Annotated in this window: 49 protein-coding genes (1 of these 49 running past the window's edge); 14 read left to right on the top strand and 35 right to left on the bottom strand. The window is 63.9% G+C overall.

Annotation, left to right across the window (positions count from 1 at the left end; genetic code table 11):
• From icmH to HA052_RS06855, 18 genes are all read right to left on the bottom strand, one after another.
• On the bottom strand, window positions 1-831 hold an 831-nt coding region (gene icmH, locus HA052_RS06770), incomplete at its 3' end, for a type IVB secretion system protein IcmH/DotU (RefSeq protein ID WP_206118803.1).
• An 80-nt stretch (window positions 832-911) separates the two neighbouring features.
• Entirely contained in the window at window positions 912-2273 is a 1362-nt protein-coding gene (tssK, locus tag HA052_RS06775; protein WP_081549333.1) for a type VI secretion system baseplate subunit TssK, read from the bottom strand.
• On the bottom strand, window positions 2270-2872 hold the full coding sequence (locus HA052_RS06780) for a type VI secretion lipoprotein TssJ (RefSeq protein WP_166451329.1): 603 nt from the start codon (window positions 2870-2872) through the stop codon (window positions 2270-2272). The genes tssK and HA052_RS06780 overlap by 4 nt, the downstream gene beginning before the upstream one ends.
• Entirely contained in the window at window positions 2872-3258 is a 387-nt protein-coding gene (locus HA052_RS06785; protein ID WP_043593253.1) for a DUF4150 domain-containing protein, read from the bottom strand. The genes HA052_RS06780 and HA052_RS06785 overlap by 1 nt, the downstream gene beginning before the upstream one ends.
• Window positions 3259-3270: 12 nt before the next feature.
• Window positions 3271-3867 carry a DUF3540 domain-containing protein gene (locus HA052_RS06790; RefSeq protein WP_166451330.1) on the bottom strand — a complete coding sequence of 199 codons (597 nt, stop codon included), beginning with the start codon at window positions 3865-3867 and terminating at the stop codon, window positions 3271-3273.
• Entirely contained in the window at window positions 3867-4946 is a 1080-nt protein-coding gene (locus HA052_RS06795; RefSeq protein ID WP_166451331.1) for a pentapeptide repeat-containing protein, read from the bottom strand. The genes HA052_RS06790 and HA052_RS06795 overlap by 1 nt, the downstream gene beginning before the upstream one ends.
• Window positions 4943-7159 carry a DUF2169 family type VI secretion system accessory protein gene (locus tag HA052_RS06800; protein WP_206118804.1) on the bottom strand — a complete coding sequence of 739 codons (2217 nt, stop codon included), beginning with the start codon at window positions 7157-7159 and terminating at the stop codon, window positions 4943-4945. Before HA052_RS06800 ends, HA052_RS06795 begins: the two co-directional genes overlap by 4 nt.
• On the bottom strand, window positions 7159-9570 hold the full coding sequence (locus HA052_RS27910; protein WP_166451332.1) for a type VI secretion system Vgr family protein: 2412 nt from the start codon (window positions 9568-9570) through the stop codon (window positions 7159-7161). Before HA052_RS27910 ends, HA052_RS06800 begins: the two co-directional genes overlap by 1 nt.
• A 40-nt stretch (window positions 9571-9610) precedes the next feature.
• On the bottom strand, window positions 9611-12022 hold the full coding sequence (locus tag HA052_RS06810; protein WP_166451333.1) for a type VI secretion system Vgr family protein: 2412 nt from the start codon (window positions 12020-12022) through the stop codon (window positions 9611-9613).
• Entirely contained in the window at window positions 12013-14643 is a 2631-nt protein-coding gene (tssH, locus tag HA052_RS06815) for a type VI secretion system ATPase TssH (RefSeq protein WP_166451334.1), read from the bottom strand. Before tssH ends, HA052_RS06810 begins: the two co-directional genes overlap by 10 nt.
• A complete protein-coding gene (gene tssG, locus HA052_RS06820; RefSeq protein WP_166451335.1) occupies window positions 14640-15617 on the bottom strand; it encodes a type VI secretion system baseplate subunit TssG in 978 nt (325 codons plus the stop codon). The genes tssH and tssG overlap by 4 nt, the downstream gene beginning before the upstream one ends.
• On the bottom strand, window positions 15614-17476 hold the full coding sequence (gene tssF, locus HA052_RS06825) for a type VI secretion system baseplate subunit TssF (RefSeq protein WP_166451336.1): 1863 nt from the start codon (window positions 17474-17476) through the stop codon (window positions 15614-15616). The genes tssG and tssF overlap by 4 nt, the downstream gene beginning before the upstream one ends.
• A complete protein-coding gene (locus HA052_RS06830) occupies window positions 17473-17919 on the bottom strand; it encodes a type VI secretion system baseplate subunit TssE (RefSeq protein ID WP_166451337.1) in 447 nt (148 codons plus the stop codon). Before HA052_RS06830 ends, tssF begins: the two co-directional genes overlap by 4 nt.
• Window positions 17920-17996: 77 nt before the next feature.
• Window positions 17997-18524, bottom strand: a complete 528-nt coding sequence (locus HA052_RS06835) for an Hcp family type VI secretion system effector (RefSeq protein WP_043590675.1) — start codon at window positions 18522-18524, stop codon at window positions 17997-17999.
• 247 nt (window positions 18525-18771) lie between these two features.
• Window positions 18772-20283, bottom strand: coding sequence for a type VI secretion system contractile sheath large subunit (gene tssC / locus HA052_RS06840; RefSeq protein WP_240937297.1), 1512 nt, complete (start codon window positions 20281-20283; stop codon window positions 18772-18774).
• Entirely contained in the window at window positions 20280-20807 is a 528-nt protein-coding gene (tssB, locus tag HA052_RS06845) for a type VI secretion system contractile sheath small subunit (protein WP_081549744.1), read from the bottom strand. The genes tssC and tssB overlap by 4 nt, the downstream gene beginning before the upstream one ends.
• A gap of 30 nt (window positions 20808-20837) precedes the next feature.
• Window positions 20838-21773, bottom strand: a complete 936-nt coding sequence (locus tag HA052_RS06850; protein ID WP_166451338.1) for a type VI secretion system protein TssA — start codon at window positions 21771-21773, stop codon at window positions 20838-20840.
• A gap of 1048 nt (window positions 21774-22821) precedes the next feature.
• A complete protein-coding gene (locus HA052_RS06855; protein ID WP_166451339.1) occupies window positions 22822-23958 on the bottom strand; it encodes a DUF4158 domain-containing protein in 1137 nt (378 codons plus the stop codon).
• 505 nt (window positions 23959-24463) lie between these two features.
• Here HA052_RS06855 and HA052_RS06860 point away from each other — a divergent pair.
• On the top strand, window positions 24464-24880 hold the full coding sequence (locus HA052_RS06860; protein WP_206118805.1) for a hypothetical protein: 417 nt from the start codon (window positions 24464-24466) through the stop codon (window positions 24878-24880).
• 225 nt (window positions 24881-25105) lie between these two features.
• Here the strand turns inward: HA052_RS06860 and HA052_RS06865 are convergent, their stop codons facing one another.
• The 7 genes from HA052_RS06865 to HA052_RS06895 all read right to left on the bottom strand — a co-directional run bounded on the left by HA052_RS06865 (window position 25106) and on the right by HA052_RS06895 (window position 30811).
• Complete coding sequence (locus HA052_RS06865) at window positions 25106-25504, bottom strand: hypothetical protein (protein WP_081549748.1); 399 nt, start codon at window positions 25502-25504, stop codon at window positions 25106-25108.
• A 270-nt stretch (window positions 25505-25774) separates the two neighbouring features.
• Window positions 25775-27310 (bottom strand): amidophosphoribosyltransferase, encoded by a 1536-nt coding sequence (gene purF / locus HA052_RS06870; RefSeq protein WP_166451340.1) that lies wholly within the window; start codon window positions 27308-27310, stop codon window positions 25775-25777.
• Between the two features lie 106 nt (window positions 27311-27416).
• Complete coding sequence (locus HA052_RS06875) at window positions 27417-27911, bottom strand: CvpA family protein (RefSeq protein WP_048415279.1); 495 nt, start codon at window positions 27909-27911, stop codon at window positions 27417-27419.
• A gap of 5 nt (window positions 27912-27916) precedes the next feature.
• Window positions 27917-28738: an SPOR domain-containing protein gene (locus HA052_RS06880; RefSeq protein ID WP_166451341.1), complete on the bottom strand. Its 822-nt coding sequence runs from the start codon at window positions 28736-28738 to the stop codon at window positions 27917-27919.
• A gap of 7 nt (window positions 28739-28745) precedes the next feature.
• Window positions 28746-30014: a bifunctional tetrahydrofolate synthase/dihydrofolate synthase gene (gene folC, locus HA052_RS06885; protein ID WP_166451342.1), complete on the bottom strand. Its 1269-nt coding sequence runs from the start codon at window positions 30012-30014 to the stop codon at window positions 28746-28748.
• On the bottom strand, window positions 30011-30454 hold the full coding sequence (locus HA052_RS06890; protein ID WP_166451343.1) for a protein YgfX: 444 nt from the start codon (window positions 30452-30454) through the stop codon (window positions 30011-30013). The genes folC and HA052_RS06890 overlap by 4 nt, the downstream gene beginning before the upstream one ends.
• A gap of 3 nt (window positions 30455-30457) precedes the next feature.
• Window positions 30458-30811 (bottom strand): hypothetical protein, encoded by a 354-nt coding sequence (locus tag HA052_RS06895; RefSeq protein ID WP_081549760.1) that lies wholly within the window; start codon window positions 30809-30811, stop codon window positions 30458-30460.
• A 123-nt stretch (window positions 30812-30934) separates the two neighbouring features.
• On the opposite strand from HA052_RS06895, the gene HA052_RS06900 reads away from it, so the two are divergent.
• Both HA052_RS06900 and HA052_RS06905 read left to right on the top strand, forming a co-directional pair.
• The gene (locus tag HA052_RS06900) at window positions 30935-32845 is read left to right on the top strand and encodes an ATP-binding cassette domain-containing protein (RefSeq protein WP_166451344.1); all 1911 of its coding nucleotides are present in this window, start codon (window positions 30935-30937) and stop codon (window positions 32843-32845) included.
• Window positions 32842-33402, top strand: coding sequence for a C40 family peptidase (locus HA052_RS06905; protein ID WP_081549764.1), 561 nt, complete (start codon window positions 32842-32844; stop codon window positions 33400-33402). The genes HA052_RS06900 and HA052_RS06905 overlap by 4 nt, the downstream gene beginning before the upstream one ends.
• Before the next feature lie 151 nt (window positions 33403-33553).
• Here HA052_RS06905 and HA052_RS06910 read toward each other — a convergent pair whose 3' ends face one another.
• From HA052_RS06910 to HA052_RS27915, 4 genes are all read right to left on the bottom strand, one after another.
• A complete protein-coding gene (locus HA052_RS06910; protein WP_166451345.1) occupies window positions 33554-34912 on the bottom strand; it encodes a nucleotide disphospho-sugar-binding domain-containing protein in 1359 nt (452 codons plus the stop codon).
• Between the two features lie 118 nt (window positions 34913-35030).
• Window positions 35031-36668, bottom strand: coding sequence for a methyl-accepting chemotaxis protein (locus HA052_RS06915; RefSeq protein WP_166451346.1), 1638 nt, complete (start codon window positions 36666-36668; stop codon window positions 35031-35033).
• A gap of 425 nt (window positions 36669-37093) precedes the next feature.
• Complete coding sequence (locus tag HA052_RS27570) at window positions 37094-37309, bottom strand: chemotaxis protein CheB (RefSeq protein ID WP_346774543.1); 216 nt, start codon at window positions 37307-37309, stop codon at window positions 37094-37096.
• Window positions 37310-37359: 50 nt separating this feature from the next.
• Window positions 37360-37491, bottom strand: coding sequence for a hypothetical protein (locus tag HA052_RS27915; protein ID WP_277345076.1), 132 nt, complete (start codon window positions 37489-37491; stop codon window positions 37360-37362).
• A gap of 203 nt (window positions 37492-37694) precedes the next feature.
• Here HA052_RS27915 and HA052_RS06925 point away from each other — a divergent pair, with 203 nt between their 5' ends.
• Together HA052_RS06925 and HA052_RS06930 are read left to right on the top strand one after the other, a co-directional pair.
• On the top strand, window positions 37695-39383 hold the full coding sequence (locus HA052_RS06925) for a methyl-accepting chemotaxis protein (RefSeq protein ID WP_166451348.1): 1689 nt from the start codon (window positions 37695-37697) through the stop codon (window positions 39381-39383).
• A 46-nt stretch (window positions 39384-39429) separates the two neighbouring features.
• Window positions 39430-41175, top strand: coding sequence for a methyl-accepting chemotaxis protein (locus HA052_RS06930; RefSeq protein ID WP_166451349.1), 1746 nt, complete (start codon window positions 39430-39432; stop codon window positions 41173-41175).
• 108 nt (window positions 41176-41283) lie between these two features.
• On the opposite strand, the gene HA052_RS06935 is transcribed toward HA052_RS06930, so the two are convergent.
• Window positions 41284-42033, bottom strand: coding sequence for an endonuclease/exonuclease/phosphatase family protein (locus HA052_RS06935; RefSeq protein ID WP_166451350.1), 750 nt, complete (start codon window positions 42031-42033; stop codon window positions 41284-41286).
• Window positions 42034-42471: 438 nt separating this feature from the next.
• On the opposite strand from HA052_RS06935, the gene HA052_RS06940 reads away from it, so the two are divergent.
• From HA052_RS06940 to HA052_RS06950, 3 genes are all read left to right on the top strand, one after another.
• Entirely contained in the window at window positions 42472-44118 is a 1647-nt protein-coding gene (locus HA052_RS06940; protein WP_166451351.1) for a HAMP domain-containing methyl-accepting chemotaxis protein, read from the top strand.
• A 580-nt stretch (window positions 44119-44698) separates the two neighbouring features.
• Entirely contained in the window at window positions 44699-45070 is a 372-nt protein-coding gene (locus tag HA052_RS06945) for a hypothetical protein (RefSeq protein ID WP_166451352.1), read from the top strand.
• Between the two features lie 651 nt (window positions 45071-45721).
• Window positions 45722-45916: a hypothetical protein gene (locus tag HA052_RS06950; RefSeq protein WP_166451353.1), complete on the top strand. Its 195-nt coding sequence runs from the start codon at window positions 45722-45724 to the stop codon at window positions 45914-45916.
• Window positions 45917-46051: 135 nt separating this feature from the next.
• Here HA052_RS06950 and HA052_RS06955 read toward each other — a convergent pair whose 3' ends face one another.
• Entirely contained in the window at window positions 46052-47671 is a 1620-nt protein-coding gene (locus HA052_RS06955; RefSeq protein WP_166451354.1) for a methyl-accepting chemotaxis protein, read from the bottom strand.
• Window positions 47672-47793: 122 nt separating this feature from the next.
• The gene (locus HA052_RS06960) at window positions 47794-49413 is read right to left on the bottom strand and encodes a HAMP domain-containing methyl-accepting chemotaxis protein (RefSeq protein WP_166451355.1); all 1620 of its coding nucleotides are present in this window, start codon (window positions 49411-49413) and stop codon (window positions 47794-47796) included.
• A 172-nt stretch (window positions 49414-49585) separates the two neighbouring features.
• Here HA052_RS06960 and ggt point away from each other — a divergent pair, with 172 nt between their 5' ends.
• From ggt to aac(6'), 6 genes are all read left to right on the top strand, one after another.
• On the top strand, window positions 49586-51343 hold the full coding sequence (gene ggt, locus HA052_RS06965; protein ID WP_166451356.1) for a gamma-glutamyltransferase: 1758 nt from the start codon (window positions 49586-49588) through the stop codon (window positions 51341-51343).
• Between the two features lie 475 nt (window positions 51344-51818).
• Entirely contained in the window at window positions 51819-52580 is a 762-nt protein-coding gene (locus HA052_RS06970) for a substrate-binding periplasmic protein (RefSeq protein WP_166451357.1), read from the top strand.
• Window positions 52581-52852: 272 nt separating this feature from the next.
• Entirely contained in the window at window positions 52853-53227 is a 375-nt protein-coding gene (locus HA052_RS06975) for a DMT family transporter (protein WP_166451358.1), read from the top strand.
• Entirely contained in the window at window positions 53224-53544 is a 321-nt protein-coding gene (locus HA052_RS06980; protein WP_019099898.1) for an SMR family transporter, read from the top strand. Before HA052_RS06975 ends, HA052_RS06980 begins: the two co-directional genes overlap by 4 nt.
• 130 nt (window positions 53545-53674) lie before the next feature.
• Window positions 53675-53833: a hypothetical protein gene (locus tag HA052_RS06985; RefSeq protein ID WP_166451359.1), complete on the top strand. Its 159-nt coding sequence runs from the start codon at window positions 53675-53677 to the stop codon at window positions 53831-53833.
• Window positions 53834-53916: 83 nt separating this feature from the next.
• Window positions 53917-54360: an aminoglycoside 6'-N-acetyltransferase gene (gene aac(6') / locus HA052_RS06990; RefSeq protein WP_166451360.1), complete on the top strand. Its 444-nt coding sequence runs from the start codon at window positions 53917-53919 to the stop codon at window positions 54358-54360.
• Between the two features lie 100 nt (window positions 54361-54460).
• On the opposite strand, the gene HA052_RS06995 is transcribed toward aac(6'), so the two are convergent.
• The 3 genes from HA052_RS06995 to acnB all read right to left on the bottom strand — a co-directional run.
• Window positions 54461-54667, bottom strand: coding sequence for a hypothetical protein (locus HA052_RS06995; RefSeq protein ID WP_166451361.1), 207 nt, complete (start codon window positions 54665-54667; stop codon window positions 54461-54463).
• Window positions 54667-54852: a hypothetical protein gene (locus tag HA052_RS07000; RefSeq protein WP_240937301.1), complete on the bottom strand. Its 186-nt coding sequence runs from the start codon at window positions 54850-54852 to the stop codon at window positions 54667-54669. Before HA052_RS07000 ends, HA052_RS06995 begins: the two co-directional genes overlap by 1 nt.
• Before the next feature lie 241 nt (window positions 54853-55093).
• Window positions 55094-57671, bottom strand: the 3' portion of a protein-coding gene (gene acnB, locus HA052_RS07005) for a bifunctional aconitate hydratase 2/2-methylisocitrate dehydratase (protein WP_166451363.1). 8 nt of this gene lie beyond the right edge of the window; 2578 of the gene's 2586 nt are visible here — the last part of the coding sequence; its start codon lies off the right edge, out of view; its stop codon occupies window positions 55094-55096.

The following is a 57671-nucleotide window of genomic DNA, read 5'->3' on the forward strand; positions in this document are numbered from 1 at the left end:
GATCAATTCCGCCCCCAGCGGCTCCGGCTCCCGCTGGCGCCAGATGGCGGCATGCAACTGCGAGCGCAAATCCTGCAACAACGCCTCGCCGCGTTCCAGTACCCGGTAGCGGCCCTGCCAGCCCAAGGCCAGCACCAGTTCGTAAAGCTCCAGCAAAGGGGTGGGCGATGGCTCGTGGCGCAGCCAGCGCTGCAGGTCGGCGAAGGCGTCCTCCCCGCCCCAGGCGTCGTCGTGGAACTCCACCAAAAGGCTGCGCTCGCCGTCGTAGGGCTGCTGGCCGGCGCCGCGCGCCGCGTCGTTGCAGACTTCGTCCAGATAGGTGCACAGCAGATAGGAGGCGTCCTGGGCCTGTTGCCACTCGCAGCCGGACGCGGCCAGGCGTTCGCGATAGAGCTTGAGTTCCAGACCCAGCTGGGCGCGGATCTGCGCCTGACTCTCCGCCGCGCCGCCTTGCAGCCGCTGTAATTGCAGCACCGCCGGCAAGGCGTGGGAAATGAAGGGGTTGTCCCATTGCGCTTGTTGCAAGCCTGCCTTGAGCAGGCCGCCGCGCGCGCTGGAGCGCTGGTAGATCACCGGCGCGTCGTCGGGTTCGGCCTGCGCCCTGCCCGCGCCCGCGCCCGCCGTCGGCGGCGCGGCGGGCGGGAGCGCCAGCGGCAAGGCGTTCAAGGCTTCCGGCTCGGCTTCGGTGTCCAGCGTAGACACTTGCTGGCCCGGCATCAGCAAGGGCAGGTTTTCCAGCCGGCTGCGCATCGCGCCCTCCAGCATGCCGCTGTTCAGGTGCGCGGCGGAGGCCCGGCGGAAGATGGAGGAAAAATTGTGCAGCAGATTCATTTGGGTTCACTCTTTCGGCTATTGGGTTTTGAACCTGTTTTACGATCCCGCGAATACGCGCGGCGGATCGAAAACAAGTTCTAAGCGACCTTGCCTTCGCGCAGTCCCCAGGCCTCAAACCGCAAGTCCTGGAAATCCCCGACGATGCGCAGCGCCAGCGCCGAGCCGGCGAAGGCCTGCGCCCAAAACGGGTCGCTGGATTCCACTTCGAAGTACACGCTCTGCGCGTAGTACGGCACCTGGCGCGGCGGGTTGGGCGCCGGAATCAGCCGCGCGCCCGGCAATTGCAGGTCCACCAGTTTCTGGATCTGCTCCACCGCGCCCAGCTTGGCCTGCTGCGGCAAGAGCTGGCGCAGCTTGTCCGCCGGCATCGCCGCGGAGAAGGCGAACACCATCTTCTGCAGCTTCCACTGGCGGTCCACCACGCAGACATGAACCTGGTCGCCGCGGTCTTCGAACTTCAACGGCAGCACCGGGGTTTCGATCACCCTGGCCAGCGCGTAGCGCAAGGTGGCCGCCAGCGGCTCGAACCCGGCTTGCAGGTCGTTGTGCTGATAGACGAACTCCCGTTCGGCCAAGGCTTCGTCCACGCCGGGCAGCACGCTGAGCCGGCCCAGCAGGCCGATCAGTTCCTGGAACAGCAAGGCCGGCGGCAGCGGGTCGAAGGCGTCCAGGTGGGCCAAGCGCATCCGGTATTCGGCGATGCCCTGGCGCAGCATCAGTTCCACCAGATCCGCCAAGCCGCCGCCGGCGGACAACACCCGCAAGCCGGCGCTGCCGGCCAGCCGCACTTGCAGCGTGCTCTGCAACTCCTCAATCAGCGCGCGCAGCGTCTGGTGGGCGCGGCTATCCAAGAGCGGCGGAATGAAACGCGGGTCCAGCAGCAGAGTCAGCGCGCTGCTGCGCCCGGCCACCCGGGCGAAGGGCAAGGCGGTTTCGTCGGCGCGCAATTGCGATTGCCAGCACAGCCGCGTCATCATGCGGCCGGTTTCCAGCGTCAGCCGGCGCGGCGAGCCCGGCGCGTCCAGGCCCACGCTGAGATCGGGCACCTCGGTGGCGGCCGCGTGGTAGCGCGCGGCCGCCGACGCGTCGCCGAAGGCCATTTCCGGGCCGCCGCAACCGGCGGCCGGCAGCGCCAGGCAGGCGATGTCGCCGGCCTGGGCATCCGAGGTGTCCAGCGGCGCCGGCAAGGGGTCGTGAGCCGGCAGCGCGAACGGGGTGCCGTCCGGCAATACGCCTTCCGCGGCGCGCAAGCCCAAGCGGCCGAGTCCCAAACCGTCGCTGTCCACGTCCAGCCGGGAAAAGCCCCAGCCATGGTTGGAGGTCTGGCGCAGGCGCAGGCCGAACTGATGGGCCAAGTGGCGCTCCTGCTGCTGAAAATGCTGGGTTTCTATCAACATGCCGTCGCTCCAGGCGACGGGTCCTACAGGCAAAGCGCTCATGGGCTTTCCTCCAAATGGGCGATGGGCGCCTTGCGCGTCTTGCGCCAAGGCTTGCGGCCGGGCTTGGCCGGCGGCGGCGACGCGGCCGGGGCCGCCGCGGGGACGTCCGCCAACGGCGCGGCGGCGGGCCGCAACGCGTCGACGATGCGGTTGCGTTCCAGCAGCACCGCCAGATGGATCAGCTGGCGGCCGTCCACCCGGATGCGCAGCGGCGCGTAGCCGGGCGGCTTGCTGGCGAAATCGGCGTCCGCCAACAGCCAGACCGGGTCCGATCCGGAGGCCGGCAGCAGCACTTGCTGCACCTGGTTGGGCGCCACCACGTGGCGGGATTCGGCCGCCACTTCGCGGCCGCGCTGGGCGCAGCTGGAATCCTCCAGCCCGGCTGGCGGCAGCCAATTGGCCTCACGCACCACGTACAGGCAGACCTGCACCGGTCGCGGCCCGCCGCCGCTGTTGTTGAGCTGACCGCCGCCCACCAGGGTGACGTGCAGCTGGCGCGGCCCGTCGTCTCCGCGCGAGGAGAACAGCGAGGAGCAGCCTGCCAGGCCAGCCAGCGCGCACAGCAGCAGCGCGCGCCGGACAAAGGAGAAGGAGGTCATTAGCTCAAAGTCATGGTGATGGTCTGGGAAGGCGCCACCGTCTGCCCGGCGGTGTTCTGGTTATTGGGCAGATTGGTGTCGGTCAGCCGCGTCTGCGGCGCGCCCTGGATCAGCACCTTGCCTGAGCCGGTCACGTGGCGGGACAGCGCCGCCACCGTGCCGGAGGCCACTCCGCCCATTGAGCCGCCCTCGTCGCCGTGGGTCATCGGAATGATGGTGTTGAGGTTGTGCACCGGCCCGCCGGCGTAAATGATGGTCGGCACATTGGGCACCGCCTCCGGCTTGTTGGCGATATTGGCGTAGGTGGACGGAATCCCCAGCGGCGGGGTCTTGCAGACATCGGAGGCCGCCAGGGCCATGCCGCCGGCGGAACAATTGGCGAACATCGCGTTTCTCCTTTAGGCGACGTGGATTTGACCGGCGTCCAGCTTCAACAGCGAAGCCGAGCTCAGCGCGGTGCTCTTGGCGTGCAGCCCCATGTGGCGGTCCGCGTGCAGCAGCAGGCTGCCGCAGTGCTCGGCGTCGGTGCCGCCGATATGGGTCTGCCTTTCCTGCGCCGCGGTGGCGATGGCCTGGGCGCGGCTGTTGAGCTGTCGGCCGCTCAGGCTCAGCTCACCGTCGGCGCACAGATGCAGTTCGGCGGCGTGCAGTTGCACGCTGGCCGCCCCCAGCTCCAAGCGGCAAACGCCGCCCGGCTGCGGGCGCTCCAGAATGGCCAACACCCAGCAAGCCTCATCCGCCGCCGCCAGCTGCACCAGATCGCCGCGCTGCGGCCGCACAAGGCAACTGAAGGCGGCTCGCGCCTGGCGCAGCGCGCCGGACGGCAGCCGGACCAGCCATTCGCCTTCCTTTTCGCCTTGCGCGCATACTCTCGCCGGCAGCCATTCCTGGCTGGGCCGCGGCGTCGGCGCGGCCACGCGCAGCGCGCGCAGCACCGGATCGGATTCGGCCGGCGTTTCGGCCCAGGCCAGGGCGCTTTCTTGCATCCATGTCATCATGCGGCTCCTCTAGGTCCGGGCTGCGCCTGTTGCCGCCAAGCCCGGTCTTGCTCAAGTTTGCTATCGTCGAACAGCGCGCCGGCGGTGTCCGCCGCGCTCCATGCGCCGCGCGGCTGGCCTAGCAGCCTGCCGCCCCGGCAATCGCAGCCGGACAGCTTCACCGACTGCAGCACGGCGCCGCTGGCGTCCAGCCCGCGCAGATTGGCGCCTGACAGGTTGACCTGTTCCAGCCGCGCCTGCCGCAGCGACAGCCGCGGCGCGTTCAATTGCTCAAAGGCGCAATCCTCCAAGCGCGCGCCGTCGAACATGGCCTGCTCCAGATCGGCCTCGCGCGCCTGCACCCTGCGCAGCCGGGCCTGGTCGAAACTGGCGCCGGCCAGGCGGCTGGAGCGGATGGCCCCGCCGTTCCAGACGCTGTGCGACCAGGCGGCCTGTTTCAGCTCGCAGTGGTCCAGCGCCATATGCTCCAGTTCGCAATCTATCCAGCGCGCGTTCACGCCGCGGCAGCCGCTCAGCGCCACGCGCCGCGCCTGGCTTTGGCCGTGAATGAAGTTGTGCAGCTCGGCCTCCTCCACGCTGAAGCCGTCCAGCTGATTGCGTATCCAGGCGCTGTCCGACCAGCGGCCGCCCTGCAGCCTCCATTCCCGCAGCCGGCAGTCCACGAAAGAGCCGTGCTCGCTGCGAACATCGCTGACGCGCCAGCCGGCGGCGTCCAGTTCCACGCAGGAAAAATCCCGTTGCCGCCCGCCGCGCCACTCGGCCCCGGACGCGATCACCCGCTGCCAGCCCACCCGCTCCAGTTCGCACTCCTCCCAGACGCAGTCGATGAACTGGCTGTCGGCGCAGCCCATCTCGCGCCAGACGCAACGCTCGAAGCGATTGGTTTCGAAGCGGCAATTGACGAAGCGCGCTTCCTCGAAGCGGCACTGCCGCCAGTGCACGCGCTCGAAACTGCAATCGATGTAGACCACGCGGCTCAGCGTCTCCGCCGGCGGCGCGTTGAAGCGCTGTCCTTCCACCACGGCGGGCAACTCTCCGGCCAGCTCCCGCAGCGAGGCCTCCCGCGCCGCGCTCATTGCGCCCTCCTCGGCCAATCCTGGCGTCCGGTTTCCAGATTGCCGCGCCAGCCTCCGCCGGACGGGGGCCGCATCCAGGCGGTTTTGACGTCGATCAGATTGCAGCCCTCCATCCGGCTGTCGCCCAAGCTTGCGCCGTAGAACAGCGCGTCTTTCAACGCGCAAGCTTCGAAGCGGGCTCGCTCCAGTTCGGCGTGGGTGGCGTTAAGGCCGTCCAGCGCGCAGCCCCGCCAGAGAGAATCCGGCGCCCGCAAGCGTTGCGCGTGCAATTGCGGGCAGGCGCAGTGTTCCATCCGCAGCTGCGCCGCGTCCAGATCCTGCCAACTGCAAGACAGCAGTTCGCAGTCTTCCAGCCTCGCCTGGCGCAGAGAGCTGCCGTGCGACACCACGCCGAAACGCTGCTGGCAGCGCTGCCAGACGCTGGCGGACAGGTCAGTGTCCAACGCGCTGAACTTCAACAGCCGGCATTGCCGCCAGCCACTGCGCGGCAGCTGGCATTCCACTAGCCCCAGTCCGTCGGCCTGCACCCCGGTGAAGCGCCAGTCCTCTGCGCGAACCCGGCACCAATTGACTTGATCCCAACGCAACTGACCAACCCGGCCGCCGGCGCCGCCCTCGCCCTGCACGGTGACCGCTCGCCAGGCGCCGCCGTTGACGGCAATATCGTCCAGCCGGCAATCCTCTATGCCCAGCTGAGCCAGTTCAACGCCGTTCCAGACGCTGGCGCCCAGATTGCAGCGGTTCAGGCCGCCGCCGGTCCAGCGCACCGCATCCAGCACGGCGCCGGCCAGCGAGCAATCGACGAACTGCACTTGTTCCAGCCGGCATTGCCGCCAGCGGCCGTGGTCCAGCTTGCAGCGTTCGAAGCGCACCTGATTCAGCTCGCGGCCGTCGAAAACCAGGCCGCTCAGATCGGCGTCGCGTATGGTCAGCTCGCTCCAGGGACCGCGTTCGCTTTGCAGCCGCGCGCGCCAGTCTTCGTCGTCGGCCGCCGCTTGCGGCAGGCCGGCCAAGGCGTTTTCATTGGCGCGGACAAAGGACTGCAGCCGGGTTTGCGCCGCCTGCGCCTCGCGCAAGTCCTCGTGGCTTTGTTCCAGCCGCGCGCGGATATCGGCGCGGTCGCGCGGCGACGGCGCGAAACGCGGGTGATCGGCGGAGTCGAGTATCTGTTCCCAGACCCAGCCGCGGGCCGGATCCGGCATCAGCGCGTGATCGGCCAACAGCAAGGGGTCTTGATCATCCAAACGGGAGCGGCGTTCGGCGAAGGCGGCCAGTTCCGCCAGCCGTTCAGGCTCGGCGGCGTCCTTGAAGCCCAACGCCAGCCGGCCGACGCAGTCGTCCAATACGTAATCCAGCGGCAGAAAGCCGTTCCACCACATCACGCCCAGGTCCGCGTCCGGCAGCAGCCACACTGTCTGCAGCGCCAGTTCCGGTCGTTCGTCCAATGGGCCGTCCCCTCGCCCCGCCAGCAGCAGCGGTCGCAAAGCCGGCAGCCGTCCCTGGACTTCTCCGCCGCGAAAGCCGCTGAGCGCATACGGCGCTTGAGCCGGCCAGCAGGCCTGATCCGACCACTGGTCCGGCGCCGCCTGTTGGAAAAAGCGCAGATCGGTGGCCGCCGGCCATCCCATATGGCTGCCGTCGTCCGCCATCGCTTGCGGCGAGCCGGCGAAGCGAGGCTGCCATTGGCGGCGTTCCGGCCAGTCGCTGCCCAGCGGCCCCATCGCCGCCAGCGGCGCCGGGCTCACGCTCAAGCCGCGAATCCGTTGCAAGGGCGGCGTCGCGTGGCGTTGCCCAAAAGGGTTTTCCCCTTGAAGACCTGCCGCGGCCTGGCGCGGGTCCAGCGCCAGGCTGGCCTCGACGCGGCCGCCGTCCAGACGCGGCTGCGCCCGGCAGCTCGCGATCTTGCGCACGCCGCCCAGCTCGGCCTCGGCCAGCCAGTCCAGCGCGCCGGCGCCGGCCGCCGGGCCGCGATAATGCGCGCTGCCCAGCAGCAACCATTCGGCGCGCAGCTTGGGCATTGCCGGTTCGAACAGCGGCAAGGCCGGGTTGGCCGCCTTGATCGCCTCCCAGCATGCGGCCTCGTGCGCCAGGATGAAGGGATCGCTCAGGCGGAAACCGATGCCGACGCCGATGCGCAACATGGCTTGGGAGCCGATCTGGGTGCGCGACGAGGAAACAAGCGCCGCCTGGGGTTTGATATGACGCAAGGGCATCAGCTTTTGACCTCCATGCCGACTTTTTTCAGATCCACGCCGGTGTCCGAGTAGGACGCGCCGGTGTAGGAGTATTCGAATCCGGTGACAGAGCTGCTGAAGCCCTTGCTGCTGACATCCGAGCCCACCGAACTGATGCTGGAGCCGGTGGATGACATGCTGCTACCCACCGCCTTGGTTTCGGAACCGGTCAGCGAGGTGTCGCTGCCTGTCAAGGACACCGATACGCCGGTAGTGGACGCCGAGCAGCCGGTGACGCTGACATCGGCCCCGGTGGTGGACATCTTGCTGCCGGTCACGCTGGTGGCGCTGCCGGTGGTCGACATATCGGTGCCAGTCACGCTGATCGAAGTGCCGGTGTCCGACATCGAGGTGCCGGTCACACTCTTGGAGCTGCCGGTGACCGAGCAACTATTGCCGGTGACGCTGCTGTCCGTGCCGGTGTAGGACGAGGACACTCCGGTCATGCTTTGTGACATGCCGGTGGCCGACACGCTGGTGCCGGTCATCGAGCAAGAAATGCCGGTCATGCCCTGTGAGGTGCCGGTCACCGAAGTGCTGGTGCCGGTCAGGCTGGTGGACACCCCGGTAAAGCTGGTGGACACCCCGGTGAAACTGGTATCCACGCCAGTGAAGCTGGTGGACACGCCGGTAAAGCCGGTGGACACCCCGGTGAAGCCGGTGGACACGCCGGTAAAGCTGGTGGACACCCCGGTGAAACTGGTGGACAGACCGGTAAAGCTGGTATCCACCCCTGTGAAGCTGGCCGACAGGCCGGTGAAGGACACCGACACCCCGGTGTAACTGATCGACGCACCGGTGACCGAGGTCGACGTGCCTTTCACATCGATGTTCTGGTCCTGGCCCACCGCCTCCGAGCTGTTGCGCTCGGTGGTCTGCTGCATGTCGCGCTCGGCGTGTACCATCACTCGCTCAGCGCCGCGCTGATCATCGAAGGTGATCTGACTGGCGTTGCTGTAGCGGCCCTGCTTCAAGGAACGCGTAACCAGGCCGGTATAGCGGATGTCTTTCGGCAAGTCGTAAGGCGTCGGGTTGTCGCCGTTGTAGACGATGCCGGTGATCATGGGCCGGTCCAGATCGCCGTCCACATAGGTGACCAGCACTTCCTGGCCCACCCGCGGCATTGCCAGCACGCCCCAGCCCTTGCCGGCCCAGGCTTGCGACACCCGAATCCAGCACGAGGCGTCTTCTTCCTGGGTCTTGTAGCGATCCCAGTGGAAGTGGACGCGGATGCGGCCTAGCTTGTCGGTATGGACCTCCGCGTTTACTGGCCCCACCACGGTCGCGCTCTGGATGCCGGGCAGGATGGGCTTGGGCGTCAGCCTCAGTGGCCGGAACGGACGGTCGTCCGCCATCGCGCGGAACACGCACATCACATTGCGGCCCTGGCCGCTGCTGTCCGGCCCGTCTTGCAGAAAGGTCAGCTCGCTGGCCGCCACGTAGTAGCGGCGGTTGCGCGCCGCGTCCGGGTGGCCGTCCAGCGTGAAGGCCCCGCCGGTAGCCAGGCCGCGGGCGTTGGCGGTGCCGGTGAGCTGGTGGGAGTCCGCCTGCAGCGCCTCCAGCCGCAGCCGCGCCAGCCGGTCGCCGCCGGCCTGATCGCTGTAGCCGGCGCCGTAGTCGTAATGCTCCAGCCGGATGCCGTCCAGGCTGGTCTGAGCCTCCTGAGCATCGCTGTCCAAGCGGTTGGACGGCGCGTGGTAGTCGAAGTCGCGCAGCGCGACATTGGTCGGCCGCACCCGCCGCCCGCGTTGCAGCCGCTGCACGCCTTCCCGGCCCGGCACCGGACGGAATTCGTCGCCGTCCGGCAGGAAGCGCAGCCGGCCGTAGCCGGCGGCCAGGTCGTCGAAGCGCTGGGTGTCGGACAGCACCACCACATGACGCTCCGGCTGGTGCTCGACCCAGAAGTAAATGCCCTCGTCCTCCAGCAGTCGCTTGACGAAGTTGAGGTCGGACTCCAGGAACTGCACGCAGTATTCGCGCGGCTCGTAGGCGTGTTCCAGTTCGAAGCGGAAGTCCGGCCGCTGATGCTCGCCGAACACCTGCTCGACGATCTGCGGCACCGTCAGTTGCTGGAACACGCGGCAGTTCTGGTTCTCGGCCAGGAAGGACAACCAGCTGCCCAGTTCCAGCGTGTAGGTGTAGCTGTCCTGGGTCTGGCCGCTGTCGTAGCCGCCCAGCACCTGGCAGTGGAAAGGCCGGACGCCCTCGTCGCCCAGGTCGATGTCCACCGTCAGTTGCGAACCGAGCAGGCTGTCCAGATCCAGCGCCGGATCGGCGCAGGCGATGTCGAGCTGGTAGCTGGGTTCCTGCGACAGACGCTCGTCCGCCTTGAAGCTCAGCGCGACGCTGTCCGCGTCCAATAAAGGGCTGTGCAGTTCGATCAAGCGCATGTCTGCCCCCCTTTCCCGTGAACAAACCTTGGGCGCGTCATTAGCTCTTCACCTGCATGCCCAGCTTTTTCAGATCCACTCCGGTGTCCGAGTAGGACGCGCCGGTATAGGAGTAGCTGACCCCTGTGGTAGAGCAACTGGAGCCGGTGCTGGACACGCTGGAGCCGGTGCTGCTGACCGAGGAACCGGTGGTGGACATGCTGGAACCGGTGACGCCGGTGGACGAGCCGGTGACCGAGATCGACGAACCGGTGACGCTGGCGGAGGCGCCGGTGGTGGACACCGAGCAACCGGTGACGCTGGCGGACGAGCCGGTGGTGGACATAGAGCAGCCGGTGACGCTGGTGGACGAGCCGGTGGTGGACATCGAGGTGCCGGTGATGCTGGTGGACGAGCCCGTGTCCGACATCGAGGTGCCGGTCACGCTCTTGGAGGTGCCGGTGATCGAGCAGCTATTGCCGGTGACGCTGCTGGAGGTGCCGGTATAGGACGAGGACACCCCGGTCATGCTTTGCGACATACCGGTGGCCGACACGCTGGTGCCCGTCATCGAGGTGGACACGCCGGTCATGCTCTGCGAGGTGCCGGTCACCGAGGTGCTGGTGCCGGTCAGGCTGGTGGACACCCCGGTAAAGCTGGTGGACACCCCGGTGAACCCTGTCGAGATTCCGGTGAAACTGGTGGATACGCCGGTAAAGCTGGTCGACACCCCGGTAAAACCGGTGGAGACGCCGGTGAAGCTGGTGGACACCCCGGTGAAACTGGTGGACAGGCCGGTGAAGCTGGTCGATACCCCGGTGAAGCTGACCGACAGGCCGGTGAAGGACACCGACACCCCGGTGTAGCTGATCGAGGCGCCGGTGACCGAGGTAGACGTACCCTTGACCGAGATGTTCTTGTCCTGGCCCACCGCTTCCGAGCTGTTGCGCTCGGTGGTCTGCTGCATGTCGCGCTCGGCGTGCACCATCACTCGCTCAGCGCCGCGCTGATCATCGAAGGTGATCTGACTGGCGTTGCTGTAGCGGCCCTGCTTCAAGGAACGCGTAACCAGGCCGGTATAGCGGATGTCTTTCGGCAAGTCGTAAGGCGTCGGGTTGTCGCCGTTGTAGACGATGCCGGTGATCATGGGCCGGTCCAGATCGCCGTCCACATAGGTGACCAGCACTTCCTGGCCCACCCGCGGCATTGCCAGCACGCCCCAACCCTTGCCGGCCCAGGCTTGCGACACCCGAATCCAGCATGAGGCGTCCTCCTCCTGGGTCTTGTAGCGATCCCAGTGGAAGTGGACGCGGATGCGGCCCAGCTTGTCGGTATGCACCTCCGCGTTTACCGGCCCCACCACCGTCGCGCTCTGGATGCCGGGCAGAATGGGCTTGGGCGTCAGCCGCAGCGGCCGGAACGGACGGTCGTCCGCCATCGCGCGGAACACGCACATCACATTGCGGCCCTGGCCGCTGCTGTCCGGCCCGTCTTGCAGAAAGGTCAGCTCGCTGGCCGCCACGTAGTAGCGGCGGTTGCGCGCCGCGTCCGGGTGGCCGTCCAGCGTGAAGGCCCCGCCGGTAGCCAGGCCGCGGGCGTTGGCGGTGCCGGTGAGCTGGTGGGAGTCCGCCTGCAGCGCCTCCAGCCGCAGCCGCGCCAGCCGGTCGCCGCCGGCCTGATCGCTGTAGCCGGCGCCGTAGTCGTAATGCTCCAGCCGGATGCCGTCCAGGCTGGTCTGAGCCTCCTGAGCATCGCTGTCCAAGCGGTTGGACGGCGCGTGGTAGTCGAAGTCGCGCAGCGCGACATTGGTCGGCCGCACCCGCCGCCCGCGTTGCAGCCGCTGCACGCCTTCCCGGCCCGGCACCGGACGGAATTCGTCGCCGTCCGGCAGGAAGCGCAGCCGGCCGTAGCCGGCGGCCAGGTCGTCGAAGCGCTGGGTGTCGGACAGCACCACCACATGACGCTCCGGCTGGTGCTCGACCCAGAAGTAAATGCCCTCGTCCTCCAGCAGTCGCTTGACGAAGTTGAGGTCGGACTCCAGGAACTGCACGCAGTATTCGCGCGGCTCGTAGGCGTGTTCCAGTTCGAAGCGGAAGTCCGGCCGCTGATGCTCGCCGAACACCTGCTCGACGATCTGCGGCACCGTCAGTTGCTGGAACACGCGGCAGTTCTGGTTCTCGGCCAGGAAGGACAACCAGCTGCCCAGTTCCAGCGTGTAGGTGTAGCTGTCCTGGGTCTGGCCGCTGTCGTAGCCGCCCAGCACCTGGCAGTGGAAAGGCCGGACGCCCTCGTCGCCCAGGTCGATGTCCACCGTCAGTTGCGAACCGAGCAGGCTGTCCAGATCCAGCGCCGGATCGGCGCAGGCGATGTCGAGCTGGTAGCTGGGTTCCTGCGACAGACGCTCGTCCGCCTTGAAGCTCAGCGCGACGCTGTCCGCGTCCAGCAAGGGGCTGTGCAGTTCGATCAAACGCATGCGGTTTCTCCCGGTATGGCGGATTCGGCCGGCTCGGTCGGCGGCAACGGCACGCCCTCCCCGTCGTCGAAAATCAATTCCAGTTTGTCGGCGGCGCTCAAGCGCACGCTGCGCAAAGCGCGGTCGGCGGCGCGCGCTTCCAGCACGCCGCGGGCGATGGCCGGCATCACTCGCTGGCGCAGCAAGTCGCCTACCGCGCGGCCGCTGGCCGGGTGCCTGGCCACCGCGCGGGCGATCCAGTCCGCGGCCTCGGCGTCGGCGCGCCAGTCCAGGCCGTTGGCGCTCAGGCGCAGGCCGATGTCGTCCAGAGCCTGGCGCGCGATGCCGGCCAGGGCCGGTTCGCCCAGCGGCCGGAAGGCCACCACCCTCATCCGAGCCAACAAGGCAGGCGCGAAGCGGCGCTGCAAGCGTTCGCGCGCCAGCGCGTCCAGCCGGGACTGAGAGACTTCGGGCTCGGCGGCGCAGGCGGCCTCGATCTCGGCGTCGCCCAGATTGCTGGTCAGCAGAATCAGGCAGTTGCGGAAGTTGATGTGCCGCCCCTCTCCGTCCTCCATCCAGCCCTGATCGAACACTTGGTAGAACATTTCGTGCACGTCCGGGTGAGCGCGGTCGAACTCGTCCAGCAAGAGCACGCTGTAGGGCTTCTTGCGCACCGCCTCGGTCAAGCGGCCTCCGCGGCCGTAGCCGACATAGCCCGGCGGCGCGCCTTTCAGCGTGGACACGGTGTGGGCTTCCTGAAATTCGTTCATATTGAAGCGCAAGAGATTGCGCTCGCCGCCGAACAGCGCCTGCGCCAGTTCGGCCGCGGTCTGGCTCTTGCCGGTGCCGGTGGGGCCGGCCAGCAGCATCACCGCCAGCGGCCGGCGTGGATCGCCCAGGCCGGAGTGCGCCACTTGCAGCGCCTCCACGATGGCGTCCAAGCCGCTTTCCTGGCCTTGAATGCGCAGGTTCAGCCCCTCGCGCAGAGCCATCAGCCGCCGCGCCTCGTCCTGGGCCATCTGGGTGACCTGCACCTGGGTCCATTCCGACAGCACTTCAGCGATGGCGTGGGCGTCCACCCAGGGCCGCACCAGCCGATCGGCTCCGCTCAGGGTCTCGGCCCGCTCTGGATCGCCGGGGCCCGCTTCCAAATCGCCCAGCCAAGCGCCCACCTCGGCGCGCTGCTCGTTCAGGGCCGCGTCCAGTTCGTCGGCGCGCGCGGCGGTGTCGGCGCGCTCCCGCTCCAGTTCCGCCGCGTCTTCCGGCGCGGCCAGCCCCAGCTCCGCGTCGCTGGCGCGCCAGTTCAGCGCCTGTTCCAGCGTCATGGCGCGATGGCGCAGCCGGTCCAGCGCCGCCGGCTGGCAGCTCTGGCTCATCGCCACCCGCGCGCAAGCGGTGTCCAGCAAGCTGATGGCCTTGTCCGGCAGTTGCCGCGACGGCAGATAGCGGCGCGACAGCGTTACCGCCGAGCGCAAGGCGGCGTCGGCGATGCGTACGCCGTGATGGCCGGCGAAGCGCGGCGCGATCATGCGCAGCATGTCCACTGCGGTGTCGTCGTCCGGCTCGTCCACCGCCACGGTCTGGAAGCGGCGCACCAGGGCGGCGTCCGGCTCGATGAACTGCTTGTACTCCGCCCAAGTGGTGGCGGCCACCATGCGCAGCTGGCCGCGCGCCAGCATCGGTTTGATCAGGTTGGCCGCGTCGCCGGTGCCGGCGTTGCCGCCTGCGCCGATCAGGGTGTGGGTTTCGTCGCAGAACAAGATCACGGGCGCCGGCGCGGCGATCACCGCGTCTATCACCGAGCGCAGCCGCTGCTCGAACTCGCCCCGCGCGCCGGCGCCGGCTTGCAGCCTGGCCACGTCCAAGGCCCAGATCTGCGCGCCGCGCAGGCCCGGCGGCACTTCGCCGCGATGGATGCGCTGAGCCAGCGCCTCGGCCACCGCGGTCTTGCCGACGCCGGCCTCGCCCACCAGGATGGGGTTGTTCTGCCGACGCCGCGACAGCACGTCGATCACCGCGCGCAATTCGGCGTCGCGGCCTATCACCGGATCCAGCTCGCCGGCCGCCGCCTGCTCGCTCAGGCTCACCGCCCATTGCCGCAGCACCGCGCCGGGATCGGCGGCCTCGCCGGCGGCGGCCTGGCCAACGCTCCCGGCAGGCGCGTCGGCCGCTTCCGGCCAAGAACCGGCCAGCGCCTCGTATCGCTCGACGATGTCGTCCAGCGACAACTTCGCCAGCGCCTGGCCCACTCTATGCTGCAGCCAGCGCCGCGTCGGCTCTTCGTCCAGCCAGGCCAACAAGAGATGGCCGCTGCGCACCTTGGCGGCCGGCGCGGCCACCTGGCTCCAACTGATGGCCGGCGCCACGCTGCGTTCCAGCGCCGGCGAGATGTCGCGCAAGGATTCGCCGCCGGCCTCGGCGGCCTCCAGCGCCTTGCCCACGCGTTGCAGCGCGGCGGCCGGATCGCAATCCAGCGCCTCCAGCAAGAGCGCGACGTCGCCGCCGCCTCGGCGCAGCAGGCAAAGCAGCCAATGATCTAAATCCACCAACGCGTGCCGGCGCGAGCGCCCCAGCGCGGTGGCTTCCACCAAGGTGTCGTATGCGGTTGGGCCTAAGCGGCCGAAGATGCGTTCTCGGTTCACAGCGGATCCTGGAATGATTCATACACGGTGAGAGTCCGGAGCGAGACGCCAGGGCGGGACCATGCGTCCACCCCCAGGCGCATGCGCCCCACCTTGCCTGCCAGTTCCGGCCGGGTGCGGACCTGGACCTTGATGACCGGAGCGGCCCGGCCATCGGCGAAATCAGCGGCGACGGCGAACATCGCCAGCACCGCGGGCGAGCCGCGCCGCCAGCGGGCAAACTCGGAGGCGTCGATCGGCCCTATGGTGATGTCCAGCGCGTGCTGGGCGTCCCAGATACGGCTGCCGACGCGCCAGCTTCCCAGCCGGCGCGGCCCGCCGACGCCGCGCAGCGGTATCCAGCGCCCCTGGCGCGGGGACAGCCGCACCGGCGCGCCGAAATAGCCGGCCAGGATTTTTCGCAAGTCCGCCAGCGAGCGGCGCGGCGCGTGATAAGCGCCGGGATGGCTGCGACGGCAGGCGGCCGCGTGCGGGTCCAGCTGCGGCTCCGCCTCCGGCGCGGCGCCGGCCAGCGCGGCGACGCGTTCGGCGAAGGGATGACGACCCCGCTCGTAGCCCAACGCCGGGTGCATCGCCGCGCGGGCGGCGTAATGCAACCAGGCCAGATCGCCGCAGGCCAGATTGACGAAGCGTTCGAAAGCGGCGTTGCGCTCCAGCCGGCGCTCGTGCAGCGCGTGTTCGGTGATGTGCAGCGGCAAAGGGCCGTAGGGCGCGAACAGGCCGAAATGGCGGCATACCACGCTGACGCGCGGCGCGGCGTCGTCCTCCGCCTCCTCCACCCTCACCCCGCTGATTTCGCTGCTGGCGAAGTGCATGTCGGCGGCCTGTTCCAGGCCCAGCCAGTCCGGCCGGCGGCGCAGCCGGCTTGCCGCGGCCGCGTCCGGCAAGCGCCATTGCCAGGTTTCGACGCGGCGCATCAGTTCGAAGAAGGTGCGCTGCGAGTTCAGCTCCCGGATCATCTGCTGCCGTTTCATTGCAGTTCTCCGTCGGCGCGCAGGGTATTGCCGTGCCGGCTGACCAGCTCGCCGTCCAGCCGCAAGCTGACCTCGATGCCGTCGTTGAGAGTGACCGCCTGTGCCAGCGCCTGCGCCAGCAGCCGGCCGAACAACCAGCCGCCGCGGTCCGCGTGCATGACGGCGGCGATGTCGATGTCCACCAAGGCGGCGCGCACCAGGGCTTGCGGCGAGCCCCGGCCGGCGGGCAAAAAGCCGGCTTGCAGATGCGCCGCCTTCAGGCTGTCTATGCGCTGCCGGTCCAGCGCCAATTCCGGCTGCGCCGCCAGCCGCAGCTGTTCCGCCAGCCGCGCGGCGATGTCTTGGCGGCCGGCACCGCGCAGACTCAGCGGGTTCAAGCCGATATGGGCCACCGCTTGCCAGCAGCGCTCCAGGTCCGGGATAGGCCGCGGCGCGCTGGCAGGCCACAGGCATTCCAGCCGCGCCACCGCGCCGCCCTCGGCCCGCAGCTCCGCCGCAGGCAAATCCTCGGGCCGCCAACCGCGGTCCGCCACCAGCGCGCGTCCGGTCAGGGTGGCGATGTCGTCCAGGCCGATGTCGCCGGCGCTGGCGGAAATGGTGATCAGATCGTGACTGCCCAGCGTGTCGGGGCGCGCCTGGCGCGGCCCCTCGCTTTGAAGCGCCGGTTCGCGGCGCAGCGAGTAACGCGCCGCCGCGGGGCCGCTCTGGTAGCCGCCGGCGTCCAGAGCCGGCCGCGCTTCGCGAGAGCGGCCGTTGCTGTCGCAAACATTGATTTCCAACAAGCGCCATAGGTGGTGCTCGGCCGGCCGCATCCGGTCCACCGGAATCCATTGCTCGGTCTGGTTCGGGTCGTAAGGCACCGGGTCCAGCCGCTTGGGGTAGAGATTGATCGCCGGGGTGGCGAACAGACGGAACTGGCCGGCGTCGACTTCGCCTATCAGATCCAGCGGCGCCTGGCGCAAGGCCAGGATCAGTTCGAAGCCGCGCGCCGACGGCGCCCGCGCCGCCAAGGCCGCCAGCGCGTCCAATTCCACGCTGAGCAGCCGCGCCGGCTGGGCGAAGTATTCGCGCAACAGCCGCAAGCCCGGCAAACCGCCCGCGTCGGCGGGCAGCAGGGCCTCGCCCTCGTCGGCGGCGGACAGGCGCAGACCGCTGAGCGGCAACTCCAGCAAGACTTCGCCGCCACGCCCGTCGTCCGCAGTGGCGTACCAGGCGCCGACGTCGGCCAACATGGCGCGGTGCAGCGCGTAAGCGCGCGGCAGATCGCCGGCCAAGCTCAGTTGCAAGGGCTTGGCGCCTCCTTCGACGGCGGCCAGATCGCCCAGCGCCACCGTGCCTTCCAGCTTGAAACTCAGGCGCAAGGCGGCCTGGGACGAGGCCAGCCGCCGCGCCAGTTCAGCGGACAGCCGGGCAAGGCCGCGGCCGCACTCCGCCCGTTCCAGCCTAAGCGGCAACAGAGTCACTTCGCGCCCGGTGGAGAAAGTGACGGGCCGGGCCGAACCCGGCAGCGTCGCCTGGATCAGCGTGCCGCGCGGCATGCTGCGGCCGCGGAAGGCTTCAGGCGAAGCGAAGTCCGGATGGAAGGCGAAGCTGCTGATCGCCGGCGTGGCGCTCAGATAGAGCGGGCAGACCTGGGCCAGCGCCTGACGCGCGAATTCCGCGCACTCCAAGTCCAGCCGGGTCTGCACCCGGGCCGACAGAAAGGCCACGCCTTCCAGCAGGCGCTCGACAAAGGGGTCCGCGACCGAATTCGGGCGCAAGCCGAGCGCCGGAGCGATCTGCGGATGCTCGCGAGCGAAACGCGCGCCGGCTTCGCGCAGATGGCGCAATTCATTATTGTAGTGATCGAGGAAATTCATCCGGCAACCCCCGCCTCCGCCGTGCTCGGCAGGCCGAAATAGCCGTCCAGATAGTTAAGCGTCAGGTAGAGCCTCAGCGTTTCTCCGCCTTCGCGGGCTACCGCGGCCACGTCGAAATACAGCAGTTGCCGCGCAAGCGGCCCGCTGCCGACGCGCGCGCTCACTTCCACGCGCTCCGGGTCCAATCTCGGCTCGAAGCGGCGGATCGCATCGCGAATGTGGGCGCAGACGCGCGCCGGGTCGATCAGGCTAGACTTCCTCTCCGCCAGCGGCGGCCGCCCGTAGTTCCACACTGAGGTCTCCAGCTGACTGCCCGGCGCCAGCGGCAGGCGCGCGCCGCGCAGCGCGGCGTTCATCAAGTGCGCCAGATCGCGCGCGATGCTGACGGCGAGCGTCTCGCGCCCGGCGCGGGCGGACAGTTGGTCGAATAGTCGTGGCGTCATGGCTGCCCGGCGCCGCCTGAGCGGCACCGTCCCGATAGTGATAGAGAAGATGGCCGGAAAGACCCGGCTCATCGTGCTTAAACCGCGGCGTTCAGCTTCAGGTCGTAACCGGCCTTGATCACCGCGCCCATGGTTCCGTCGTTACGCTGTTCGCGGTATTCGAACTCAATCTTGGCGAAGTTGATCTTGATCTCGTCGGTGGGCAGCACGCTTTCCACGTCGCCACTGCCGTGGCCCATGATGGCGTAGGGCATATTGCCCAGGGTGCGGAACGAGGACACCAGGCCGCTGGCGAAGGTGATGATCATGAAGTCCTGCTGGCCGTTGCCGGATTTGCGGCAGATCAGCTTGGCGCGCGGGATGTGTTCGCCGGTGGCGCACATCAGGAACAGCTTGGGCGAGGCCTTGTTCGAGACCATGCGGAACTCGAAGTCCTTCATTTCCACCTTGCCGGCGCCGCCGCCGCTGCCGAAGCCCCATTTGCCCGAGTTCTCCTCGGCCCATTGCCAGCTCTGGATCTGGATCAAGCCCGTGTACTGCTTGTCAGTTGATTCCCCTTCGACTCCTTCGATCTGTAGAAAGTAGTCAACCAATGCATTTGCCATGTTGCGATACTCCGAAAAAAAGTGATGGACATGCCAGACCTGAAACGGAATGCAAGCGCCGGGGCGACTCAGGTCGTTCCCGCCCCGCGCCAAACCGGCCGCTGTCAAACCCCGCTCACAGCCTCGCAAGCCGGGGAAAGACAAGCCGAAAACGCTTGAGAAAACGCAATGCGCGAGTAGTGCTTGAGCCTTTGGAAACGGTTTCCAAGGCCGTTTCGCCAACGCGCGGCGAACGTGGAGCGGGTTCTCAGCGGGCGACCTCCTGCTTGGCCGACGGCAGCTTGGAAACCAGCCGCAGCGACACGGTCAAGCCCTCCAGCTGGAAATGCGGGCGCAGGAAAAACTGGGCGCGGTAATAGCCGGGGTTGTCCGGCAGCTCGTCCACCAACACCTCGGCCGCGGACAGCGGGCGCTTGGATTTGGTGATCTCGCTGGAAATGCTCGGGTCGCCGTCCACGTAGTTCATCAGCCAGTCGTTGAGCCAGCGCTGGGTGTCTTCCCGCGATTTGAAGGAGCCGATCTTGTCGCGGACGATGCATTTGAGGTAATGGGCGAAGCGGCAGGTGGCGAAGATATAGGGCAGCCGCGACGACAGATTGGCGTTGGCGGTGGCGTCGTCGTCCTCGTACACCGCCGGCCGGTGCACGGTCTTGGCGCCGATGAAGGCCGCCATGTCCGAATTCTTGCGATAAACCAGCGGCATCAGGCCGGATTCGGACAACTCGTGCTCGCGGCGGTCGGAGATGGCGATCTCGGTGGGGCAATGCAACTCCACTTCCTTGTCCTGGGACGGCAGTACGAACTTGGGCAGCACTTCCACCGCGCCGCCGGACTCCACGCCGCGGATCTTGGTGCACCAGCCGTAGGTGCTGAAGGCTCGGGTGATGTTGGCCGCCATTGCGTAAGCGGAGTTGGCCCAGCAAAAATCGCTGGCGCGGTTGGGGTCCACCTTCTCCTCGAAGCCGAACTCCTCTATCGGCTGGGTTTTGGGCCCGTAAGGCACCCGCGCCAGGAAGCGCGGCAGCGTCAACGCCAAGTAGCGCGAATCATTGCTTTCACGCAGCCGGCGCCAGAAGGCGTATTCGGTGGCGGTGAATATCTTGGACACGTCGCGCGGGTTGCCCAACTCGCTCCAGTCGTCCATCTGCAACAGGCTGGGCGCCGCGGCGGAGATAAAGGGCGAGTGCGCGGCGGCGGCGATCTTGGACATCTCGGTCAGCAAGGCCACGTCCTGGGCGCTGTGATCAAAGTGATAATCGCCGATCAAGCAGCCGAAGGGCTCGCCGCCGAACTGGCCGTACTCCTGCTCGTAGATCATCTTGAAGATCGGGCTTTGGTCCCACACCACGCCCTTGTAGCGGCGCAGGGTCTTGCCCAGCTCTTTCTTCGACACGTTCAGGTAGCGGATTTTCAGGTTCTCGGTGGTGTCGGTGTTGGACACCAGGTAGTGCAGGCCGCGCCAGGCGCCTTCCAGCTTCTGGAAATGCTCGTTGTGCAAGACCAGGGTCAGTTGTTCCGAGATTTTCCGGTCCAGCTCGGCCACCAGTTGCTCCACCGTCTGCGCCACGTCCTCGCGCACCACCACCCGGCTGCGGCGCGCATAGGCCAGCAAGGTCTGCACCGCGCTTTGCACCGCCTCGGCGGCTTCATTGGTGCGGGGTCGGAAGGAACGGCGCAGGATGTCCTTCAGTCCGTCGTCTACCGTCGTTTCAGTCTGGCCGGCCGCGACCGGCGCCAGCATCTCGGCATGAGTGCTCATCTTGCCTCCCCGTCGGCTTGGGCCGCCTCGCCCGGCGCGGCGGCGTCGTCCGCGGGCAAATGCAGGTCTTTCAGCAGCTGCTCGATCAACTCCTCGGCCGCCACCTTGCCGTCCATATAGGTCAACAATTCCTTCAACTGGCTACGCGCGTCCAACAGCACCGCCAGTTCGGGGATCTTTTTCACCACCGCGGCCGGCTCGAAAGACTCCATGGAGTCGAAGCTCAAGTCGATCGGGATCAAGGTTCCGTCGTCGGTGATCACGTTCTTCACGTGGTAGCTGAGTTCCGGCGCGATCTGCGCCATCCTCAGGTCGAAGTTCTCCACGTCGATTTCGGTGAAACGACGGTCTTCCACCGCGCCCAGCGGCTCGGTGTTGTCGCCGGACAAATCCGCCAACACCCCAGCCACAAAGGGCAGCTCTACCTTTTTCTGCGAACCGTAAACTTCCACGTCGTATTCGATCTGCACGCGGGGCGCACGGCTTTCCCCGATGAACTTCTGCGCATCCTTCTGTCGCGCCATGGCATATGTCCTTTCCCTAATGTTGCTTGACTACCCTTGTAAAGACCGGGGGCGATCCAATTTCGCCACCAGCGCATCCGATTCGGCGAACAACTCCGCCATCAACTCTTCAAAACCCGCGCCCAACATCCGCTTGGCGCGCAGCAGAAAGATCGGCGCCGGGTGTCCCGGCTCGTGCTCGCGGAAATACGCGACGATCAAGTCCAGCGCCGCCGCCACCTCCTCTCGGCTCTTCAAGGCGCCGGCCGGCAGCGCGCGCGCCGCCTGGGTGGCCTCGCGCAAAACGGGCGCCTCTACGGGGACCGCGGCAAGCGTCGGCGTCAGCGCCGCTTCCAGCTCATCCAGCAAGGCGATCAGACCGGCGCAGTCAAACTGCTCGGCAAAGCCTTCGCTCTCGCTCAAATCCGTCAAGCCGGCCAGGCCGGCGCGCAGCCGGGACAAGTCCCCCAACGCCCGCTCCCGCGCCGCCGGCCCCGCAGCGGCCGGGTTCTTGGTCAAGTGGCCCACGCTGACCTCGCTGTCCGCGCTTAGCCGGCTATGCGTCAGTTGATGCAGGAAGGCCGGCCCGCACAGCCAGGCCAGATGCAAGGCATGGGTTTCGCCCGCCGGCGCGTCCGGCTGGCCGGCCGGGCGGATCTTTTCCAACGGCTGCGCCGCGATCGCGCCCAACGCCGTCAACCCCTCCGCCGCACCGGCCAGCCCCCTCTGAGCCACCGCGGCGCGCAGCAGCCAAACCCCTACCCGCACATCCGCCGCCTTGCTCAACAAGGCGCGGCACGCGCTCTCCACGCTGGTCCAGTGGAAGGGTTCCGCGCCCTTGCGCAGGGGAACGTGGCCCACCGCGTCGTATTCGCAGATCGCGGCGTCGACGCGGGCAAAATCGGCGTCGAAATCCAGCTCGTCCAAGACCGGACTTTCCGGCAAGGCGATATCGGCGGTGGCGTAGCTCATGGTTTCAGCGTTCATGGCGAAAGTTCGATCCCGGCTGCTGCCCTGCACAGGACAGTCTCAATGTTTTGAATAAGGCGCCGATAAATGCCCGGCCCCTTTCACAAAAACTCGAGAACAAAGTTATAAGCAAACGCTTGGGTCTGTCCAAATAAATGGCCGATGGCGGGTTTACCGGTAAACAAAGGGGAAATGGGGGAAAATCGCACGACAATACAAATGCATAATCCGTTTTTCATGACGGACATGCATGCAAGCGATCACCGAATTGCGTAACGGAGTCGTTGAAGGAAAGGCTTGACAGAGAGGGAGCGGCGGACAAAAAGACAAGACATGAACGCTGCGAAAAGCTTAATCGGCGTCGATTTTCAATCAGGCTTTAAAAAACAGGCGCCTCGTTCACAAGCTTCGGATTTTATTTGCATTTTCTATGGATGCCGACGGAGACGCGCAAGTGCTGGGCAGCCGCGCTCGCGTGCTTGCGCGCATTGTCTCGCCCTTTGCTTTCATCCGCGTCGCCGGCCTTCTCAAAGAATAAGAGTTAGCGTTGGGCAATGTGTAAAATACATACTTATTAGGACAATTTTGAGAAAAGTTTTTTATACTGTGATTTACTTAATGTAAATTGGCATAAACAGCTCGCTCTCTGACAACTTGCCTCGCATTTCAGTTTTATTAAGCCAATACTTAAAAAATCGATGCGCACCGAGCGGCGACCCGCTCAAAAGCGCAAGGTGCAAATTCACATTTTGGTCAAAGATTGTTGCATTTGATACACAAAATCCATTCATTGGGAATGACGCCATTTTTGCACGTTAGCATATTTAGATGATTGAGCACGTCTTAACGCCTTATTCGCATAAATTAAAAACAAGATTAGGGTTATCCCTAATCTCAAGCAATAAAATAAACGATTGTTTAACTTGGTAAGTGTTGAGTAATTTTTGTTATTCTTCTTGCCGGCGATGAAAATAATAAACCCCGTCAATGACGGGGTTTATTATCGTCTGCGATCGCCTGATTTAGATTTGCGTCCAGGTCAAATTCGGCGCTCGATCAAGTCTACTCAAGCAAACTCGTTGGCCTCCAAGGACTTGCCCACCAGACGCTCTCGCAGATCGAGGATTTCCTTGACCAAAGCGGCGCGTAATTCCAAAACCAAAGCCAGCAAAGTGGCCATGCGCCGGCGAGGCTCCAGCTTGGCCAGATCTTTGGGCTTCATTTGCCGCCCTTCCGCCGCCAGCTTGCCCATTCGCTGTTGCGACACCAGATTCTGCAAGCCCGCAGGCAACGACAAAGCATCGATCGCCTTCAATTTTTCCAAATTCTGCAGCATCCGCAGCAAAGCGGCGCGCGCCTGCAACACAATGGCCACCAGCGTGGCCATGCGCCGCTGCGGCTCAAGTTCGGCCAGGTCATGGCAACTCATGCCGTCGCCCGAGCGGGCCAACTCCAGCATCCGCCCCGGCCCCACCAACTGAGTCAAATGCGTCGGCAGAGCCAAGGCTTCCACCACCCTCAAGCGCTCCAGCTGCGGCGCCGCGCCGCGCGCCCGATCCGAGTTCAAACGCAGCCAAGCCAAGGTCGTTAGTTTTCCACCCTCCCTCAACTCCAGCAAAGCATCCAGCCGTTCGCGCTGGCAGGCGTTCAAAGCATCGTTGAGCCGAGCGTAGACTTGGCGCGAGCCCAAAGTCAGCGCCGCCGCGCAACTACGGTCTATCACGCCTATGCTTGGCAGAACGATGCGGCGCTGGCGCAACCAGGACACCATCGCTTGCGCCAAGGTCAACGCTTGATCGGTTTGATTGGCCTGCCTGGTCAGATGGCGCAATGCCGCCTGGCCGTCCTCCGCTCGGTACGGCCTCAACCCCAGATAAGAGTAAAGCTTGACCAAGTGTTCGCGCCGGGTCTGATCCCGGGTGGCGTAGCGCTCCCAATCCGACTCCTTCGCGCCCAAGGCGGCCGCTACCCGCCGCAACAACCGCGGAGCAGGCTGGCAGCCCTCATCCAAAGCGATGCCCGGGTGGCGCAAATAGCACAGCAGCACGGCCACCCCCAGCCGATTGGCGCTGCCGCGGTGCTGCTGGATCAAAGCGAAATCCTGTTCGCTGAAAGCGGTTAACTGATCTAGCTCATATTCGTCTTCGGGAGGCTCCAGCAAGCTGGCGCGTTCCAATGGCGAGAGCAACGGACGTCTTGGCATGATTCTCTTCCCCTGGCCTTGGCCAATGTGCGAAGCGTCGGCGTTTCTGCGGGCCGGCTGCTTCGCGTCGGCTCCACCGCTCTGAATGGCGGGGCTGGAGCCGGTGAGGCCCTCTGCCGGCGCGATGCCCGCCGGCGAAAGGGCTAACTAAAACATTGTGAAGACTGGCTTGCTTCTATAGTAAGCAATACTTTGTGATTGAGTACCTTTGAGGTAGTTCCCGGAAATATGCCGATTTCTTAATTTCCACGATGAATTAGTCACACAACAAAGAACCACACCCCCAAAAAATGCCATTGTATTCATTTTGAATGTGCCGAGAGAGCAAAAACGGCAGCCGCCCCAACGTGAGAGCGTACGGCGGATGCACTTCGCGTAAAAAATTCGGGAACTTCTGTCATTCCAAACGAATCCCATGCTTCCATAAAGTGCTTAATATTGTCAGTTTCGCCCGCGGCGACGGCTCTGCCTCCAACGCCGCCCGCGCTTTGCAAGGGAGACGCCGATGTTCGAGTCCTGGATCCGTTTTTCCGTACTCCTGTCTATAGGAGTGACCGTGCTGTCGCTGGCCATCACCGGTTTTCTGCTGTTTCGCTCTTTCGACTGGACCTCGCAGCTACGCGGCCTGCCCGGTCCCTGGCAGCGCGAAAGCGTGAAAGACGGTATCCGGCTCAACGCCGACGTGCTGTCAATCCGGCAAACCGGCTTGCTGGTGAACCAAGTGCCGATGATGCGTCTGGAGTTGAAGGTATGGCAGGACGGCTTCGGCCGGGAACTGACGATTGAACAACTGATAGACCTGGGCAATATGCCGCGTGCCGGCGAGAAGGTGGAAGTCATGGTGGACCGCCACGATCCGTCGCGCGCTTCCTATCTGCGCTTGGCGCCGGCGGGAGACGCGGCCGCAACGCGCTTCCCCTGAGAACCTGTTTACGATCTGCAGCGCGTCGGCGATACAGCGTTGAAACCCGCTTCGAAATGCTCATGTACCACGCGTACATTCCGCTTTCTCAGCCATTTTCGCCTTGTCTCGCCTTAGCTCGCGAGATCGTAAACACGTTCTGAGAACCGTTGCGAAAGTCCGCTCTGTTTCGCCTGGCGCAAAGCGGAGAGTACTCTAACTTCGGCTCTCAAGTTTGACGCGGCGCTAGGCCCGGGTGGGTTTTCGCGGCCGTCTTGCGCGCCGCTGCAACAGCTCTTCCAGTTGGGCGCTGATTTCCAACGACGCCTTCACACCCAACCCCTGCTGCAATGCGTCGCGCTGCGGCGGCGCGGCCTGAGCGAACAGCATGGTCTCCCGCAACAAGGCGTTCATCGAATCCAGCCCGCCCTGCGCGTGCGTTTGCAAGCGCGCGTTGATGCGGCGCAGGCTGTCGGCCACGTCGATGGAATCCGTGACCGCGCTGTTCAGCCGCATCAACTGCCCTATCTTCAGATAGTCCTGCAACTTGATGGCGCCGCTTTGGCTCATGGTGAGCACCAGGCCTTCGATGATTCTCTCCAGCGCGGCTTGCCGCGCAACCAGCATCTCCAGAATGTCATCCATATCCACTCCTCAATATCAGGCGCGTCAAAGGCAGACTAACAAGTAAACAGTTTTAAATACATATTAATTTAGACCAGTTTACGCATCTGCTTTATCACGCCGGGTTTTTATCGGCTTATGGCATCAAATATTCAATATGGGAAACGGGTTTGGCAAGCGAAATACCGCAAGACTCAGGCATTGTCAGGGTGGCTGTCGCCAAATTGCGTCGCGGCCACAGACAAAAAAGCGGCGGGCAATGCCCGCCGCCGTTCGGAATTTAAATCACTATCACATTAAATTCTGCTCGGCCACGTTCAGATTCAAGTCAATCATCTGCTCGCTGCCGCTATGCTCCGCCCCCGCCTTGCCATCCAGCCGCTCGGCCTCGATCGCGTCCAAATAGGCCGGAGTGATGTCGCCGGTAATGTACTCGCCGTTGAAGCAGGAGGTTTCGTAGCTGCTTAGCTTGGGGTTGACGCTGCTAACCGCCTCTTCCAACGCGGACAGATCCTGATAGATCACCGCGTCGGCGCCGATCTCTTCCGCGATCTCGGCTTCGTTGCGACCGGTGGCCAGCAGTTCCGCGCGAGTCGGCATATCGATGCCGTAGACGTTGGGGAAACGCACAGCCGGGGCGGCCGAGGCGAAATACACCTTCTTGGCGCCGGCGTCGCGCGCCATCTGCACGATTTCCTTGGAGGTGGTGCCGCGCACGATGGAATCATCCACCAGCAGCACGTTGCGGCCCTTGAATTCGCAAGCCACCGGATTGAGCTTTTGGCGCACCGATTTCTTGCGCACCGCCTGGCCCGGCATGATGAAGGTGCGGCCGATATAGCGGTTTTTGATGAAGCCTTCGCGGTAAGGCAGGCCCAGGTGGTTGGCCAATTGCAAAGCGCTGGGGCGACTGGTGTCCGGGATGGGCATGACCACGTCGATGTCCAGTTCCGGCAAGGCGCGGCGGATTTTCTCCGCCAGCTTCTCGCCCATCACGATGCGCGCCTGGTAGACCGAGGCGCCGTCAATCACCGAATCCGGGCGCGCGAAGTAGACATACTCGAACAGGCAGGGCGCGTGGCGGGTTTCGCTGGCACAGCTGCGGGCGTGGAATTCTCCGTCGAAGCCGACAAACACCCCCTCGCCCGGCTGCACGTCGCGCAGCAGGTTGAAACCGGAACAGTCCAGCGCCACGGACTCGGACGCGAACATGTATTCGGTCTTGCCGCTGTTGACGCAAGTGCCTATCACCAGCGGGCGGATGCCGTTGGGGTCGCGGAAGGCCACCAGACCGTAACCGGCGATCATCGCCACCACCGCGTAGGCGCCGCGTACGCGACGATGCACCGCCTCGATGGCGCCGAACACCGCGTCCACGTTCAGCTCGTTGCCGCTGAGCCGCTGGGTCAACTCATGGGCGAACACATTCAACAGCACCTCGGAGTCGGAGTTGGTGTTGATGTGGCGCAGGTCGTGGCGGAACATGTCCGCTTTGAGCTCTTCGGTATTGGTCAGGTTGCCGTTGTGCGCCAGCACGATGCCGAACGGCGAATTGACGTAGAACGGCTGCGCCTCGGCCAGGCAGGAGGCGGAGCCGGCTGTGGGATAGCGCACGTGGGCGATGCCGGCGGTGCCCAGCAGGGAGCGCATATTGCGGGTGCGGAACACGTCTCGCACCATGCCGCTGCCCTTGTGCATGTGAAAGGTCTTGCCATTGGTGGTCACGATGCCGGCGGCGTCCTGACCTCGATGTTGCAGCACCTGCAAACCGTCATACAGCAACTGGTTGACCGGAGCCTGACCGACCACGCCTAGAATTCCACACATCTTTTGCTCTCTTCCCTACAACTAAAGAAACGGACAAAAAAACAAGACAAAGAAAAAGGCGGAATCTTGAAGTGAAGATATCAAGATATTCCGCCTTGTTCACCAGCTACCCGGTGTAGTGGAGGTTATCGGCCAGCATCGCCGGTAACCAGGGCCTTAATGATAAGGCCACTGATTCAAATGGCGCCGAGAGCACGGCATTCCTCCACATGGGTTGTCGCGGCAGATCGCTCAAGCCGCCCACCAAAACCAGGGCCGTCACCAGCACCAGCCCGCGAGCCAGGCCGAACACCGCCCCAAACAATCGATTGACCCCGCCCAGGCCCACGCTGTCCAGCATGCCTGTCAGCGTGACCCGCAGCAAGGCCGTGGCCAGCCAGGCCAGGAAAAACACCGCCACGAAACCAGCCACCAGCCGCAAGCCTTCCGAACTGAGCTCGCCGGGCAAAAACGCCGACACCACCGGCGAAAACTGCTTGGCGCACCAGAAAGCGATCAGCCAGGAGCCCAGTGACAGCACTTCGGCCACCAGGCCGCGCATCATCGCCACCAGTATGGAGCCGGCGATGATGGCGATGGCAATATAGTCGAAGATGGTCATGACGGCTACTTGGTCACGATAATGCCGTTAACACCGGCCTTGGCCAGCTTCTGCAAAGTGGCTTGCGCCTCGGCGCGGCTGTTGAACGGCCCTACTCGCACCCGAGTCACCTCGCCCTTGCTGGTTTGCACCTTGCTGAAATGGGCGGACACGCCTATCGACGACAACTTGGACTTCAAGGCGTCGGCCTTTTCCGGGTCCGACAGCGCCGCCAGCTGGATCACCGATTTGCCCTCGCTCTTGGCGGCGGGCTCCTCTTTCTTCGCCGCGGGCTTGTCCAGCGAGTCGAAGCGCCCCTCAAGGATAGCCGCCGGGTCCGGCTTGCGCGCCGGCTTTTCATCCAGCTTGATCTCAGGCTTTTTATGCTCGGGCTTGGCTTCAGGCTTGGCCGGTTTGGGCTCCGGCTTGTGTTCGGGTTTGGGCTTGGCTTCCGCTTTCGGCTCGGGTTTGACTTCCGGCTTGGGCTCCGGTTTGAGCGCGGGGGCCGGTTGCGCCGCCGGCACGGCCGGCGTCATGGAAGACAGATTGGCCGCCAGTTCGGTGGCGCCGGGTTTGGACGCGGGCGAGACTTCAGCCAGCGCCGCGGAAGCCGGCTGGGCCGGCGGCGGCACGGTGCCCGCCGGCGCTTCGGCGTGATTGGCCGTCGGCGCGGAGGCCCCGGCTCCCAGCACTTCTATGGATTCCGGCTTCATCTGCTGCTCGGGCAGGCGGCCCACGACATTCCACAAAACAACGGTGGCGACGGTAACCAATACCACAGCGCCCACCAGACGGCGTCTGGCGCGCTTGCGCAACAGGATCAACTCCTCGTGGGTGGATAAAGCCATGCTTTCCTCAAGCCGGGTGTTGCCGAGCTTCCATCACCTCGGCAACGGTGTGGAAGGAACCAAAGACGACAATTCTATCACTCTCCTCCGCCTGCGATAAGGCCGCCGACCAAGCTTGCGCCACGGTGGCGAAGGATTGCACCCGCGCGATGCCCATTTCCGCCAGCCTGGCGGCGATGCGCTCGCCGCTCTGCCCGCGCGGCATGTCGAGGCCGCCGACGAACCAAACGTCGAATTCCTCCCGCGCCAAAGACGCCACCTGCTCCAGATCCTTGTCCTCCAGCATGGAGAATACCGCCAGCCGGTTGCGGGCGAAGGGCAGCTGTTTCAGGCTGGCCGTCATCGCCTTGACCGCGTGCGGATTGTGGCCCACATCCAGCACCACCGCCGGGCGGCCCGGCATCACCTGGAAGCGCCCCGGCCACTCCACCTCCAGCAGCCCGCGTTTAACCGCGCCCAGGCTCACCGGCAAACGAGGCTTCAAGCACTCCAGCGCCGCCAGCGCGGCGGAGGCGTTGATCATCTGATAACCGCCGCGCAAGGCCGGCAGAGGCAAGGCGTGGCGGTGGGCCTCGCCCATATGGAAGGACCACTGGTTGTCCATGCGCTGATAGCCGAAATCCGGCCCGTACAGTTTCAGGTCCGCGCCGATGGCTCGCGCGTGCTCGATCAGCCGCCGCGGCGGATTCGGGTCCGCGCACAAGGCCGGCTTGCCGGCGCGGTAGATGCCGGCCTTCTCGAAACCGATATCCTCGCGGTTGTCGCCCAGGATGGCCTGGTGGTCGATGTCCACGCTGACCACCACCGACACGTCCGGCTCGAAAATATTGACCGCGTCCAGACGTCCGCCCAGGCCCACTTCCAGCACGATCACGTCCACCTTTTCAGCGACGAAGCTGTGCACCGCCGCCAAGGTGCCGAATTCGAAATACGTCAAAGAAGTGTCGCCGCGCGCGGCGTCTATCGCCTCGAAACTGGCAACGATACGTTCATCGCTGGCCGGAACCATGTCAATCGCGATGCGCTCGTTGTAGCGCAGGATATGGGGAGAGGTGTAAGTCCCCACCTTGAAGCCGGCGCAACGCAATATCGCGGACAGCATCGCGCAGACCGAGCCCTTGCCGTTGGTGCCGGCCACCATCACCACAGGGCAAGACGGTTGCAGTTTCATCGCGGCGCGTACCCGCTCCACGCGGGCCAGGCCCATATCGATGGCGGTGACGTGCAGGCTTTCCTGCCAGCTCAGCCACTCCGCCAGAGTCTTGTGTCCAGTCATTTCGTCTCAGTATCGTCCGCGGCTTGAAACCACAGCAAATAAGTCCGCAAACGGCGACGGCCGTCCGCCGGCGCCGAATCCGGCCACAACATCAATGCGCGCCGGCGGCCGCCGACGCGCACATTCAACACCGTCAGCCACGGGGTGACGAAGCAGTCGTCCAGCGGGCTCGCCGGCAGCGCGGACTCGCGCCACAAAGTCAAACGCCCCAGGCCGTCCACTTCAAGCCGCCTGAAACGGCCGGCGTCGCCCCAGCCGTCGGCGCGCAAGGCCCGCCAGAGCAAGAAAGCCGCCACCGGCAGCAAGGCCAGCCAGGGCGGCGGCAGATAACGGATCACCCCCCAGGCCAGCAGCGCGCCGGCGGCGGCGGCCAGCAACAGCCAAAGGCGGGAGGGCCTCAACTCGAAGCCGAAAGGCTCCAGCCGCTGCCGCCGGCTCATGGCTTAGAGATCCAGCGCCGGGTTGTTGCTGATGTCGGCGTCCACGCTGTCTATCACCGTGGAATGGATCTCCACGTCGAACCATTCCCAGAAGGCTTTCAAGGACAGATCCTTGGGCCATGTTTCTTCGTCCTCGTACCAGGACGCCAGTTCCATCTTGAACAATTGTTCATAGATCTCGTCGATGTAGGCGACGCCCTCTTCCGGCTCGTCGAACTCCGGCAGCAGGATCACGGTGCAGTCGGCGCGCAGGCTGTCCAGCGCCAGATCCATGTCGTTGTCCGGGGCCTGGTTCAGCCAATCCAGGAACGGTTGTTTCGGTTTGATCACGGCCACCGAGCGGTCAACGAAGTACATAGCATGCCTTTCATTCAAGTTTGGCCGGCATTGTAACAGCACAAACCGCGCGGCGCTAAGCGTGGAAGCGTGACCGGCATGTTACAATCCGTGCATTTTTCCATACAGAAAACAACACGCACCATGGCTCTGATTACCGTCGAAAAAGCCTGCCTGGCTTTTGGTCACCACGCATTGCTGGATAACGTCGATTTCGCGCTGGAACCGGGAGAAGTGGTCGGCTTGATCGGCCGCAACGGCGCCGGCAAGTCTTCGCTGCTCAAAAGCGTGGCCGGCGCGGTGGCGCTGGACGACGGTCGCGTCAACATCAAGGGCGACGTCAGCGTCGCCTATGTACCGCAAGAGCCGGAGCTGGCTCCGGAGCACACGGTGTTCGAAGCCGTGGCCGAAGGCTTGGGCGATTTGAAAATCCTGCTCACCGAATACCATCAGGTCACCCATCAACTGACCCAGGCGGACGCGGACCACGAACAGGCGCTGGCGCGGATGGAGCACATCCAGCACGTGCTGGAAACCCGCGACGGCTGGCAGTTCGACGCGCTGATCTCCTCCACCCTGTCCCATCTGGACCTGAACCCGGACGCGTTGATCAGCGAACTGTCCGGCGGCTGGAAAAAACGCGTGGCGCTGGCGCGAGCGCTGGCGTCCAAGCCGGACGTGCTGCTGCTGGACGAGCCCACCAACCACCTGGACGTGTCCGCCATCGAATGGCTGGAAAACCTGCTTAAAAGCTATGGCGGCAGCGTGCTCTTGATCACCCACGACCGCCGCTTCCTGGACAACGTCGCCACCCGTATTGTGGAGCTGGACCGCGGCATTCTGCGCAGCTATCCGGGCAGCTTCTCCAGCTACCATGTGCGCAAGGCGGAAGAACTGGCCATCGAGGAAGAGCAAAACCGCATTTTCGACAAATTCCATGCCCAGGAAGAAGTGTGGATCCGCAAGGGCATTGAGGCGCGCCGCACGCGCAACGAAGGCCGCGTGCGCCGGCTGGAAGCCATTCGCCGCGAGCGTTCGGCGCGGCGGGAGCGCGTGGGCCAGGTCAACTTCCAGCTTAACGCCGGCGAGCGCTCCGGCAAGCTGGTGGCGGAACTGGAGCACGTCAGCAAGGGCTTTGAGGGCAAAACCCTGATCCGCGACTTTACCACCCGCATCCTGCGCGGCGACAAGATCGGCCTGATCGGCCCCAACGGGGCCGGCAAAACCACGCTGCTCAAACTGATCCTGGGCCAGCTGGACGCGGACAGCGGCAGCGTCAAGCAAGGCAGCAAGCTGGAAATCGCCTATTTCGACCAGTTCCGCGAGCAGCTGGACGAAGACAGCAGCGTGGCCGACATCATCAGCCAGGGCAACGACTTCGTGGAAGTCGGCGGCGTGAAGAAACACGTAATGAGCTATCTGGAAGACTTCCTGTTCTCGCCGCAGCGCGCGCGCAGCCCGGTGCGCTCTCTGTCCGGCGGCGAGCGCAACCGCCTGCTGCTGGCCCGGCTGTTCACCCGCCCGGCCAATGTGCTGGTGCTGGACGAACCCACCAACGATCTGGACATCGACACGCTGGAACTTCTGGAAGACGTGATCGCTCAATATTCGGGAACCGTGTTCCTGGTCAGCCACGACCGGGCCTTCCTCGACAACGTGGTCACCCAGGTGATCGCCTTCGAAGGCAACGGCCGGCTGGAAGAGTATCCAGGTGGTTACCAGGACTGGATCGACACCAAGGCGCGCATGGCGGCAATGAAACCGGTGGAAAAACCGAAGGAAACCGCCGCTCCGCAGGAAAAGGCCAAGGACAAGCCCAAATCCGCGCGCAATAAACTGTCCTACAATGAGACGCGAGAGCTCGCCGCGCTGCCGGACGAGATCGCCGCGCTGGAAACCGAGCAAGCCAACCTGAATCAGCAATTGCTGGACCCCAACTGCTACCGCGACACGCCCAAGGAGGCCATCGCCTGGCAGCACCGGGTGCAGGAAATCGACGAATTGCTGATGGACAAGCTGGCGCGCTGGGAAGAACTGGAGTCAAAGCAACAATGAGCAAAACCTTGCCGCCTTCGCCTTCTTCGCCGTTGGACCGGCGCGCGCTGCTGCGCGGCGCCGCGCTGCTGTCGCTGGCCGGCCTGCTGGCCGCTTGCGGCACCACCCCCTCCAAGGTGGCGGGCGGCCGAAAACCCCGCCCCTCCGGCGATCTCAGCCTCTCCGGATTGAAGGCCGACGGCGCCAGCCGGGAAATCCTGATCTACACGCTGGGCCTGCTAGGCCTGGACTACAAGTTCGGCGGCACCAATCCCGAGGCCGGCCTGGATTGCAGCGGCATGGTCGGCTACATCTACCAGAACGCCGTCGGCGTCACCCTGCCGCGCACCGCCGCCGAAATCGCCGGCGTGGCGCGGCCCATCCCGGATAGCCGGATGCGGGTAGGAGACCTGGTGTTCTTCAACACCATGAACCGCCCCTTCTCCCATATGGGCATCTTCATCGGCGACGGCAAGTTCGTGCACGCGCCGCGCACCAATAGCTCCATCCGCGTGGCGCGGCTGGACAACAGTTATTTCGCCGCCCGTTACGAGGGCGCGCGCACGCTGTTCAGCTAAGAACCTGTTTACGATCTGCTGCGCGCGTGGAACGTTACACGGTGAGTACACCTTCGAAATGCTCATGTACCGTGTGTACACTCCGCTTTCTCAGCCGCAACGCCTTGTTCGCGAGATCGTAAACACCTTCTAAGCACCTCCCAAGCGCTCGCTAGCCCGGCGCCAGCGCCGGCGTCGCGCCGGCGCTTTCCGCCCCGCGCGCAGCCTGTCCCAACAAAGCCTCCTCCACGCCGTCCAACAGCGCCCGCGTCGCTTCCGCGCCGGCCGCCATGCGCAAGGCCAGCTCGCGGCAGGCCGGACCCGGGCCCGGCTCGGCCAGCAAACGCGCCAACAAACGCCCCATTCTCCCCGCGGACACGCGCTGCGCGTGCAAGACCTCGGCCACGCCCAGGCGCTTGGCGCGCTGGCCGTTGTCGAACTGATCGTAGGCGTAAGGCACGATCAATTGCGGGATCCCGGCGCGCATCGCGTCCGCCATCGTGCTGACGCCGCCGTGATGCGTCAGCGCCGCCGCCCTCGGCAACAGCGCGGCGAAAGGCGCGTGCGCCTGCCACAGCACATCGGCCGGCAAAACCGGCGGCAACTGCGCCGCGTGCGGCGTGACGAAAATCCCGCGCCGGCCCAGCCGCCGCAAGGCCCGCAGCGCGGCGTCGAAGAAGGCCGCCGCGTGCCGATGGCCGGTGCCCGGCGTGAACACGACGGGCGCATCGCCGGCGGCCAGAAAGGCCTCCAGCTCGGCCGACAGCCCCGCGCCCCGCTGCGCGGCGGGCAGCAGGAAATCCCCTTCGAAGAATGGCCGCGGCCAATCCGGCTGCAAGGCGGCGAACCAGCGGGGAAACAGGCCTATCGAGGCGTTGGGGGCTCTCAGCATATGCTCGAAAAAATGCGGCTCCGCCGACAGGCCGCGCTTTGCGCGCGCCGCGTTCAGACTGGGCAAGGTCTGGGCGTTGAACCAGCGATGCAGCGCCCACCACAGCAGGCCGGCTCCGGCCGGCGGCAAGCAACCGGGAATCCGCAAGGAGCCCAGGGTGAGCAGGTCGTGGCGGCTGCACAGATTGGACGGCGCGAGATAGGCCGTCACAATGCGCAAATCCGACCGCGCCGCGCGCGCCAGCGCCGCCATCGGCACCAGGACGGGGTGGCACAAGACCACGCAGTCCTCATCCGCCGGCAGATCCCTCACCCGCTCCCGCAAGGCGTCCAGATCCGGCGCCAGGCTATCCCAGAGCACGCCCCAGCTCTTGCGCTCATGCCATAGATCGGGGTTGTCCAACGCCGCCTGTTCCCGCTCGACGCTGCCGAACAGCCAGTACGGCAGGCCGGCCGCCCGCGCAGCTTCCTCCTGCAAGGCCGGCGCCAGCATCCGCACCCGGTGGCCGCGCTCGCTCAAGCCGCGCGCCAGCGCAACGAAGGGCTGCATGTCCCCGCCGGTGCCGCTGGATGCCACGATGATCAAAGGACCGCGCGCCGGGTCCGCGCCGGCATGCGACAACGACAGCTCCCGCTCCATGGCCCGCCTCCTTCCTTTAGGATGAAGAGCCACTTTACGCCAATGTCATTTATCTGACAAAAAGAAAACCGCCCAAGGGCGGTTGCGTGCGCATGGCGGCCCTGCGCCGCGCCATGGCTTAGAGCGTGAACTGCTGCACCACGCCGCGCAAAGACACCCCGCGCTCCAGCAGATTGACCACGCCCTGCTGCGCCTCTTCCGCCGCCAGCCGGTTTTCCTCGGCCGAGCTGCTGACCGACTCCACGCTGCCGGCCAGGTGCTGGGAGGCGTTGGCCTGCTCGCGCACCGCCGCGGAGATATCGCCCATGCCGCGCGACACGCCCTGAATCTGCACCGAAAAGCCCTGCAAGGTGTCCTGGGCCTCGCCGGCGTGATTGACGCTGGCGTCCACGCGGTTCACCGCCGCGCGCATGCCGGAGATGGCGGAAGCGGAATCCTGCTGCACGGAATCAATCATCGAACCTATCTCCACCGTGGCGTTGGCGGTGCGCTCGGACAGCTTGCGCACCTCGTCCGCCACCACCGCGAAACCGCGGCCCTGTTCGCCGGCGCGCGCCGCCTCGATCGCCGCATTCAAGGCCAGGAGATTGGTCTGATCAGCGATATCCTTGATCACCGCCACAATCATATTGATCTCATTGGTGCGCGAATCCAGTTGATCCAGCTTGCCAGCCAACTGAGTCACTTCCTGCTGCACCGTCCGCATGCCCTCCACCGCGTTCTGAATGTATTGCACCGTGGTCTGGGTCTGCCCTTCAAACGAAGACATCAGCGTGGCCGCGTCCTCGGCGATTTCCGAGACATGGGCGATGCTCACCGCCAGTTCCTCCACCGCCGCCGCGCTGCCGCGCACGTCTTCCGCCTGCTGGCCGGAGCGAGCGGCCACGCCGCCCACCAGTTGGTCGATATGCTGGGATTCGCTCTGCACCGCGTCGGATTCGCCGCGGATATCCAGCAGGCGTTGACGCAGCGCCTCCATGAAGGTGTTGAAGGAGGACGCGATGCGGCCCACTTCGTCTCGGCTGCGCACCGGCATGCTGCGCGCCAGGTTCCAGTCGCCGCCGGCCAGTTGCTGCAAGGCCACGTTCAACTCGTTCACCGGCTGCACCATGCGATTGGCCAACAGCAAGGCCACCAGCTGGGACATCAGCAACAGGCCCAGGCCCACCGCCCCGCTTTGCCATAACACCTGGGTGCGCAAGGCCTCCACTTTTTGCAAGGAGGTGTCCACCCCCACCACGTAGCGCATGCCGCTGGCCGAGGTAAACGGCACGAACACCGAGCGGAACAGGCCGAACTCGCCCTGGTATTCCTCAAACTGGGTGGAACCGCTGCGCAAGGCCGCGGCCAGGCCAGCCGGCACATCCTTGTACTCGGCCAGGAACCACTGCTGGTACTGGCCGGACTTCACCTCGTTCGGGCTGGCGGAAGAACTGGTGTACAACACGCGACCGTCGCGCTGAATGGTGGAATACGCGTAAGCCAAGCCGCTGTCCCTCGCGAAATCGGTCAACTGCTTGGTGGTGGCCTGGCTATTGGGATTGCTGTCCGGCAATTGATCGTGGAAATTCTCGCCCACCATCTGGCGCGCCGCGTAGGCGGCGGTCAGCAAGGTCTGATCCACGCCTTTCATTTCGGAGTCCACGGTGCTGCGATAGGCGTAGATCGAATAAACCGCCACAATCAGCAAGCTCACCAAAGTAAAAGCGGCGGATAGTTTGGCCCGCAAGCCCCAGCCCTTGTTCAAGACACTCATACGGATGCATTCCCTCGACATTCATTCCAAAAACAACTCCCCGCCGGCGGTGCATCCGGGACGCGCCGGACCGGCGCCGCAAATCCAGGCAGTGGATCAATCAGTAATCGACAAGAGGCGATGACGGCGCCGCAAAGTGATGCGGAGCGAGCGGGGAAAGATAGACAGGCGGCGGCGCACCGGGACAGGCGGCCCAGAGCGGCGGCGAGCGCTGAATATGGAAAGTGATGATAACGCTAATTAAACGCGAATCAATGCGGCTGGCTTTGGTAGTTTGCACATAGCAAGTGCATAATCGCTTTTTCTTCAGACGAAGCAATCCGCCTCGCTTTGTTTTTAAAGGTTTTTTTATAAATAAGCGGGGATAAGCATGGGTGTTTACGTAAAAACACCTATCGTCGCTGTATCTATCTTGAGCGCCCTGCCTATCCCAGACGCGAGGCGGCTTGCAAACAGATCACCTTGTCCAGCCCGCCGCGGGCGATGGCCGCCTGCGGCATGCCGAACACCACGCAAGAGGCCTCGTCCTGAGCCAGCGTGCGCGCGCCGGCGCTCACCGCCACCGAACGAAACAGCACGTCCACCGGCGGCCCGCCCTTGACCTCGGCCACAAACTGCTTCTGCCGACGGTGCAGCAACAAATGCTGCCTCCCGGCGCAATAACGCGCTCCATGCCCTGCACCGGCCGCAGCTACCGCCCAAACGCCAGCAGCAAGGCGCAGCCGTCTACCTCCGTCATCCCGGCAAAGCGCAGCGACACCGCCTCGTGCGCCAGTAGCGGCGGCAGCTGGTTTTTCAGCTGCTCCGCCGTGTAAATGCTCAATTCGCCGCTCAGGCTGGTCCTGCCCCAACCGCATGCAAAATCATTCCGCCGCACAAGCAAACGCCAAGCCGCTGTTAACTCAATGTTTTTACTTGAGTATCCACACTAGAACTAGTAAAGAAACAGATTGTTTTATAAAAAAGAGTAACCAGGCCTGGCGCGCGGCGGCGCGGACACGGCAACTGCAGCATGGCGGGAGGTCTATGAAACTGAGCATCAAATCCCTGTTGACGGCCAGCGCCGGCGTCTTCGCCCTGCTCTTGCTGCTGCTTCTGCTGTGCACTCTGCGTTTAAGGCATGAACTGGACTTGCAAGCCCAGGCGGAATCTCAGCGCAATCAAAGCTATCTCCTCGCCAACGAGCTGCGACAAAGCTCGGACGACCTCACCCGCCTGGTTCGCACCTACGCGGAAACCGCGGACCCGCGCTACGAACGGCAATACTGGGCCGTGCTGGCCATCCGCAACGGCCAGCAGCCGCGCCCTCAGCACTACAACCGCATCTATTGGGACTTCATGGCCGCGAACGACAGCAAACCGCAGCCGGACGGCCCGGCGGTCCCGCTGCAACAACTGATGCGGCAGGCCGGCTTCACTCAACAGGAATTCGACAAACTCGGGCTGGCCCAGGCCAATTCAGACCGCCTGGTCAATACCGAAACCGTGGCGATGAACGCGATGAAGGGGCGCTTCGCCGACGGCCAGGGCGGCTTCACCCGGCAAGGGCCGCCCGATCCGGAGCTGGCCCGACGCATCCTGCACGACCGCCAATACCATCTGGACAAAGCCGCCATCATGCAGCCGGTGGACGCGTTCTATCAGCTGATGGAACAGCGCACCAACCAAGCCGTCGCCCAGTCTCGAACCCAGGCCGGCTTATGGATGGCCATCGTCATCGGGCTGATGCTGGCCTTCTGCGCGCTCGGCCTGCTGATGTTCTGGACCATTTACCGCCGCCTGTTCGCCATGCTGGGCGACGAACCGCTACGCGTTACCCACCTGATGCGGGCCGTGGCCGCCGGCGATCTAGCCGCCACCGCCCCGCCTGGCGGCTACCCGGCGGACAGCTTGGCGGAAGCCATGCTCCAAACCGTCACCACGCTCAGCCGCGCGATAGCGGATTCCCAGCGCGGCGCCGGCCATCTGTCGATGATGTCGGCCCAGATCAGCCACAGCTCCCAGCAACTCTCACTCAATACCAGCGGACAGGCGGCCAGCCTGGCCGAGGCCGCCTGCTCGCTGGAACAGATTTCCTCCGCCATCAACCAGAGCAGCGACAACGCCAAGCTCACCGAAACCATGGCCGCCCAGGCCGCGGACGACGCTCGCCAGGGCGGCGAAATCGTCGACCACACCGTGCGCAGCATGGAGCGCATCGCCGAACACATCTTGGTGATCGACGACATCGCCTATCAAACCAACCTGCTGGCGCTCAACGCCGCCATCGAGGCCGCCCGCGCCGGCGCGCAAGGCAGCGGCTTCACCGTCGTGGCCCAGGAAGTGCGCAAGCTGGCGGAACGCAGCCAGGTGGCCGCCCGCGAAATCAGCGGCATGACCGCCAGCGGCGTTCAGCTTGCCGGCCAGGCCGGCGCGCAACTCGCCGCCATCGTCGCCTCCAGCGGCAAAACCGCCAGCCTGATCCAGGAAATCGCCATCGCCGCCAATGAGCAAGCACTAGGCGTCGGCCAAATCAACGCCACCATCCAGCAACTGAGCGCCGCCACCCAGCAAAACGCCAGCCTGGTGGAAGAACTCGCCGCCATCTCGGCGGACAGCCGCAGCCACGCAGACCAAGTACATGGCAAGATGCGGCACTTCCACGCTCCCGCTCCCCAAAGAGGAGAAACCAGCGCCGCCGGCCGCGTCCCCGCGGGCCATGGACCCCGTCATTGACCGGCCACCACCACATCGTTCAGCTGCACTGTGAGGACATCTCCACATGAAAAACCTACGCGCCAACCAGGCCATCACTGGTCTGCTGCTTCTCATCGCGCTCACCTTCATCGGCGTGATCTACACCTTCGTTTCCATGCGCCAGGCGGTGGATGTGATGAGCGCCGCCAGCGAAAGCCGCTACCACTCCTACTTGCTGGCCTCCGAACTGCGACAAAGCTCGGACGACCTGACCCGTCTGGGCCGCACCTACGTCGTCACCGGCGACCCCGGCTATGAGCAGCAATACAACCGCGTGCTGGACATCCGCAACGGCAAAGCGCCTCGCCCGCAGGAGTACAACCGCATCTACTGGGACTTCGTCGCCGCCGGCCAGGAAAAGCCCAGGCCGGACAGCGAAACCGTGCCCTTGCAAACCCTGATGCAACAAGCCGGCTTTACCGACGGCGAGTTCGCCAAGCTCAAGGAGGCTCAAGCCAACTCCGACGGCCTGGTCAAACTGGAAGTACGGGCGATGAACGCGGTTAAAGGCAAGTTCGCCGACGCCCAAGGGCAGTACACCGTCAGCGGCCAGCCGGACATGGAACTGGCGCGCAAACTGGTGCACAGCAAGGAATACCATCAGTTCAAAGCCCAGATCATGAAGCCCATCGACGACTTCTTCGTGCTGCTGGACCAGCGCACCAACGCCGCGCTGGCGCAGGCCAAAGACAGGCTGTCCAACGCCCAGCTGCAGTTCCTCACCGCCATCGTGCTGCTGGTGGGCGAAATCCTGCTGCTGATCCTGCTGGGCCGCCGCCAGATCCACACCCAGCTGGGCGGCTCCGTCACCGACATCGAGAGCGTGCTGCAGGAAATTGCCTCCGGCAATCTGGCGGTGGAGGTGCCCAAAGCGCCGGAAGCCAGCGCGCTGGGGCAAATCGGCGTCATGAACCAGCGGCTGCGCCGCCTGATAGGCGAAGTCAACAACAACGCCGGAGAACTGGTCAGCGCCGTCGGCTCTTTGCACCAGACCACCAACCGCATCAGCGAGGACGCGGACCAGGTCAACCAAGCCATCAGCTCCAGCGCCGCCACCATTGAGCAGATCACCGTCAGCGTCACCCATGTGGCCGACACCACCGCCGACGCCAACGCCATCATCTCTCAAGCCAACAACAGCGCGGAACGCGGCCGCCAGGCCATGCACCAAGTGTCCGCCGAAGTGGGCAAGCTCTCCCAGGCCATGTCCACCCTCAGCGACACCCTGCATTCGCTGGGCACCCGCTCCGAGGAAATCAGCTCCATCGTCAACGTGATCAAAGACATCGCCGATCAAACCAACCTGCTGGCGCTCAACGCCGCCATCGAAGCCGCCCGCGCCGGGGAAATGGGCCGCGGCTTCGCCGTGGTGGCCGACGAAGTGCGCAAGCTGGCCGAACGCACCGCCCAGGCCACCACCGAAATCACCAATATGACCCAAGGCATGCGCCAGCAAACCGCCGGCACCGTCGCCAGCATGCAGCAGGCCCGTTCCACCGTGGACCAGAGCGTGGACCTGGCTCAGGGCGCGGCCAGCGAGATCGAAAACATCGGCGGCCTGATGCGGCAAGTGGTGGATACCTTCACCCAGATCACCCACGCCACCCGCGAGCAATCCACCGCCGTCGGCAACATCGCCCACACCACCGAACACATCAACGGCATGACCCGCAGCACCTCGGAAGTGGCGCAAGGCGCCAGCGCCACCCTCAGCGAACTGAACGGCCACGCCAGCAAGCTCAAACACGTGGTGGAACGCTTCCACCTCTAAAGCCGCGCGTTGGAGATACAAAGCAACAGGGCTCCGCCATGCGGAGCCCTGTTGCTTACTTGGACGCTCAAAGCCCGTTAAAAGGCTCTGGGAAAATCACGCCTACCGTCAGATAGGCACCAGGCTGGCGGACAGCGGCAAATGATCGGACAAGCGCGACCACGGCGCGCCCCTCAGCACCTCCGCCCCCAAGGGCTTCAGCCCGCGCACATAGATCCGGTCCAGCGGCAACATGGGCATGCGCGCCGGAAAGCTGCGCGCATGGCGGCCGAACAACTGATCGAACACCTCCACCATGCCCAGGCTGTCCATCAGGTGATCCGTCGCCTCTTCCCGCCAGTCGTTGAAATCGCCGGCCAGAATCAGCGGCGCGTCCGCCGGCACGTTCTCGCGCACATAGCGCGCCAGGTCCAGATACTGCTTGCGCCGGTCCCGCGCCAACAGATTGAAATGGCCGCACAAGGTCACCACCGGCCGCTTCCAGCCCGCCGGCGTCAGCTGACAGTGCAGCAGGCCGCGGTTCTCGAAGCGGTTGACCGAGATATCGCGGTTGCACCAGGTATTGATGGGAAAGCGCGTCAGCAAGGCGTTGCCGTGATGGCCGTGCTCATAGGCCGCATTCAGGCCGTAAGCCACCTTGTGATCCAGCCGGCGCGCCAGAAAATGATGCTGCGGCAGCTTGGGCCAGCTGGCGTGCTGCAAGGCGCGCTCAATGTTCTTGCCTTGCACCTCCTGCAGGAACAGCACATCGGCGTCTATGGACTCCAGCGCGGAAGCCATATCGCCCAGCCGCACATGGCGGTTCAGCGGCGACATGCCCTTGTGGATATTGTAAGTGGCTACGGTAATGGCTTTCATGCAATACGCTTTTTTAGACCCGCTAACAAAACCCCTGATCCCACGTTGCGCCTCCTTGCCGTACGACTTGTACTGCCTGCGTCGGCGCGCCTTGGTTCAGGTTCTCTGCGAGGGTTTGTTAGTGGCTCTTAATCGGGAGGGCTCACAGCCCGCCGCTTTTAACTGCCCCGTGAACAAGCTAACTCAGACCACCGGCCGCCGCCCCCGTTCCCCGCGCCCATTGTCCGCTGCCTCAGTTTCAAAGATAAGCGCTGGAGGCGCAATTGCAATCTCCGCGCCCAGGCAAACAGGGAATTGAAAATCATTCTCCTAACGCGCATTGCCCGTCTGCAAAATATCCAACAACCGGCATTGCAAGATGAATACAGCTGCACTACACACTTATAACAGTAGCTAGAAAACAATACGTGATTATCGGCGGAAGTTAGGGAGCGAGCGATGGGAAACTTTCTTGCGCAGTTCAGCATCAAGGTCAAGATCTTGGGGCTGATACTGCTTGGCGTGCTGGCCAGCGTGGTCATCGGCACGGTTGGCATCAAAAGCACCGCGGAGATGAACAATCTCACCATTGACATGCATGACAATCTGCTGATGTCAGTCAATTGGGTCTCCAGCGCCAACCAGTACGCCATCTACGTCAGCCGGTCCGACTACCGCTTCATCGCCGAGAGCGACAAAAAACAGATGGACCAGATTACCGCCAACCACGCCAAATACGTGGCGGAGATGAACCGGCTGATGGATCTCTATCGCAAAACCGTACTCACCCCGCCGGAAGTGGACGCGCTCAAACGCTTTGACGCCGCCTGGCCGGCCATGGAGGAAGCCTGTAAAAAAGTCCGCGACCTCAACTACAGCGATACTGGCGACGGGGTCAATAACAAGAAAGCGCTGGAACTGATGTCCAAGGAGTGCCGGCCCAAATTCCAAGTCGTCGACGACATCATGAGCCAGATCGTCGACATCAACATCAAAGTGGCCGATAAAGCAAAAGAGACCGCGGATCAGGAATACCAAAGGGCTCGCAATACCACCATCGTCGTGCTAGTAGCAGCCGTAGTCGTATTACTAATGCTGGGCTTGATGATACAGAACGGCATCATCGGCAGCCTGAAAAAAGGCATGGCGGCGCTGTTCCAACTGGGCAGCGGCGACCTGACCGGCGAAATCGAAGTACAGGGCAAGGACGAAGTGGCCCTGATGATGCAATCGCTGTCCGACACCCAGAAAAAACTGCGCGTTACCGTGGGCGACATCATCAACTCCGCCTCCAGCGTGGCCGCCACCGCGGAGGAACTGGCCGCCTCCACCGAGCAAGTCAGCGCCAGCATCGGCCAGCAGGTCAACGCCACCTCCAGCGCCGCTGCGTCGATCGAAGAGCTGACCGTCAGCATCGACCAATGCTCCAACAACGCCTCGCTGGCGGACTCCCAGGCCAGCGAAGCCGGCAGCCAGGCCAAGATAGGCAACAAAGAAGTGCAGGACTCCACCCATCAGGTGCGCAAGGTCAACGACAGCGTGGCCGCCTCCGCCAACAACCTGGAATCCTTGTCCGAACAGGCGCAGATGATCAGCAGCATCGCCACCGTCATCAAGGAAGTGGCGGATCAGACCAACCTCTTGGCGCTCAACGCCGCCATTGAGGCCGCCCGCGCCGGCGAACAGGGCCGCGGCTTCGCCGTGGTGGCCGACGAAGTGCGCAAGCTGGCGGAACGCACCACCGGCTCCGCCACCGAAATCACCCAAATGATCGCCAAGATCCAGGCCGGAGCCAAGGAGGCGGTGGACAGCATGCGCAGCAGCCGCCACATCGTCAGCCAAGTGGTGGAATCCTCGGAACATGTGTCCACCACCATCAGCTCGGTGGAAGAAAGCGCGGAAGGCGTGGTCGGGGCCATCAGCGACATCGCCATGGCGATGCAGGAACAGCGTCAGGCCAGCACCGAACTGGCCACCCGCGTGGAAGCCATCGCCCAGATGTCCAAGGAAAACGGCATTGCGGTGGATGTGTTTTCTCAAGCCACCCGCGAACTGGCGGTGGTGGCGGAGAGGTTGCAGCAGACCACGCTGGCCTTCAAGCTCTAAGAACCTGTTTACGATCTGCTGCGCGTCGACGATACCGCGTTGAAACCGGCTTCGAAATGCTCATGTACCACCTGTACATTCCGCTTTCTCAGCCGTTTTCGCCTTGTCTCGCCTTAGCTCGCGAGATCGTAAACACGTTCTAAGCCAGCGATTAAACGGCTTCATCCACCGCCCCGCCGGCCTGGTCCGCGGGGCGGTTTTTTTCATCCTTGCCGTCCCTTCATTGACAGCAAGCGCCCGCCTCGCCAACAATAGCCCCGCGCCGCTGCAACTGCGGCGCTCGGGCTTGGACTCCCGACGTTGAGATCGTTTCGGCAGACCGCGGCCTCCCCGCGCTCTGTCTCGCTATTGCTTTGCCTATTCGGGCGGGCCATGGCGAGGGCACCTCGCGGTGCGCCGGTCTTTGGAACGATCTCCCGGTAGTCCAACCTTGTCATGCGCCCGCCTAGCCGCGCCCCGCGGCCAGGCCGGCATCCGCTTGAGGAGGTAGCAATGTCGACATCCATTAGGCGCGTATCCCGCCCTGTTTCCCCGTTATCCCCCATATCGGCGCTTGCCTGTTTCAATAAGGAGGCCCGCCATGAGTAAATCCAAAGAAGAACTACGCGCCTTCTACCGCCTGCTGGAGGCCCGCGAAGCCAAACTGCCCTTTGTCGGCCCCTCGCCGGACCGCAGCCTTCCGCATTACTGGCGGGTGCCACAGTGCCGGGACTTCTCGGAGGCCTACGCGCTGGGCGAACGCCATGGCCAAGCGCTGGTTGATCTATTTCGCCAACACCCGGACCACGCCGGCCACGGTCTGCTCTCCCGCATCGCCCATGATATGAACTTGTTCGATTTCAGCCCGCAACGCGGCACATGGGCCGGCTTCTTCGACCATCTGGAAGTGCTGATCGCCGTCAGCATCCACATGCACGAGAGTGACGCGGAGGCGCAAGCAGCGCTGTCCTAAGAACCTGTTCAAAGTCTCGCGAGCAAGAGCGAGACAAGGCGAAAACCGCTGAAGAAGCGGAATGTACAAGTGGTACATGAGCATTCTGAAGCGGTTTTTAACGCCGTATCGCCGACGCGCAGCAGACATTGAACAGGTTATAAGGCGAAAAACACGCCCGGACGGCCTTCGTCCGGGCGGCAATGGGGAATGTGACAATAGCTGGCGTGGGCAATCTATGGTAAAAAGCCTGCAATCCTTGTCTTCAGCAACACGGGCAAGGCGGCTGCGCGAGTCACCTGTTTGATCCATTCACCCTCCCTCTTGGTGCCGGATAAAAACCACAGGCGGGTGACTCGCCCAGCCGAAATGCTTGTCATTTTCACCTTCCCCTCCTCCTGATTTGCCGCGCCCCTAGAAACGTATTTACGATCTCGCGAGCTAGAGCGAGACAAGGCGAAAACGGCTGAGAAAGCGGAATGTACACGTGGTACATGAGCATTTCGAAGCCGTTTTCAACGCCGTATCGCCGACGCGCAGCAGATCGTAAACAGGTTCTAACGGCATTCGCGTTCATTCCCCCACTGTCAACGGCCTGAAAGGTCCGGTGTTTATTCTCCGCCGCGCCGTACCATGGGGCTTCGATTCATCAATCCGTAAAGGAGAGTCTGAATGGCCAAAATCAAACGCGCCGCAAAAAAACTGGCGGCGTTGGCGGACAAGGTACGCGGGCAGAAGAAGGCGACTAAATCGGCTAGAAAGCTGGCCGCCAAGGTGCTGAAACACCCGATGACCGAAAAGCCAAGCAAAAAGAAGGAGCAAAAACGCGCCAAGCGGGACAAGGCCGAAAAGCAGCAAGCTGAATAAGCCTTACGCGCAACTCCGCCAAGGCCTGGAATAGGCCTTCGGCTTCGTCCAAGGGCGGCGCCGGCGTTTCCGCCGCGCCGCCCTTAGAATGTGTTTACAATCTCGCAGGCAAAGGCGAGGCGCCCATACCCAGGCTTACACCTGATAAGCCGACACCGTTTGCAAAATCACCCGCGCTTGCTGGCTCAGCTGCCCGGCGGCGTCCGCCGAACCGCTGGACGCCGAAGAGTTTTCCTCCGCCATCTGGGCAATCTGCTCCACGCGCTGAGCAATGGTGTTGCTGGCCACGCTCTGCTCCGCAATGCTGTTGGAAATATCGCGCACCAATTCCATCGCCTTCCCGCTACTATCCCGTATTCCGTCGATGGCGTCGTTGGCGGCGCGGGTGTTGGCGGTTTCCTGATGCACTTGTTCCACCACTTTTTCCATGCTCTGCACCGCTTCCATCGTGCTGCTCTGCATCTTGTTGATGATGGCGGCAATCTCGGTGGTGGAACTGGCGGTGCGTTCCGCCAATTTGCGCACCTCGTCCGCCACTACGGCGAAACCACGCCCCATCTCCCCGGCGCGCGCCGCCTCGATCGCCGCGTTCAGGGCCAGAAGATTGGTTTGATCTGCGATGTCTTTGATCACCCCCATCACCGAGGCGATGGTGGCGCTGTCTTCTTTCAATTGCCCAATGCGCTGCGCGGCGTCGGTGATCGCGCCGGCTACCTGGGTGATGCCGCGCACGGTGGCGGAAATCACTTGGCCGCCTTCCGTCGCCATCTCGCCGGCCTGCTGCGACTGGCCGCGCGCCTCCTGCGCACTGGAAGCGACATGGTTGATGCTCACCGTCATCTGTTCCACCGCCGCCGCCATCGCCGCGGCGGATTCGCTTTGCATTTCCGAACTGCGGGCAATCTCATGGGTGTTGTTGGCCAGGCCGGACATCGCGCCGTCGATGGAGCCGATGCTGTCGCGGATGTCACGGAAGCTGCGCTGCAGGTTCTCCAACAGTTGGTTGAAAGCGGACGCGGTTTCTCCCACCTCGTCCATGCGGCCCACCGGCGCGCGCAAGGTGAAGTCTTTTTGTTGGTTCACCGTGAACATAGTGGAGCGGATCTGATGCAGGCTGGTCCGGATATGGCTGAACAGCAACCAACCCAGGCCGCCGCTCAATAATAAACAAGCCGAGATGACCGCCACCGAACTGCCGAAGGCCATGCTGTAAGCGGCGGCGTTGTCCTTGGATAAGCTGTCCGCCAATGCGTAGTTAAAATCGATATGGTTGTTGAGGTCATTGGCCAGCGCCTTGGCGGAGTCCGGGATCGGCCCCGTCACCAGCATGGCCTGCGCCGCCGCGCCGTTATTCTCGCGCGAGGCTTTCAAAAAGCCCTCAAGATGACCGCGGTAGGCTTGCAGATCCGCCCGGTCTTGCTGCAACAGCTTGCGGTCCGCGTCATTGGACAGCAGGTCTTTCTCATAAACAGCCAGCACCTGATCCAGCGCCTTGTTGCCTTCAGCGATCTGCGCTTCAGCGTCCGCCTTGCTCTTGGCGTCCGCGGCGATGCCGTGGCGATAAGCCGCCACGCGCATCTTGGTCAGAGCCAGCAAGCCCTGGTCCAGCGCCTTGATGCTGGGGAAGGTATTGACTTTCAGATAATCAAACCGCTCATTAGCACTGTGCAATTGCCACAGGCCGTAACTACCGACGCCGATCAAGGCCAACATGGCCACCATCATGGTCAGCATAAGCCGCTGTGAGATATTCATCCTCATTCTCCGTTTCTTCACCCGATGCCAGATATAGCTTTGTTATAGGCATATCGAGAAAACAGGAGAAAGTACTAAGTAAGAATATCTATTAAGCACATATATTCAGCGGCGCCGCGGCCCTACACTTGGTACTGAGTCACGGTGTTCAGAATGTTTTTGGCCTGCTGCTGCAATTGCTCCGCCGCGTCCGCCGAGGCGCTGGAGGCGGACGCGTTCTCTTCCGCCATCTGCGCGATCTGCTCCACCTTCTGGGCAATGGTGTTGCTGGCGCTGCTTTGCTCGTTGATGCTGCCGGAAATGTCCTTGACCAGCTCCATCGCCTGACCGCTGCTGTCCTGAATTTTCTCTATCACATTGCTGGCTTCACGGGCGTTGTCGGTTTCCTGATGCACTTGTTCCACCACTTTTTCCATGCTTTGCACCGCTTCCAGCGTGCTGCTTTGCATTTTGTTGATGATGGTGGCGATTTCCGTGGTGGAGCTGGCGGTGCGCTCGGCCAGTTTGCGCACTTCGTCGGCCACCACCGCGAAACCTCGGCCGGTTTCGCCGGCGCGCGCCGCCTCGATCGCCGCGTTCAGAGCCAAAAGGTTGGTCTGATCGGCGATGTCCTTGATTACCCCCATCACCGAGGCGATGGTGGCGCTGTCGTCCTTCAATTGTCCAATGCGATGGGAGGCGTTGCTGATCGCGCCCGCCACCTCGGAAATGCCCATCACCGTGGCGGAGATCACCTGCCCGCCCTCGTTGGCCATGCTGCCCGCCTGCTGCGCCTGGGTGCGCGCCTCCACCGCGTTGCTGGCCACATGGTTGATGCTCACCGTCATCTGCTCCACCGCCGCCGCCATGGCCCCGGCGGATTCGCTCTGCACCTCAGAGCTGCGGGCAATCTGATTGGTGTTGGCCGCCAGGCCGGAGGTGGCTTTGTCTATTTCCGAGATGTTGTCGCGTATGCCGCGGAAGCTGTGCTGCAGGTCTTCCAGCAAGTGGTTGAACGCCGTGGCGGTACGGCCAATCTCGTCCTTGCGCAAGACTTTGGCGCGCAGGCGGAAATCCTTGCTGGCGCTGACCTGATCCAGGGTTTCGCCTATCTGGCTGAGGCTGCTGCGGATGCTGCGGAACAAGGCGATGCCCAGCCCGCCGCTGAGGGCCAAGGCGCCCAGGATCGCCACCAGCGAGGAAACGAAGGCCTGCTCGTAGGCCACGGCGTTGTCCGCGGACAGCTGCTTGGCGAGCTTGTAGTTGTACTCGATGTGATCCTTGATGTCCTTGACCACAGCCTTGGCCACGGGCAGCAACGGCCCGTTCACCAGTTCCTTGCGGGTGGTTTCCGGCGGCTGCTCGCGCGAAATCTTGAACACGGTGTCGCGCTGCTGGCGGTAGACCCGGATGTCCGCGCGGTCCTTTTCTATCAGCCGCCGGTCTTCGTCGTCGGACACTAGTTCCTTCTGATAACGATCCAACGCGGTGTCCATCTGCTTGTCCAGCTCGGCGATGCTGGCCTCGATGTCGGCCTTGACCTTGGGATCTTCGCTGATCCCGTGGCGATAGGTCAGCACCCGCATATCGGTTTGCGCTTGCAAGGCCTGATCCAGAGTTTGGATGCTGGGAAAGGAGTTGATCTGCAGATAATCGAAGCGTTCGTTGGCGCGATGCAGTTGGAGCAGCCCGAAGCCGCCGACAATGAACAAGCCGAGCAAGGCAACCGCCAAGGTCAGCAGCAAGCGTTGGGATATGCTCATGGTAACCCCCTAGGTTCATCACTTATGAAGCTCGATTCTTTATAGGCTTGCTTCCTTGGAGTTTTCAAATCATTTGGCATGGAAAATCAGGCTTTTGCGACAGGCGGCGGCACCGTAGAATGTTCTCGCAATCACAACATTCATAAAACGCAAACAACAAAGGAGAACCACCATGACGCCATTCCGTCCCCGCCCAAGACTGTTGCTAAGCGCGCTGGCCCTGAGCTTGAGCCTGGGCTTCAACGCCCCGGCCCTGGCGCTGAGCCCGCCGGCGGCGCCACAGGTCAAATACGATTACGACTACGATGTTTTCCACCCGGTCTACGCCCGTAACGGCATGGTGGCCACCGAGCAAGGCCTAGCCACCCAAGTGGGGCTGGACATTCTGCGCCAGGGCGGCAACGCGGTAGACGCCGCGGTGGCCGTGGGCTTTGCGCTGGCGGTGACGCTGCCCAACGCCGGCAACCTGGGCGGCGGCGGCTTCATGGTGCTGCACGACGCCAAGAGCGGCCGCAACATTGCGCTGGATTTCCGCGAGATCGCGCCGGCCAAGGCTAGCCGCGACATGTATCTGGACGCTCAGGGCAAGGTGGTTGACGGCCGCTCGTTGTACACCCACTTGGCGGTGGGCGTGCCCGGCACCGTGGCCGGCCTGGCCCACGCCCAGCAGCGCTGGGGCAGCCTGCCGCTGGCCAAGGTGATCGCGCCGGCGGTGAAACTGGCGGAGCAAGGCTTCGCGGTGTCGCAGACACTGGCGGAAATGCTGGAGGTGGAAAAGGACAATCTGGGACGCTGGGACAGCAGCCGCGCGGTGTTTTTCCGCGACGGCCGCCCGCTGCGCGCCGGCGAGAAGCTGGTGCAGCGCGATTTGGGACAATCTCTGCGCCTGATCGCGCAACAAGGCCCTAAAGCCTTTTATCAGGGCAGCATCGCCGACAAGATCGTGGCGGAAATGGCGCGCCACGGCGGCCTGATCAACAAGGCGGACCTGGCCGGCTACAAGGTGGAGGAGCGCGCGCCGGTCAGCGGCAGCTACCGCGGCTACCAAGTGGTGTCCATGCCGCCTCCCAGCTCCGGCGGCATTCACATCGTCCAGATCCTGAACCTGTTGGAGCGCTATCCGCTGGCGGATTACGGCCCCAACAGCGCGCAAACCATCCACTACCTGGCCGAGGCGATGAAACTGGCCTACGCCGACCGCTCCGAATACCTGGGCGACCCGGCCTTCGTCAAAGTGCCGCAGGCCGGGCTGACTTCCAAGCGCTACGCCGACCAATTGGCCACGACGATAGACCCGGTCAAGGCCCGGCCCGCCGACGAGATCAAGCCCGGCAAGCCGCAGCCCTATGAAAGCGACCAGACCACCCACTACTCCATCGTGGACAAGCAAGGCAACGCGGTGGCGGTGACTTATACGCTGAACCTGAACTTCGGCAGCGGCATCATTGCCGGCGGCACCGGCATTTTGCTCAATAACGAGATGGACGACTTTTCCGTCAAGCCCGGCGTGCCCAACGCCTTCGGCCTGATCGGCGGCGACGCCAACGCGGTGGCGGCCGGCAAGCGGCCCTTGTCGTCGATGTCGCCGACGCTGGTGCTGAAAAACGGCAAACCCTGGCTGGTTACCGGCAGCCCGGGCGGCGCGCGCATCATCACCACCACCTTGCAAACCATCGTCAACGCCGTCGATTTCGGCATGAACCCGGCCGAAGCCGCGTCCACGCCGCGGGTTCACCATCAGTGGCTGCCGGATGAGCTGCGGGTGGAAAAAGGCCTGAGCCCGGACACGCTGCGGCTGTTGCGCGAGCAAGGCTACAAAATCGCACTCAAGCCCAGCATGGGCCGGACCCAGACCATACAACTGCGCGACGGCGGCTTGTACGGTTATTCCGACCCGCGCAACCCTGACGGCGCCACGATGGGCTACTAAGAACCTGTTCGCGATCTTTTGTCTGTGCTTTGAAACACGGTTTGCTGCACAGGAAGCCGCGTATCCGACGCGCCCCGGGTCCCTTCAAGCCTGCCCTCGGGCCTGACGGGAACCGGCGGGAAGCCGTAGGCCTGGCTTGCAGGGTGGCCTTTAGGTGTGGAGAGGATATTTGGCCAAGCAAATATCCTCTCCCTGCTCGCCGGGCAGCCCCGGCAATCAAAATCATCATCCACGCAGCGGATTCAATGCCTTGCCTTGAGCGACATCCTCGGTCTGATTAGAGCCTGCTCCCGATCCGTTGCGGCGATACCGCGTTCCAAATCGCGCCGGCCAGGCGGCTCCCCGCTCCCAGCGTCAAGGAAGCGCCTGGCCGGCCGATAAAGCGTTAAACCGGCATGGAAACTCAACCATAATGTAACAACGCATCCGAATCTGGCCGCCGGTCCTACGCCGTCCATTGGGGAGAAGCCCGCACATGCTGAAATCGCTGAGCAGCGCCGCGCTGGCCTTGTCGCTGTCGCTCCATGTCGACGCGGCCACCCTGCACTTTGTCACCCAGGATTTCCCGCCCTTCATCGAAGTGACCGAAAAACCCCTGCCGCAGGGCCTGATGGTGGACACGCTGGTGGCCGTATGCAAACGGCTAAACTGGAGTTGCGAAGTTCAGGCCATGGTGTGGCGCCGCGCCTTGCTGCTGGCCGAGGAAGGCAAGGTGGACGGCATCTTTCCGGTGCAGGACACGCCGGAGCGCAGGATATCCCTGGTCTTGAGCGCGCCGGTGTACAACAGCAGCTACGGCCTGTTCGCCACCGCCAGTTCCACCTTCCGCTACCAGCAAGCGCAGGATCTGCTCAATCACCGCATCGCGGTCTACGGCCCGTCGGTGACGCAGAACGCCTTGGACAAATTGATTGCCGGCCTGCCCAATATGAACATCACCGTGGAAAACAATCAGGAAACGGTGTTAAAGAAATTGGCCGCCATGCGTTACGGCTCGGACGCGGTGGTTTTCGCCAACGAAGACGTCACTCGCTACATCATCCGGCGCGAAGCGCTGAGCGGCCTTCGCCCGCTGGCCACCATCCAGCCGCTGACCTATCTCTACGGTTTCCCGTTAAAGTCAGTTAAACCGGGCATGGTAGCGGACTTCAACCAAGCCCTGAACGCGCTGTGCCACGACGGCACGCTGCCCCGTCTGGCGCGCCGCTACAACGTCCGGCTGGCCGCTTGCAAATAATATTTGAAAGTTTTTGCTATCAATTAAATTGAACATCCATTAGCGATGTGTTATATTTGTTCAAAATTTCAAACAGCCACCATAAGCGCCACGCCATTTTGGCGCTTATCTTGCGCTTCAATGCGATAAACAACCCTTCTGCCCCAAACGGTTTTACGGGGCGGTCTAAGCGACCGACTGTCTTTGCTGACGGCGTCATCCGCGCTTTTTGCGGAGCGTTGTTGCGCCTCTAGCGCATGTGGCTTCCGGATTTCCAATCACAGGAGCGTAGCATGCAAACTCAATCGTCTTCCCCAGCCTGGCTGGGCTGGGCTTTTCTGATGGTGGCCATCGCCACCGAAATCTTGGGCACGTCCTTCATGGCTTACGCCGCCCGCACCGAAAGCTACTGGGGCTACGGCGTGATGGCGGCGGCGCTGGCGCTGTCCTATTACTTCCTGTCTCTCGCCATCCGCACCATCTCCGTGGGCGTGGCTTACGCCGCCTGGGAAGCCCTGGGCCTGGCCGGCCTGGCGCTGATCGGCGTCTATCTATTTGGCGAAACCTTGCTGACTCAGGAAATCATCGGGCTGGGCTTGTCCGTGATGGGCATTGCCTGCGTAGTGTCTGGCGAAGCCGATGAACAAGCTCAGGAGCAAAGCGCATGAAAACCGTATTCTATTTATTCGTAGTGTCCTCGGCCCTGATAGAAGTGGCCGCCAACCTGATGCTGGAAAAGTCCAACGGCTTCCGCAACAAGGCCTGGGGCTTCGGCGCCATCGCCATGGTTTGGGTGGCTTTCACCCTGCTGGGCCAGGCGGTACGCGGCATCGACCTAGCCGTGGCTTACGCGCTGTGGGGCGCGCTGGGCATCATTGGCACCGCCATCGGCGCGCGCGTCTTTTTTGGCCAGCGGCTCAAGCCGCTGGGCTGGGTGGGCATGGCGGTGGTGATTTCCTCGGTAGTGGTACTGACCACTGCCTGATAAACAGCGGCGGCGTTCAGTGACGCTTTTATGACGCGCCTCCGCCTACAACCTGTCCTATCTGAGTATGGCGACCCGCGCCATAACGGTTTAGGGTACGGGCTCCATCCAAGCAATGAAAGGCTGAGACATGCAACAGTATCAAGTCTTGAGCAGCATGAGCCAAGAGTCCTTGGAAAACACCCAAGCCTTGCTCACCCTCTGCGAGCACTGCGCCAGCGATGTCGGCATCCTGGCCATTCACGGCGAAACAGATCAACCTTGCGAGCTGTGCGGCGAAGTCGATTGACGCGCCGCCTTCGACCACACACCGGGCCGGCCATGCCGGCCCTTTGTTTTTCCCGGCGCCGCCGCGCCGGCACAGGAATACCCATGCCGATTCAAAAACTGGACCACGTCGCCCTGCCAGACTGGGTGGCGCTGCGCCAACAACTCTGGCCGCACCATGCGTCCGCCGCCCACTACCGCGACGGCGAGGCCATCCTCGCGTCGGGCCACCTTGCCGCCTTCCTGGCGCGGGATGCCGCCGGCCAGGCGGTGGGCTTCGCCGACGCGGCGATCCGGCACGACTATGTCAATGGTTGCGCCGACAGCCCGGTCGCCTTCCTGGAAGGCATTTTCGTGTCGCCCGCCTGCCGGCGAAACGGCATCGCCCGACAATTGGTGGCGGCGGTGCAGGCCTGGGGCTTGGAACACGACTGCATGGAACTGGCGTCCGACGCGCCGCTAAGCAATGTCGATTCGCAGCGTATGCACGCCTGCCTGGGTTTCGAGGAAACTGAAAGAGTGGTGTTTTTTAGGAAGGCGCTATCCTAAAGCCAGTTTCTCCCCCTCGTCACGCATCGAAGAGGCAACCTGGCTAAGCGCATGGGCTCCGCCCAAGGCCTTATTAAAGGCGGCGCGCAAGCATCCGCGCTTATTGATCTTTCTTCGGCGTATTCATTTCCCGCGGCCATTGGGAGAAAGCCATAAACCAAAGCGCGACGATGCCGAAAAAGGGAAACGCGAAAAGCAGGCCGGCCCATCTTGAATACCCCATCCTCGACATCACGATTCCGGACAACACCACCGCCAGAATCGTGATCGCCGCAATCAAGAGCAGAATGATCCCGATGATCGCCATCACTTGGCTCCTTCAAACGCAGGCCATTTCGACCTCGCCAGAATCCACAGCGCCGCCAGCATGCCAAGCACCGGCACGAGCACCAGCAGCGCATAATAAGGCGGCAAGCCGACCCGCTTGAAGATGCGCCACAAGGGATAAGCCGTCACTAGAACGGCCATAACTAGGTTCACCAGAAATTCCACCAAACGCCTCCTCGCTCAAAAACATGCCGCCGTCGAATAAAGGGCGGCATTTTAGCACGCTCAGTCGGCATGCATTTCAGGCCGCTCCGCACCAAAACAGCCGCCCGAAGCGATGGGCGCATCAGCAGGAGGCGGTTCTGAGAGGCTGCCGCAAAAAAATACCCCGCTAACGCGAGGTATTTTTGAGGGCAGGACACTCCGGGTCCGCCCCAAGGATCAGCTCATCAGAGCTTAGCTTTGCTTACACCTTCACGGTATCGGCCAGTTCCTGATAGTCGGCGATCTCGTTGAAGTTCATATAGCGGTAAACTTCGCCGGCCTTCTGATTGAGCACGCCGATGTCGGCCATGTATTCCTCCTTGGTCGGGATGCGGCCCAGACGGGAGCAGATCGCGGCCAGTTCGGCGGAACCCAGGTAAACGTTGGAGTTCTTGCCCAAACGATTGGGGAAGTTGCGAGTGGAGGTGGACATCACGGTGGCGCCCTCCTTCACCTGCGCCTGGTTGCCCATACACAGCGAGCAGCCCGGCATTTCCATGCGCGCGCCGGCGGTGCCGAAAGTACCGTAATGGCCTTCCGCGGTCAGCTGTTCGGCGTCCATCTTGGTCGGCGGCGCCACCCACAGTTTCACCGGGATATCGCGCTTGCCTTCCAACAGCTTGGAAGCGGCGCGGAAGTGACCGATATTGGTCATGCAGGAGCCGATGAACACTTCGTCGATCTTGGCGCCGGCCACGTCGGACAGGGTTTTCACATCGTCCGGGTCGTTCGGGCAGGCCACGATGGGCTCGTGGATGTCGGCCAGATCGATCTCGATCACCGCCGCGTATTCCGCGTCGGCGTCGCCCTTCAGCAGCTGCGGATTGGCGATCCAGGCCTCCATCGCCTTGATGCGGCGCTCCAGCGTGCGCGCGTCCTGATAGCCGTTGGCGATCATGGTCTTCATCAGGGTGATGTTGGAGGTCATGTATTCGATGATGGGCGCTTTGTCCAGATGCACCGTGCAGCCGGCGGCGGAGCGCTCGGCGGAGGCGTCGGACAGCTCAAACGCTTGCTCCACCTTCAAGTCCGGCAAGCCTTCGATTTCCAGGATACGGCCGGAGAAGGCGTTTTTCTTGCCGGCCTTGGCCACGGTCAGCAGGCCTTGCTTGATCGCGTACAGCGGGATGGCGTTGACCAGATCGCGCAGGGTCACGCCCGGCTGCATCTTGCCCTTGAAGCGCACCAGCACCGATTCAGGCATGTCCAGCGGCATCACGCCGGTGGCGGCGGCAAAGGCCACCAGGCCGGAGCCGGCCGGGAAGGAGATGCCGATCGGGAAACGGGTGTGGCTGTCGCCGCCGGTGCCCACGGTGTCCGGCAGCAGCAGACGGTTCAGCCAGCTGTGGATCACGCCGTCGCCCGGACGCAGCGACACGCCGCCGCGGGTGGAGATGAAGGCCGGCAGTTCTTTGTGCATCTTCACGTCCACCGGCTTGGGATAAGCGGCGGTGTGGCAGAAGGACTGCATCACCAGATCGGCGGAGAAGCCCAGGCAGGCCAGGTCTTTCAGTTCGTCGCGGGTCATCGGGCCGGTGGTGTCCTGCGAGCCGACGGTAGTCATCTTCGGTTCGCAGTAAGTGCCCGGGCGCACGCCCTGGCCTTCCGGCAGGCCACAGGCGCGGCCAACCATTTTCTGAGCCAGGCTGAAACCCTTGCCGGAATCCACCGGGGATTTGGGCAGACGGAACTCGGTGGACGCCGACAGGCCCAGCGCTTCGCGCGCCTTGCCGGTCAGGCCGCGGCCGATGATCAGGTTAATACGGCCGCCGGCGCGCACTTCGTCCAGGATCACTTCGGACTTGAGCGCGAAGTCGGCGATCTTCTGGCCGGCCTTCTCGATCTTGCCTTCATACGGGTAGATGTCGATCACGTCGCCCATGTCCATCTTGGACACGTCCACTTCGATCGGCAGCGCGCCGGAGTCTTCCTGGGTGTTGAAGAAGATGGGGGCGATCTTGCCGCCCAGGCACACGCCGCCGAAGCGCTTGTTCGGCACGTAGGGAATGTCTTCGCCCGTGCCCCAGATCACGCTGTTGGTGGCGGATTTGCGGCTGGAGCCGGTGCCCACCACGTCGCCCACGTAGGCAACCAGATGGCCTTTTTTCTTCAGGTCTTCGATGAACTGCATCGGGCCGCGCTTGCCGTCTTCTTCCGGAGTGATGCCGGGACGGGCGTTCTTCAGCATGGCGAGGTAATGCAACGGGATGTCCGGGCGGCTCCAGGCGTCCGGCGCCGGGGACAGGTCGTCGGTATTGGTTTCGCCGGTGACCTTGAACACGGTGACGGTGATTTTATCGGCCACCGCCGGACGGCTGGTGAACCATTCGGCATTGGCCCAGGATTCCACCACCTGCTTGGCGAAGGCGTTGCCCTTGTCCATTTTTTCCTTCACGTCGTGGAAGGCGTCGAACATCAGCAGGGTTTTCTTCAGGCCGTCGGCAGCGATCTGGGCCACGGCGGCGTCGTCCAGCAGGTCGATCAGCGGCTTGATGTTGTAGCCGCCCAGCATGGTGCCCAGCAGCTGAGTGGCCAACTCGCGGGAGACCAGCGGGGATTGGGCGTCGCCCTCGGCCACGGCGGCCAGGAAGGAAGCCTTGACCTTGGCGGCGTCGTCCACGCCCGGCGGCACGCGATGGGTGATCAGTTCAACCAGGGTGCTTTCTTCGCCCTTGGGCGGGTTTTTCAGCAGTTCCACCAGCGCTTCCACTTGTTTGGCGGACAGCGGCAGCGGCGGAATGCCCAGCGCGGCGCGCTCGGCCACGTGTTGACGGTAAGCT

The organism is Chromobacterium fluminis (assembly GCF_011602385.1).
GTDB classification, from domain to species: Bacteria; Pseudomonadota; Gammaproteobacteria; order Burkholderiales; family Chromobacteriaceae; genus Chromobacterium; species Chromobacterium fluminis.

What these genes read in the sequence shown, in the direction of transcription:
- tssK (WP_081549333.1), bottom strand. Translation starts at nt 2,273, where the DNA reads ATGAGCGCTTTGCCTGTAGGACCCGTCGCCTGGAGCGACGGCATGTTG.
- HA052_RS06780 (WP_166451329.1), bottom strand. Translation starts at nt 2,872, where the DNA reads ATGACCTCCTTCTCCTTTGTCCGGCGCGCGCTGCTGCTGTGCGCGCTG.
- HA052_RS06785 (WP_043593253.1), bottom strand. Translation starts at nt 3,258, where the DNA reads ATGTTCGCCAATTGTTCCGCCGGCGGCATGGCCCTGGCGGCCTCCGAT.
- HA052_RS06790 (WP_166451330.1), bottom strand. Translation starts at nt 3,867, where the DNA reads ATGACATGGATGCAAGAAAGCGCCCTGGCCTGGGCCGAAACGCCGGCC.
- HA052_RS06795 (WP_166451331.1), bottom strand. Translation starts at nt 4,946, where the DNA reads ATGAGCGCGGCGCGGGAGGCCTCGCTGCGGGAGCTGGCCGGAGAGTTG.
- HA052_RS06800 (WP_206118804.1), bottom strand. Translation starts at nt 7,159, where the DNA reads ATGCCCTTGCGTCATATCAAACCCCAGGCGGCGCTTGTTTCCTCGTCG.
- HA052_RS27910 (WP_166451332.1), bottom strand. Translation starts at nt 9,570, where the DNA reads ATGCGCTTGATCGAACTGCACAGCCCTTTATTGGACGCGGACAGCGTC.
- HA052_RS06810 (WP_166451333.1), bottom strand. Translation starts at nt 12,022, where the DNA reads ATGCGTTTGATCGAACTGCACAGCCCCTTGCTGGACGCGGACAGCGTC.
- tssG (WP_166451335.1), bottom strand. Translation starts at nt 15,617, where the DNA reads ATGAAACGGCAGCAGATGATCCGGGAGCTGAACTCGCAGCGCACCTTC.
- tssF (WP_166451336.1), bottom strand. Translation starts at nt 17,476, where the DNA reads ATGAATTTCCTCGATCACTACAATAATGAATTGCGCCATCTGCGCGAA.
- HA052_RS06830 (WP_166451337.1), bottom strand. Translation starts at nt 17,919, where the DNA reads ATGACGCCACGACTATTCGACCAACTGTCCGCCCGCGCCGGGCGCGAG.
- HA052_RS06835 (WP_043590675.1), bottom strand. Translation starts at nt 18,524, where the DNA reads ATGGCAAATGCATTGGTTGACTACTTTCTACAGATCGAAGGAGTCGAA.
- tssC (WP_240937297.1), bottom strand. Translation starts at nt 20,283, where the DNA reads ATGAGCACTCATGCCGAGATGCTGGCGCCGGTCGCGGCCGGCCAGACT.
- tssB (WP_081549744.1), bottom strand. Translation starts at nt 20,807, where the DNA reads ATGGCGCGACAGAAGGATGCGCAGAAGTTCATCGGGGAAAGCCGTGCG.
- HA052_RS06850 (WP_166451338.1), bottom strand. Translation starts at nt 21,773, where the DNA reads ATGAACGCTGAAACCATGAGCTACGCCACCGCCGATATCGCCTTGCCG.
- HA052_RS06855 (WP_166451339.1), bottom strand. Translation starts at nt 23,958, where the DNA reads ATGCCAAGACGTCCGTTGCTCTCGCCATTGGAACGCGCCAGCTTGCTG.
- HA052_RS06860 (WP_206118805.1), top strand. Translation starts at nt 24,464, where the DNA reads ATGTTCGAGTCCTGGATCCGTTTTTCCGTACTCCTGTCTATAGGAGTG.
- HA052_RS06865 (WP_081549748.1), bottom strand. Translation starts at nt 25,504, where the DNA reads ATGGATGACATTCTGGAGATGCTGGTTGCGCGGCAAGCCGCGCTGGAG.
- purF (WP_166451340.1), bottom strand. Translation starts at nt 27,310, where the DNA reads ATGTGTGGAATTCTAGGCGTGGTCGGTCAGGCTCCGGTCAACCAGTTG.
- HA052_RS06875 (WP_048415279.1), bottom strand. Translation starts at nt 27,911, where the DNA reads ATGACCATCTTCGACTATATTGCCATCGCCATCATCGCCGGCTCCATA.
- HA052_RS06880 (WP_166451341.1), bottom strand. Translation starts at nt 28,738, where the DNA reads ATGGCTTTATCCACCCACGAGGAGTTGATCCTGTTGCGCAAGCGCGCC.
- folC (WP_166451342.1), bottom strand. Translation starts at nt 30,014, where the DNA reads ATGACTGGACACAAGACTCTGGCGGAGTGGCTGAGCTGGCAGGAAAGC.
- HA052_RS06890 (WP_166451343.1), bottom strand. Translation starts at nt 30,454, where the DNA reads ATGAGCCGGCGGCAGCGGCTGGAGCCTTTCGGCTTCGAGTTGAGGCCC.
- HA052_RS06895 (WP_081549760.1), bottom strand. Translation starts at nt 30,811, where the DNA reads ATGTACTTCGTTGACCGCTCGGTGGCCGTGATCAAACCGAAACAACCG.
- HA052_RS06900 (WP_166451344.1), top strand. Translation starts at nt 30,935, where the DNA reads ATGGCTCTGATTACCGTCGAAAAAGCCTGCCTGGCTTTTGGTCACCAC.
- HA052_RS06905 (WP_081549764.1), top strand. Translation starts at nt 32,842, where the DNA reads ATGAGCAAAACCTTGCCGCCTTCGCCTTCTTCGCCGTTGGACCGGCGC.
- HA052_RS06910 (WP_166451345.1), bottom strand. Translation starts at nt 34,912, where the DNA reads ATGGAGCGGGAGCTGTCGTTGTCGCATGCCGGCGCGGACCCGGCGCGC.
- HA052_RS06915 (WP_166451346.1), bottom strand. Translation starts at nt 36,668, where the DNA reads ATGAGTGTCTTGAACAAGGGCTGGGGCTTGCGGGCCAAACTATCCGCC.
- HA052_RS06925 (WP_166451348.1), top strand. Translation starts at nt 37,695, where the DNA reads ATGAAACTGAGCATCAAATCCCTGTTGACGGCCAGCGCCGGCGTCTTC.
- HA052_RS06930 (WP_166451349.1), top strand. Translation starts at nt 39,430, where the DNA reads ATGAAAAACCTACGCGCCAACCAGGCCATCACTGGTCTGCTGCTTCTC.
- HA052_RS06935 (WP_166451350.1), bottom strand. Translation starts at nt 42,033, where the DNA reads ATGAAAGCCATTACCGTAGCCACTTACAATATCCACAAGGGCATGTCG.
- HA052_RS06940 (WP_166451351.1), top strand. Translation starts at nt 42,472, where the DNA reads ATGGGAAACTTTCTTGCGCAGTTCAGCATCAAGGTCAAGATCTTGGGG.
- HA052_RS06945 (WP_166451352.1), top strand. Translation starts at nt 44,699, where the DNA reads ATGAGTAAATCCAAAGAAGAACTACGCGCCTTCTACCGCCTGCTGGAG.
- HA052_RS06950 (WP_166451353.1), top strand. Translation starts at nt 45,722, where the DNA reads ATGGCCAAAATCAAACGCGCCGCAAAAAAACTGGCGGCGTTGGCGGAC.
- HA052_RS06955 (WP_166451354.1), bottom strand. Translation starts at nt 47,671, where the DNA reads ATGAATATCTCACAGCGGCTTATGCTGACCATGATGGTGGCCATGTTG.
- HA052_RS06960 (WP_166451355.1), bottom strand. Translation starts at nt 49,413, where the DNA reads ATGAGCATATCCCAACGCTTGCTGCTGACCTTGGCGGTTGCCTTGCTC.
- ggt (WP_166451356.1), top strand. Translation starts at nt 49,586, where the DNA reads ATGACGCCATTCCGTCCCCGCCCAAGACTGTTGCTAAGCGCGCTGGCC.
- HA052_RS06970 (WP_166451357.1), top strand. Translation starts at nt 51,819, where the DNA reads ATGCTGAAATCGCTGAGCAGCGCCGCGCTGGCCTTGTCGCTGTCGCTC.
- HA052_RS06975 (WP_166451358.1), top strand. Translation starts at nt 52,853, where the DNA reads ATGCAAACTCAATCGTCTTCCCCAGCCTGGCTGGGCTGGGCTTTTCTG.
- HA052_RS06980 (WP_019099898.1), top strand. Translation starts at nt 53,224, where the DNA reads ATGAAAACCGTATTCTATTTATTCGTAGTGTCCTCGGCCCTGATAGAA.
- HA052_RS06985 (WP_166451359.1), top strand. Translation starts at nt 53,675, where the DNA reads ATGCAACAGTATCAAGTCTTGAGCAGCATGAGCCAAGAGTCCTTGGAA.
- HA052_RS06995 (WP_166451361.1), bottom strand. Translation starts at nt 54,667, where the DNA reads ATGGCGATCATCGGGATCATTCTGCTCTTGATTGCGGCGATCACGATT.